Origin of the sequence: Pseudomonas sp. fls2-241-R2A-110, assembly GCF_030209165.1 — a bacterium.
In the GTDB taxonomy this organism is placed as follows: domain Bacteria; phylum Pseudomonadota; class Gammaproteobacteria; order Pseudomonadales; family Pseudomonadaceae; genus Aquipseudomonas.
In genome coordinates this window covers 1-40,600 of the sequence record NZ_JARVSN010000022.1, presented here as the reverse complement: position 1 = coordinate 40,600, position 40,600 = coordinate 1, and the positions used below count along the sequence as shown (strand labels likewise).

At 58.9% G+C, this 40,600-nt stretch carries 36 protein-coding genes; 15 read left to right on the top strand and 21 right to left on the bottom strand.

All coding sequences use genetic code 11. The features are described 5' to 3' along the window. The first annotated feature begins 425 nt into the window (after window positions 1-425). Window positions 426-779 (top strand): BON domain-containing protein, encoded by a 354-nt coding sequence (locus tag QRN31_RS18700; protein WP_285433685.1) that lies wholly within the window; start codon window positions 426-428, stop codon window positions 777-779. A gap of 268 nt (window positions 780-1,047) precedes the next feature. Here QRN31_RS18700 and QRN31_RS18695 read toward each other — a convergent pair whose 3' ends face one another. The 16 genes from QRN31_RS18695 to dksA form a co-directional block, all read right to left on the bottom strand. Next, window positions 1,048-1,350: a DUF2845 domain-containing protein gene (locus tag QRN31_RS18695; RefSeq protein ID WP_285433688.1), complete on the bottom strand. Its 303-nt coding sequence runs from the start codon at window positions 1,348-1,350 to the stop codon at window positions 1,048-1,050. Beyond that, on the bottom strand, window positions 1,350-4,337 hold the full coding sequence (locus QRN31_RS18690; protein WP_502942509.1) for a DUF748 domain-containing protein: 2,988 nt from the start codon (window positions 4,335-4,337) through the stop codon (window positions 1,350-1,352). Before QRN31_RS18690 ends, QRN31_RS18695 begins: the two co-directional genes overlap by 1 nt. A gap of 59 nt (window positions 4,338-4,396) precedes the next feature. Then, complete coding sequence (locus tag QRN31_RS18685) at window positions 4,397-5,413, bottom strand: class I SAM-dependent rRNA methyltransferase (RefSeq protein ID WP_285433683.1); 1,017 nt, start codon at window positions 5,411-5,413, stop codon at window positions 4,397-4,399. A gap of 170 nt (window positions 5,414-5,583) precedes the next feature. Further along, on the bottom strand, window positions 5,584-6,456 hold the full coding sequence (locus tag QRN31_RS18680; RefSeq protein WP_285433682.1) for an oxygenase MpaB family protein: 873 nt from the start codon (window positions 6,454-6,456) through the stop codon (window positions 5,584-5,586). A gap of 50 nt (window positions 6,457-6,506) precedes the next feature. After that, window positions 6,507-8,444, bottom strand: a complete 1,938-nt coding sequence (gene acs / locus QRN31_RS18675) for an acetate--CoA ligase (protein ID WP_285433681.1) — start codon at window positions 8,442-8,444, stop codon at window positions 6,507-6,509. 245 nt (window positions 8,445-8,689) lie between these two features. Beyond that, window positions 8,690-10,354 (bottom strand): glucose-6-phosphate isomerase, encoded by a 1,665-nt coding sequence (gene pgi / locus QRN31_RS18670; RefSeq protein ID WP_285433680.1) that lies wholly within the window; start codon window positions 10,352-10,354, stop codon window positions 8,690-8,692. A gap of 230 nt (window positions 10,355-10,584) precedes the next feature. Then, a complete protein-coding gene (gene panD, locus QRN31_RS18665; protein ID WP_285433679.1) occupies window positions 10,585-10,965 on the bottom strand; it encodes an aspartate 1-decarboxylase in 381 nt (126 codons plus the stop codon). 194 nt (window positions 10,966-11,159) lie between these two features. Then, a complete protein-coding gene (panC, locus tag QRN31_RS18660) occupies window positions 11,160-12,020 on the bottom strand; it encodes a pantoate--beta-alanine ligase (protein ID WP_285433678.1) in 861 nt (286 codons plus the stop codon). Next, window positions 12,017-12,817 carry a 3-methyl-2-oxobutanoate hydroxymethyltransferase gene (gene panB / locus QRN31_RS18655; protein WP_285433677.1) on the bottom strand — a complete coding sequence of 267 codons (801 nt, stop codon included), beginning with the start codon at window positions 12,815-12,817 and terminating at the stop codon, window positions 12,017-12,019. Before panB ends, panC begins: the two co-directional genes overlap by 4 nt. A gap of 366 nt (window positions 12,818-13,183) precedes the next feature. Continuing rightward, complete coding sequence (folK, locus tag QRN31_RS18650) at window positions 13,184-13,669, bottom strand: 2-amino-4-hydroxy-6-hydroxymethyldihydropteridine diphosphokinase (RefSeq protein ID WP_285433676.1); 486 nt, start codon at window positions 13,667-13,669, stop codon at window positions 13,184-13,186. Between the two features lie 3 nt (window positions 13,670-13,672). Then, the gene (locus tag QRN31_RS18645; protein WP_285433675.1) at window positions 13,673-15,073 is read right to left on the bottom strand and encodes a polynucleotide adenylyltransferase PcnB; all 1,401 of its coding nucleotides are present in this window, start codon (window positions 15,071-15,073) and stop codon (window positions 13,673-13,675) included. 710 nt (window positions 15,074-15,783) lie between these two features. Beyond that, the gene (locus QRN31_RS18640) at window positions 15,784-17,220 is read right to left on the bottom strand and encodes a sigma-54-dependent transcriptional regulator (RefSeq protein ID WP_285433674.1); all 1,437 of its coding nucleotides are present in this window, start codon (window positions 17,218-17,220) and stop codon (window positions 15,784-15,786) included. Window positions 17,221-17,242: 22 nt separating this feature from the next. Next, window positions 17,243-20,197 carry a sensor histidine kinase gene (locus QRN31_RS18635; protein ID WP_167360475.1) on the bottom strand — a complete coding sequence of 985 codons (2,955 nt, stop codon included), beginning with the start codon at window positions 20,195-20,197 and terminating at the stop codon, window positions 17,243-17,245. Continuing rightward, the gene (locus tag QRN31_RS18630) at window positions 20,181-20,357 is read right to left on the bottom strand and encodes a hypothetical protein (protein ID WP_003176118.1); all 177 of its coding nucleotides are present in this window, start codon (window positions 20,355-20,357) and stop codon (window positions 20,181-20,183) included. Before QRN31_RS18630 ends, QRN31_RS18635 begins: the two co-directional genes overlap by 17 nt. A 77-nt stretch (window positions 20,358-20,434) precedes the next feature. Beyond that, on the bottom strand, window positions 20,435-21,319 hold the full coding sequence (gluQRS, locus tag QRN31_RS18625) for a tRNA glutamyl-Q(34) synthetase GluQRS (protein ID WP_285433687.1): 885 nt from the start codon (window positions 21,317-21,319) through the stop codon (window positions 20,435-20,437). A 222-nt stretch (window positions 21,320-21,541) separates the two neighbouring features. After that, window positions 21,542-21,982, bottom strand: a complete 441-nt coding sequence (dksA, locus tag QRN31_RS18620) for an RNA polymerase-binding protein DksA (RefSeq protein WP_090179905.1) — start codon at window positions 21,980-21,982, stop codon at window positions 21,542-21,544. Between the two features lie 332 nt (window positions 21,983-22,314). Between dksA and QRN31_RS18615 the strand changes: the two genes are divergently transcribed. Both QRN31_RS18615 and sfsA read left to right on the top strand, forming a co-directional pair. Beyond that, window positions 22,315-23,487 (top strand): pyridoxal phosphate-dependent aminotransferase, encoded by a 1,173-nt coding sequence (locus QRN31_RS18615; RefSeq protein ID WP_222588471.1) that lies wholly within the window; start codon window positions 22,315-22,317, stop codon window positions 23,485-23,487. Further along, window positions 23,487-24,200, top strand: coding sequence for a DNA/RNA nuclease SfsA (gene sfsA / locus QRN31_RS18610; protein WP_285433673.1), 714 nt, complete (start codon window positions 23,487-23,489; stop codon window positions 24,198-24,200). Before QRN31_RS18615 ends, sfsA begins: the two co-directional genes overlap by 1 nt. On the opposite strand, the gene QRN31_RS18605 is transcribed toward sfsA, so the two are convergent. Continuing rightward, window positions 24,197-24,514 carry a Rieske (2Fe-2S) protein gene (locus QRN31_RS18605; protein WP_259155794.1) on the bottom strand — a complete coding sequence of 106 codons (318 nt, stop codon included), beginning with the start codon at window positions 24,512-24,514 and terminating at the stop codon, window positions 24,197-24,199. The two genes, sfsA and QRN31_RS18605, sit on opposite strands and share 4 nt — an antisense overlap. Before the next feature lie 305 nt (window positions 24,515-24,819). On the opposite strand from QRN31_RS18605, the gene QRN31_RS18600 reads away from it, so the two are divergent. The 3 genes from QRN31_RS18600 to QRN31_RS18590 are packed head-to-tail and all read left to right on the top strand — an operon-like array spanning window position 24,820 to window position 27,446. Beyond that, window positions 24,820-25,803, top strand: coding sequence for a FecCD family ABC transporter permease (locus tag QRN31_RS18600; protein ID WP_285433686.1), 984 nt, complete (start codon window positions 24,820-24,822; stop codon window positions 25,801-25,803). Then, window positions 25,803-26,570, top strand: a complete 768-nt coding sequence (locus tag QRN31_RS18595) for a heme ABC transporter ATP-binding protein (protein ID WP_285433671.1) — start codon at window positions 25,803-25,805, stop codon at window positions 26,568-26,570. Before QRN31_RS18600 ends, QRN31_RS18595 begins: the two co-directional genes overlap by 1 nt. A gap of 21 nt (window positions 26,571-26,591) precedes the next feature. Further along, window positions 26,592-27,446 (top strand): ChaN family lipoprotein, encoded by an 855-nt coding sequence (locus QRN31_RS18590; RefSeq protein WP_285433669.1) that lies wholly within the window; start codon window positions 26,592-26,594, stop codon window positions 27,444-27,446. Window positions 27,447-27,704: 258 nt separating this feature from the next. Here QRN31_RS18590 and QRN31_RS18585 read toward each other — a convergent pair whose 3' ends face one another. From QRN31_RS18585 to QRN31_RS18575, 3 genes are all read right to left on the bottom strand, one after another. After that, window positions 27,705-27,977 carry a TfoX/Sxy family protein gene (locus QRN31_RS18585; RefSeq protein WP_003228231.1) on the bottom strand — a complete coding sequence of 91 codons (273 nt, stop codon included), beginning with the start codon at window positions 27,975-27,977 and terminating at the stop codon, window positions 27,705-27,707. A gap of 241 nt (window positions 27,978-28,218) precedes the next feature. Continuing rightward, on the bottom strand, window positions 28,219-28,563 hold the full coding sequence (locus tag QRN31_RS18580) for a pentapeptide repeat-containing protein (protein WP_285433667.1): 345 nt from the start codon (window positions 28,561-28,563) through the stop codon (window positions 28,219-28,221). A 90-nt stretch (window positions 28,564-28,653) separates the two neighbouring features. After that, window positions 28,654-30,210, bottom strand: coding sequence for a bifunctional aminoglycoside phosphotransferase/ATP-binding protein (locus tag QRN31_RS18575; protein WP_285433666.1), 1,557 nt, complete (start codon window positions 30,208-30,210; stop codon window positions 28,654-28,656). Window positions 30,211-30,328: 118 nt separating this feature from the next. Between QRN31_RS18575 and mrcB the strand changes: the two genes are divergently transcribed. Genes mrcB through QRN31_RS18560 form a run of 3 tightly spaced genes read left to right on the top strand, consistent with a single transcriptional unit; the run spans window position 30,329 to window position 33,742 of the window. After that, window positions 30,329-32,653, top strand: a complete 2,325-nt coding sequence (gene mrcB, locus QRN31_RS18570; RefSeq protein WP_222588464.1) for a penicillin-binding protein 1B — start codon at window positions 30,329-30,331, stop codon at window positions 32,651-32,653. 16 nt (window positions 32,654-32,669) lie between these two features. Next, window positions 32,670-33,407 (top strand): tetratricopeptide repeat protein, encoded by a 738-nt coding sequence (locus QRN31_RS18565; RefSeq protein WP_285433663.1) that lies wholly within the window; start codon window positions 32,670-32,672, stop codon window positions 33,405-33,407. Continuing rightward, window positions 33,407-33,742 carry a YqcC family protein gene (locus QRN31_RS18560; protein ID WP_285433661.1) on the top strand — a complete coding sequence of 112 codons (336 nt, stop codon included), beginning with the start codon at window positions 33,407-33,409 and terminating at the stop codon, window positions 33,740-33,742. The genes QRN31_RS18565 and QRN31_RS18560 overlap by 1 nt, the downstream gene beginning before the upstream one ends. 18 nt (window positions 33,743-33,760) lie before the next feature. On the opposite strand, the gene QRN31_RS18555 is transcribed toward QRN31_RS18560, so the two are convergent. Then, window positions 33,761-34,174, bottom strand: coding sequence for a DUF4124 domain-containing protein (locus tag QRN31_RS18555; protein ID WP_285433660.1), 414 nt, complete (start codon window positions 34,172-34,174; stop codon window positions 33,761-33,763). A gap of 398 nt (window positions 34,175-34,572) precedes the next feature. Here QRN31_RS18555 and QRN31_RS18550 point away from each other — a divergent pair, with 398 nt between their 5' ends. The 6 genes from QRN31_RS18550 to msrQ all read left to right on the top strand — a co-directional run bounded on the left by QRN31_RS18550 (window position 34,573) and on the right by msrQ (window position 40,557). Next, window positions 34,573-36,297 carry an acetolactate synthase 3 large subunit gene (locus QRN31_RS18550; RefSeq protein WP_285433658.1) on the top strand — a complete coding sequence of 575 codons (1,725 nt, stop codon included), beginning with the start codon at window positions 34,573-34,575 and terminating at the stop codon, window positions 36,295-36,297. A 2-nt stretch (window positions 36,298-36,299) separates the two neighbouring features. Beyond that, a complete protein-coding gene (gene ilvN / locus QRN31_RS18545; RefSeq protein ID WP_003176102.1) occupies window positions 36,300-36,791 on the top strand; it encodes an acetolactate synthase small subunit in 492 nt (163 codons plus the stop codon). Between the two features lie 48 nt (window positions 36,792-36,839). Further along, window positions 36,840-37,856 carry a ketol-acid reductoisomerase gene (ilvC, locus tag QRN31_RS18540; protein WP_007948647.1) on the top strand — a complete coding sequence of 339 codons (1,017 nt, stop codon included), beginning with the start codon at window positions 36,840-36,842 and terminating at the stop codon, window positions 37,854-37,856. A gap of 146 nt (window positions 37,857-38,002) precedes the next feature. Next, window positions 38,003-38,860, top strand: coding sequence for a CDP-diacylglycerol--serine O-phosphatidyltransferase (pssA, locus tag QRN31_RS18535; RefSeq protein WP_285433656.1), 858 nt, complete (start codon window positions 38,003-38,005; stop codon window positions 38,858-38,860). Between the two features lie 63 nt (window positions 38,861-38,923). Then, a complete protein-coding gene (gene msrP / locus QRN31_RS18530) occupies window positions 38,924-39,937 on the top strand; it encodes a protein-methionine-sulfoxide reductase catalytic subunit MsrP (RefSeq protein ID WP_285433654.1) in 1,014 nt (337 codons plus the stop codon). Next, window positions 39,937-40,557 carry a protein-methionine-sulfoxide reductase heme-binding subunit MsrQ gene (gene msrQ, locus QRN31_RS18525; protein ID WP_285433652.1) on the top strand — a complete coding sequence of 207 codons (621 nt, stop codon included), beginning with the start codon at window positions 39,937-39,939 and terminating at the stop codon, window positions 40,555-40,557. The genes msrP and msrQ overlap by 1 nt, the downstream gene beginning before the upstream one ends. Window positions 40,558-40,600 lie beyond the last annotated feature (43 nt).

The window sequence follows — 40,600 nt, the reverse complement described above, 5'->3', positions numbered from 1 at the left end:
GGTTACTTGGCGCTTCTCCAAGTGACCCGCCGTAAAGGCGGAACCAATAGCAGCCATGACCGTAGAAACGGATATGTACCCAACCCCCTATGTACCCAACCCCCAACTCCAAAACTTTCTTAAGTGAACCGCATCACGCCCTTAAAAGCGGGGGCTTTTTGCTGGAACAACGCCCTAAAACTCTGAAAACAAGAAAACCCCCGACAATTCATGGCCTTAGGCCCAAGGCAAAACCCGCAACTTGCATGTAGAGAATCACCAAGTCATGCATTTTGCATGAATCCGAAAATCGGGCTATTTCTTAAGTTGCTGTTTTATATAGGTTTATTCGTTGTCTCAAAGTTGGCACACCGTTCGCAACATACCCAGTAACCCTGCTGAATAAGACACACAGCAGACTTTATAGAAAAACAGGAGTTACTCGTATGAAGAAGTTCGCTATCGCTGCCGCTGCTGCTACCGCGCTGACCCTGACCATGGCCAACGCAGCATTTGCACAAACCACTACCACCCAAGCCCCGATGACTCTGGCGGCGGGTGAAGTGACCAAGGCCAAGGAAGCTACTTCCGATACCTGGATCACCACCAAAGTCAAAAGCGACCTGGTAACTGAAAAAGGCATTCCTGGCACCGACATCAAAGTTGAAACCAACAAAGGTGTTGTATCGCTGTCGTCCACCGTTGCAGTGACCGAAGCTCAGAAAACTACCGCTGTCGCGATCACCAAGAAAATCAAAGGCGTCAAAGCGGTCTCCGCTGACGGCCTGAAAGCCGAGTAAGGCAAGACTTCTCGCCTGAACCGGGAGAAGGCGCAGCAGGTGGGCTGAGTAATACGCCTGTTGCATCTGAAGAGTTCATGCGAAGGCCACAAGGATGTGGTCATTACAGGCCCCCGACATTCGTGTCGGGGGCCTGTTCTATTGTGGGCGCCGCAAAACCCATGTGGGAGCGAGCCTGCTCGCGATGGCGGTATAACCGTCAACATCGATGTTGAATGTTATGGCCTCATCGCGAGCAGGCTCGCTCCCACATGGGGGTGTGGTGTCTTCAGTTTCCGCGTTTGCTGGTGATCTGTTTCAGCCGATTGCCTTCAAACCGCAAGTATTGATACATCCCGCTGTTGGGCCCGTAGGTCCATTCCTCGACCTGGAACTCTTCCCGTCGGTTGGCGCTGCGCTTGTAGCCCAGCAAGTCGCGGGCAATGGGCTCACCGCACTTTTGCAGCACCTCGCTGGTCCTGTCCCCCACGCTGACCAATTGACTGCCGCAGCGCAATGTATCGGTCGCCCAGGCCTGGCTGGCTGCCAATGCCAAGGTTACGCTCAAGCTCATCAGCACTCGTCTGATCATCATTCGGCATCCAGGTGCATCGGCGTCACCACACGACCATCACTTTGCGCCTCGCCAAGGTTGGCGTCGACGAAGTAGACACGGTCATCGGCCATCTGGGTCTTGTCCACCAGGAAATCCTTGATGCTGCTGGCGCGATCCTGACCGAGTTGTCGCAGCAGCACATCGTTGGTACTCCAGAACTTGATCACCTCGGCACGCATTTTGGCGGTGCGTTCTTCCTTGCCCAGGTCCTTCCATTCGGCGGGTGGCTGGGTCTTCAGGCGTGTGCGGTAGATCCCTTCCAGCAACGGGCCTTTCTCGCTGTCCGGCACGTCGACCAACGACGCCTGTGCCGGAACCTTGTCGCCGCGACGCTGGAGCATTTTGTAGTAGTTGTATTGGTATTCACGCTCAAGCCGTTGCTCGGCAATCAGCGGACCGTCGCTGCTGGCAGCGGCAGTGCCTTCAATTTCCAGATGCAGGGCAGGGCGTTCCTTCAAGGCTTGCGACAGTTTGACCAGTGCCGCTTCGGCCTCCTTGCTCAGATCGCTCGAACCCGGCTCGAACGAAACACTGCCCAGATCTTCGGAACCGCCGCCACTGACCAGCCCACCAATCATTTTGAACGGCGCTGCGGCGGCCTTGACGATCAGGTTGCGCAAGGTCTGCCAGACAATCGGCATGATGCTGAACTGCGGGTTGTTCAGGTCGCCGGTCACCGGCAGCTCGATGGAAATCTTGCCGTCGACGTCCTTGAGCAAGGCAATCGCCAGTTTCAACGGCAGACTGACGGCATCCGGGCTGTCGACTTTCTCACCCAGTTGCAGTTGCTCGAGCACCACTTTGTTTTCAGCTTTGAGCTGGCCTTTGGTGATCATGTAATGCAGGTCGAGATTGAGTCGGCCCTTGCGGATGCGGTAACCGGCGAACTTGCCGGAGTAGGGCGTCAACGTGGTCAGTTCCACGCGTTTGAAGCTGGTCGCGATGTCGAGGCTGGCCATCGGGTCGAACGGGTTGACCGAGCCCTTGATGGTCACGGGCGCATAGCGGTCGACCTTGCCTTTGATGTCGACGCTGGCCGGTTTCGCCTGGCGGCTGTCGATGGTGCCGATCTGCCCGTTGAGTTGTTGCACGGCGGTGGCGAAGTTGGGTGTCAGGCTGAAGTCGGCGAAGTTTGCCGAACCGTCATTGATGGCCACGCCGCCGACATGGATGCCCAGGGGTTTTTCCTGGCTGGCGGGTTTGGCCGCCGCAGTCTTGGCAACACCTGAGTCGGCCGGTTGCGGGATCAGCAGGTCGTCGATATTGGTGGTGCGATCATCATTGATCATGAAGCGCGCATACGGCTGGTACAGGTTGACCTTGTCGATCGACAGGCTGTCGCCGTGTTGATAGTTCAGGCCTTCGAGCACCAGTTGCTGCCACTTGAGGAAGTCGCGGGTTTTCAGGGTGTCGAGGGTATGCAGTTGATCGACCTGAGCGCGGCCGGTGACGTTGAACGCCAGCGGCTCGGTGCTCTTGAGATCGACAGCCAGGTCACTGCCGAGCATGCCGCTACGCAGTTCGAGGCGGATGAACGGGTTGATGTAGGACTGCGCGACCCGCAGATCGATGTCTTTGGTCTGCACCTTCAGCTTGGCGCTGACCGGCGCCAGATTGACCAAGCCGTCGACCGTAAGTTTGCCTTGGTTGCCCACGCCGGTGTCGAGCTTGAGGTTGAAAGGCGAGCCGTTAAGGCTGTCGAAGTTTTGCAGGTCCAGGTTCAGCGGACCGACGTCCAATGCCACGGCAGGTTGTGCCTTGCGGTCGGCCAGGTGCACCTGGTAATTGCGCAGTTGCACGTCTTTGAGCAGCACTTGCCACGGTTTTCCTGGCGCGGCGGGTTCAGCTTTCGGCGAATCGGCTGCCGCCGGCGTTTTCTTCGGCTCGGCGTTGGCTTTTACCGCCGCTTTGGACGGTTGGCTGGCGAACAGTTTTTGCCAGTCGAGTTGGCCATCGGCTTCGAGGGCAGCCCAGGTTTCCAGCTTGTTACTGCGGATCTTGCCGACCACCACTTGTTGCTTGGCCAGGTCCACGGTGGTGTCACTGATGTCCAGGCGCTCCAGTCTTGCCAACGGCCGACCGTCCGGGGCCTTGATGGCGAAGGGCGCGACGCTGACGGCAACGTTGCTCAGCAGCAGGTGGGTTTCTTTGGACAGGTTGAGTTTGTAGTCGGTACTCAGGTTGACGACGCCGTTTTCCAGCACCAGCGGCAAAGCGTCACGGACATAGGGCCAAAAGGATTTCATCTTGCCGTCGGTGATTTTCAGCTTACCTTCGGAGGTAATCGGGATCAGACTGAAATTGCCGGTCCAGTCGAGCTGTCCACCTCCCGGGCCGATGGCCACCAACGTCATGTTGGCACTGTCTTCGGGCAGGGTGCTGAGGTTCTTCAGTTCGAAGTCGAGCTTGTCGTAAAGAAATTCAATGGGTTCACTGGGGCGTGAATCCTGAAAATGCACATTGCCGCCAGCCAGTTTGATGCGCTCGATGCGCAGCGGAAACGGCTTGGCGTTCGGGTCTGTCGGGGTCGGTTCGCTGGCGGGTATTTTGAACAGGCCCAGCAGATTGAGTTTGCCGTCCTTGCCAAAGAGGATTTCGGTCTTGGGCTTGTCTATTTCGATATCGGACAGGTGCAGCGCCTTGGTCCACAGGCTGTCGATCTGCAGGTTGGCGTACAGGCGTTCGAAGCCGACCTGTTCCTTGCCAGGTTCACCGATGACCAGGCCCCAAAGGGTCACTTCCAGGCTGAAGGGGTTGAGTTCGATCCGCGAAATCGTGGCGGGCGTCGTGGCATAGTGGGCCAGTTGCTGATTGGCAATGCGCAGCGCGATGCCCGGTAAAATCAGAAACCCCAGCAGGCTATAAAGGGCCAGAGCAGTCAACAAAGCGCCGATAGCGCGAATCAATCCTTTGGGCATGTGTGGCTTCGTCTGTCTGAATCGGAGTGCGTTGGAGTATGGCACGCGTTTCCGGTTCCGAAGCCATCCTGCTTTCCAGGATTAATCTGATTTTTTGCTGAATCTTAGAATTGCAGGATCAGGGTTTTCAGCGGTGGTTGTTGATCCAGCGATGGGAAATCACCGCCGGGCTTCATCACCGTCCACTCACGGACGGGCCGGCCAGCCTTTTGCGCGCAACGCAAAACCTGTTCGCGCCAATCGTCCATGCTGACCTTTGCCAGGTTGTTGCAGCAGATCAGCACGCCATTGTCGGCGGTCGCCAGCAGGGCGGGTTTGAGCAGGCTCTGATAGTCACGCAACAAATCGACCGTGCCAAATGCACTTTTGGCCCAGGCGGGCGGGTCGAGCAGTACGAGGTCGTATTGACGCTGCTCAAGGCGCGGGTAACTCGGTAGTTTCTGCCCGCGCCGTTGACTGATGGGCAGGCCCGCCAGTTGACGGATAGCCGGGAAGTAATCGGACTGGATGAATTCCATGGTCGGCAGCTGTGGGTTGAGCAGGCCGTTTTCACGACCGACCGCCAGGTTGCCCTCGGCGAAATCCAGATTGCACACCTCGCGTGCGCCACCGGCCGCGGCGCTCAAACCCACGCCGCAGGTGTAGGCGAACAGGTTGAGCACGCTTTTGTTTTTGCTGTGCTCCTTGACCCAGCCACGAGTGTTGCGCAGGTCAAGGAACAGCAGCGGATCCTGGCCGGCATGACGTCCGCGCACCCGATAATTGAGCCCCCATTCGTGGCCGACCAGGTCCTGCAGCGCGGCGTCGTCGGCGCGGTAGACGGTGTCTTCGCGGTCGATACGCGAGTTGCCCCGGGAACGATCGTTGTAGACCAGCAGCGTTTCCAGGCCCAAGTGTTGATTAATCGCATCGTGCAGTTGCAGCAGCGCGTCACGTTCCAACGCCTGGTGAAAGCTTTGCACCAGCAATTGCGGGCCGTAGCGGTCGATGGTCAGGCCACCGGCGCCTTCCTGGCTGCCGTGAAACAGGCGATAGCAGTCGGTGCCTTGCTGATGCAGCTCGGCAAGCAGGTCCTGGCGATGATCGAGGGCGGCGCGCAGCGCCTGATTCAAGGAAGACATGCTGGGCGCCTTGCAGGAGGGAATTTGGCGCGGGAGTTTAACAGCTTGGCGCGAAACCTTGGTGCTGCCATCGCGAGCAGGCTCGCTCCCACACTGGATCTTTATGAGTCACCTATTTAGTGAGCAACACAAAACCCATGTGGGAGCGAGCCTGCTCGCGATGCTTTTTATCAGGTGAGTAGCCCCATGCGTCGCTTGGCCCGCTGCACCGAGCCATTTCGCATCGCCCAACGCAGCATCGGTGCGCTGCGCTTGACGCTGGCACGGATCAGTTGGCGTTGCAGCGGGTTCTGGCGCACGTCGAGCATGTCACTGGCCCAGTCTGGCAACAGGTCGATCCCGGCCTGCATCATCAAGCCGCCGAACGGTTTGGCGAGGCGACTGGGGGCAGGGGCGTTCAGCAGCAGTCGCAACACCTCGCGACTGCGTTGGTCGCACAGCAGTTGCGGGCGGACTCGTTCAAGATAAGCCGCGATTTCCTTGCGGTTGCGCGGCACATCGCGCGCGCCCAGGCGTTCGGCAATCATCGCGATTTCGCCGTAGTAACGGTCTTGATCAAGCGCAGACAGGTGCGGATTGCGATACCGCAGATGCGCGGCGAGGAAGTTACTGACCTCGGCCACGTGCACCCACGTCAGCAGGTCGGGATCGCTGGCGGCGTAGGGCCGGCCATCCGGCGCGGTGCCAACCACTTGCAGGTGAATGGTGCGGACTTTCTCGATCAACCAGTCGGCGTCCTTGCGCGATCCAAATGTCGTTCCGGAGATGAACTGACTGGTGCGGCGCAAGCGGCCGATCATGTCTTCGCGAAAATTCGAATGATCCCAGACCCCGGCCAATGCCAATGGATGTAGGGCCTGAAGCATCAGCGCGCTGATGCCGCCGATCAGCATGCTGCTGAAATCGCCATGGACTTGCCAGCTCACCGAGTCGGGACCGAACAGGCCGGGATCGCCCTTGGGATTTTCCAGGTCGAGTTTGCCCAGGGACAGACCGGTCAGGCTCATGAGCTGGGTTTCGATGCGGCTGCGGATAAATTCCATGGCGACTCAGTTGTAGAAAGAAAACGCGGCCATTGCCGGCCGCGCGGGGCTTACTGGTTCAGACGCTTGTCGATCAGGCCTTGCACCACACTTGGATCAGCCAGCGTCGAGGTGTCACCGAGGCTGTCCAGTTCGTTGCAGGCGATCTTGCGCAGAATGCGCCGCATGATCTTGCCTGAGCGGGTTTTCGGCAAGGCCGGTGCCCACTGGATCAAGTCCGGCTTGGCGAAACTGCCGATTTCCTTGATGACGTGGGCCAGCAGTTCTTTCTTCAGTTCGTCAGTGGGATCGGTTCCGTTCATGGGGGTGACGAAGGCGTAGATGCCCTGGCCCTTGATGTCATGGGGGTAACCGACCACGGCGGCCTCGGCGATGCTGTCGTGCAGGACCAGCGCGCTTTCCACTTCCGCGGTGCCAATACGGTGCCCGGAAACGTTGATCACGTCGTCGATGCGCCCGGTGATCCAGTAATCGCCATCCTCGTCGCGCCGCGCGCCGTCACCGGTGAAGTAATAGCCGGGGTAGGGCTTGAAGTAGGTGTCGACCATCCGTTGCGGATCGCCATAGACACTGCGGATCTGTGCCGGCCAACTGGACTTGATCGCCAACACGCCGCTGCCGGCGCCTTTGATTTCCTTGCCCGTCTCATCCAGCAGCACGGGCTGTACGCCGAACATCGGTTGTGTGGCGCAGCCGGGTTTGATCCGTTTTGCGCTGACCAGCGGGCTGAGCATGATGCCGCCGGTTTCGGTCTGCCACCAGGTGTCGACGATTGGACAACGTTGTTCGCCGACGGCATTGAAGTACCAATCCCACGCTTCCGGGTTGATTGGCTCGCCGACGCTGCCGAGTAATCTCAGGCTCGCGCGCGACGTTTCCTTCAACGGTTCCGGGCCTTCACGCATCAGCGAGCGCAGTGCAGTCGGGGCGGTGTAGAAGATATTGACGTGATGTTTATCGATAACCTGCCAGAAGCGCGAACTGCTCGGGTAGCTTGGCACCCCTTCGAAGATCAGCGTGGTCGCGCCGTTGGCCAGCGGGCCGTAGACGATGTAGCTGTGGCCGGTAACCCAGCCGACGTCGGCGGTGCACCAGAAGACTTCGTCGTCGCGGTAGTCGAGCACGTATTTGAAGGTCATTGCCGCTTGCAGCAGATAGCCGCCGGTGGTGTGCAGCACGCCTTTGGGTTTGCCGGTGCTGCCGGAGGTGTAGAGGATGAACAGCGGGTCTTCGGCGTCCATCGGTTCCGGCGGGCAATCGTCGCTGACGTCGCGCAGCGCCTGGTGATACCAGAGGTCACGGCCCTCGACCCAGTCCACCTCGCCTTGGGTGCGCTCAACGACTATGACCGTGCTGACATTCGGGCAGCTTTTCAGGGCCTCGTCGACCTTCTTCTTGAGCGGCACGAATTTACCGCCACGCACGCCTTCATCGGCAGTGATCACGGTGCAGCAATCGGCATCGAGAATGCGGTCGCGTACGGAATCAGGTGAGAAACCACCGAATACCACCGAATGCACTGCGCCAATCCTCGTGCAGGCGAGCATCGCGTAGGCGGCTTCGGGAATCATCGGCATGTAGATGCATACGCGGTCGCCCTTTTTCACGCCACGGCTTTTGAGCACGTTGGCCAGGCGGCAGACGTTGTGATGGAGTTTTTTGTAGGTGATCTGCGCCGATTCAGCGGGGTCGTCGCCTTCCCAAAGAATGGCGGTCTGGTCGCCGCGCTTTTCCAGGTGGCGGTCGATGCAGTTGTAACTGACATTCAACTTGCCGCCGGCAAACCAACTGGCCTCGCCGGTTTTCAGGTTGTAACGCTGGACGGTGTCCCAGTGTTTACTCCAGTCGAGAAACCTTGTGGCCTGTTCAGCCCAGAACTCAGTGGGGTGTTCGATGGATTGGCGGTAGAGGCGCTTATAGTCGTCTTGACTCAAGTGCGCAGCCCGGCGGACGGCATCGGCTTTGGGGAACGTGCTGATATCGAACATGACGGTTCCTTATTCTTGTTGCGACAAGTAATAAAGATGCGCCGAGTAGCGGAAGGGTTCAAGCCGAACGCCTTGGGAATGGGTAACCCAAAACAACTGTGGGAGTGAGCCTGCTCGCGATAGCGGTGGATCAGTCAACATCGATGTTGATGACAAACCGTTATCGCGAGCAGGCTCACTCCCACAGTATTGGTGTTGCCCACAGAATGTATGCCTGGCACAAACCCTGTGGGCGGGGCGTTAGATCAGCCGCGGTGACGACCACGGAAATAGTTGATCAGGCCTTGGGTGGAAGCATCGTCAGCCGGGGTTTCTTCGCTGCCGACCAGGCGGTTGTAGACGCCTTTGCCCAGCTCCTTGCCCAGCTCCACGCCCCACTGGTCGAAGGCGTTGATGCCCCACACCACGCTTTGCACGAAGACTTTGTGTTCGTACATCGCCACCAGTGCGCCGAGACGACGTGGGCTGATGCGCTCGACCACCAGGGTGTTGCTCGGACGGTTGCCCGGGATCACCTTGTGCGGTGCGAGTTTATGCACGTCTTCTTCACTCATGCCTTTGTCGCGCAGCTCGTTTTCAGCTTCGGCAAGGGTCTTGCCGAGCATCAATGCCTGGCTTTGCGACAGGCAGTTGGCGTACAGCCACTGGTGGTGGTCGGACACCGGGTTGAAGCTGACGATCGGCACGATGAAGTCAGCCGGGATCAGTTGGGTGCCCTGGTGCAGCAACTGGTGGTAAGCGTGTTGACCGTTGCAACCCACGCCGCCCCAGATGACCGGGCCGGTGTCGGTGGACACGGGCGTGCCGTCCTGACGTACGCTCTTGCCATTGGATTCCATGTCCAGCTGTTGCAAGTGCTTGGTGATGTTACGCAGGTAGTGGTCGTACGGCAGGATCGCGTGGCTTTGCGCGCCCCAGAAGTTGCCGTACCAGACGCCGAGCAACGCCAGCAGCACCGGCATGTTCTGTTCGAATGGCGCGCTCTGGAAATGCTGGTCCATGGTGTAGGCACCGGACAGCAGTTCCTTGAAGTTCGACATGCCGATGGCCAGGGCGATCGGCAAACCGATGGCCGACCACAGCGAATAACGACCGCCAACCCAGTCCCACATCGGGAAGATGTTTTCTTCGCGGATGCCGAAGGCCACAGCGGCGGCGTTGTTGCTCGACACGGCGATGAAGTGGCGATACAGCTCGGCTTCCGAACCACCCTGGGCCAGGTACCAGGCGCGTGCGGCCTGGGCATTCTTCAGGGTTTCGAGGGTGTTGAAGGATTTCGACGAGACGATGAACAGCGTGGTCTCGGCGCGCAGCTTCATGGTCAGTTCGTGGAATTCACTGCCGTCGATGTTCGCCAGGTAATGGCAACGCACGCCTTTCTGGGCGTAGGACAACAGCGCTTCGGACACCAGTTCAGGGCCGAGGAACGAGCCACCGATGCCGATGTTCACCACGTCAGTGATCGGCTTCTCGGTGTAACCGCGCCACAGACCATCGTGGATACGGCCCACAAGATCAGTGATCTGGTTCAGCACTTTATGCACTTCGGGCATCACGTTGACGCCGTTCACCGACAACTTGTCGCCAACCGGGCGGCGCAGAGCGGTGTGCAGGGCCGGGCGGCCTTCGGAGGAGTTGACGATTTCGCCGTCGAACAGCGACTTGATCGCGCCCTTGAGGTCGACTTCGTTGGCCAGGCCCACCAGCAGATTGCGGGTCTGGGCGTTGATCAGGTTCTTGGAGTAATCGAGAAACAGGCCGCAGCTGCTGAGGGTGAATTGAGTAAAACGCTGCGGGTCGGCATTAAAGGCTTCGCGCATGCTGAAATCCTGCATGGCTTGGCGGTGGTCTTTCAACGCTTGCCAGGCGGGCAGAGCGGTCACGTCATGAGGAGTGCGGTAGTACGCCATCGCTGCGGGTTTCCTTTTTACTTGAACGGCTTTTTGAACACGAAAAATCCCGGAACGCTGCGGGCGGGCGCTCCGGTCAACTGCGTCGAGACGATTTCATGGCGCAGGGCGAATACAGTAAACCCCGCGCATTGATCTGTCTTGCCTTTGTCTGACCCGTTTCCGGTACTTTTTTAACATCGAGTAGCGTATGGGCCGACAAACGGGCAGGTGACAGGACGTTGGTTCGATCAGGCGACCTGGATCGGAATGGCGTTGCTGGTGTGGCTCAGTTCGTTGCCCGGCGCCATGTAGAGCATCCGCGGCTTGAAGTTGAGCAGCTCGGCGTCGCTGTAATGAGCGTAGGCGCAGATGATCACTCGATCACCGACCTTGGCCTTGTGCGCGGCAGCACCGTTGACGGAAATCATCCGCGAGCCTTCTTCGCCACGAATCGCATAGGTGGTGAAGCGTTCGCCGTTGTCGACGTTATAAATCTGGATCTGTTCGTATTCACGGATACCGGACAAGTCCAGCCACTCGCCGTCGATGGCGCAGGAGCCTTCGTAATCGAGTACAGCATGGGTGACTTCGGCGCGATGCAGCTTGGCCTTGAGCATGATGGCGTGCATGAGTGTTTCCCCAGGTCGGAATCGAACGGCGGGCAGTTTGCCCGAAGGCTTGAGGGGCGGCAATACAGTGCGTGGCCACTGCTTACCCCTTGTGGGAGCGAGCTTGCTCGCGATTGCGGTGGATCAGCCAACATCGATGTTGAATGACAATCCGCTATCGCGAGCAAGCTCGCTCCCACAGGGTTTGGTGGTGTTTATGCGTGCGCGTCGAGGTTCAGGTGCAGGTTGTCGATCAACCGCGTGGTCCCCAGGAACGCTGCGACCAGAATCACCAGATCCCGATCTTCGGTCGTCGCCGGACGCAAGGTCAGTGCATGGCGAATTTCCAGGTAATCCGGACGCAGGCCAGCGACTTCCAGTTGCTTGATCTGCTCATTGATCAGCGTCGGGTAATCGCGCTCGCCCTGTTTGATTGCGTCGCTGATCCGGGTCAGGGTGCGATAGACCTCTGGTGCGATGGCCCGCTGTTCTTCGCTGAGGAAACCATTGCGCGACGACAGCGCCAGGCCATCGGCCGCCCGCACGGTCGGTTCGCCAATGATCTGGATCGGCATGTTCAAGTCGTGCACCAGCGCGCGAATGACCGCCAGTTGCTGGAAGTCTTTCTGGCCGAAAATCGCCAGATCGGGCTGGACCATGTTGAACAGCTTGCTGACCACCGTCGCCACACCTTCGAAATGCCCGGGACGGCTGGCGCCACACAGGCCTTCGGAGAGTTGCGGCACGCTGACGCGGGTCTGGCCGGCCATGCCATCCGGGTACATTTCTTCAGCGGATGGCGCGAACAGCAAATGGCAACCGGCCTGGAGGAGTTTTTCCTGGTCGGCGGCAAGGGTCCGCGGGTATTTGTCGAGGTCTTCGCCGGCGCCGAATTGCAGCGGGTTGACGAAAATGCTAGCGACCACGAAATCCGCCCGTTGGGAGGCTTTGGTGATGAGCGCCACATGGCCGCTGTGCAGGTTGCCCATGGTCGGCACGAAGCCGATGCGCTTGCCTTCATTGCGGGCGCGGGCCACGGCGGCTCGCAGTTCGCGTACGGTTTTGACGGTGTTCATGCAGAGAATCCGTGTTCGATCCCAGGGAAAGTGGCTGCTTTGACTTCAGTGACGTAGGCGCTCAGTGCCGCGTGAATACTGGCTTGGCCATCCATGAAGTTCTTGACGAATTTTGGCACGCGACCGGTGATGGACAGGCCCAGCATGTCGTGCAACACCAGTACCTGGCCGTCGGTGCCACTGCCGGCGCCGATGCCGATCACCGGAATCTTCACGGCCTGGGTGATTTCTTCGGCCAATTCGCTGGGCACGCATTCGAGCAGCAACATCGCCGCGCCAGCCTGCTCCAGGGAGATCGCATCGGCGCGCATCTGCCGCGCCTGGTTCTCGTTGCGGCCCTGGACTTTGTAGCCGCCCAGAATGTTCACCGATTGCGGTGTCAGGCCCATGTGGGCGCAAACCGGGATGCCGCGTTCGGCGAGCAGGCGGATCGAATCGGCGAGCCACAATGCCCCTTCAACCTTGACCATGTGCGCACCGGCCTGCATCAACAGCGCGCTGTTGGTCATGGCTTGTTCGGTGGTGGCGTAGGCCATGAAGGGCAGGTCGGCGAGAATCAGCGCATCAGTGTTGCCGCGTTTGACGGCCGCCACGTGGTAAGCCATCTCAGCGGTGGTCACGGGCAGGGTGCTGTCATGACCTTGCAAAACCATGCCGAGGGAGTCGCCCACCAGCAGCACTTCGACGCCAGCCTCATTACAGGCGTGGGCGAAGGTTGCGTCATAGCAGGTCAGCATGGTGATTTTTTCACCTTTTTGCTTGAGACCTTGCAGCGTGGTCAGGGTGATGGCTGGCATGAAAAGTTCCTCATTCAGGCGCTGTGGAAACTACTGCGAGTAACGCGCGTGATTCTTCGTTAAATACAGGCGCACGGTCTGTTGTCGTGCTTTTAAGGCCTGGATTGCGCCCTTTAACGCCGTGTTGGCGGCAGCGGGACGCCTATAGTCGTGAGGAGAACTCGGGAAGTCAATTGGATGTGTTACCGCGTTGTTACGAGGCGGGTGTTACCGCTGTAACTGATGCGTTTCAGCAGCTGCAATCTCGCGTTCGACACATAAACCAGTGTGGGAGCGAGCCTGCTCGCGATAGCAATTGAGCAGGCGATAGAGAAGTTGACTGACAGTCAGTCATCGCGAGCAGGCTCGCTCCCACAGGGAATGGTTTCAATTCTGAGGGAGGCGTTCCAGGCCGACGAACGGGCAGGCAGCGAGCAAGTCGCTTAGCGTGCGGCCATCGGCCAGGCGCAAATCCGCAGGCGCAAGCTCGGCCAGCGGATACAGCACGAACGCTCGTTCCTGCAAATGGTAATGCGGCACCTTGAGGCGCGGTTCATCGATCAGCCGATCGCCAAACAGCACGATGTCGAGATCCAGCGTGCGCGGCCCCCAGCGTTCAAGTCGCTCGCGGCCCTGTTCGTTCTCGATGGCTTGCAGTGCATCGAGCAGGTCGAGCGGCGCGAGTGTGCTGTGCAGCGCCGCCACCGCGTTGGTGTAACGCGGTTGGCCGGGTAGCAGCGAGTCGCTTTGATAAAACGCGGACACCCCGACCAGTTCGGTCTGCGGCAACTGAGCGAGCGCATTGACGGCGCTGCGCAACTGTTCAGCGGGGTCAGCCAGATTGCTGCCCATGCCGATGTAGATGCGTTCCATGGATTACTCGCCCGTGGCACTCGGTGCGCCGGCTGTGCGTTTGCGCTTGGCGCCACCGCTGCGACGACGTTTGCGTGGAGCGCCGGTGCCTTCATCCTTGCCGCTGAGGTCGCGAATCATGTCGCGACGTTCGCTGTCGTTGGCGTCCTGATAGTCCGTCCACCATTCGCCCAGGCCATCGGTCTGCTCGCCAGCGCTTTCGCGCAGCAGCAGGAAGTCGTAGCCGGCGCGGAACCGCGGGTTGTCCAGCAGCAGGTCGGCACGTTTGCCGCTGCGCCGTGGCAGGCGCTCCTGCATGTCCCAGATCTCGCGGATCGGCATGGTGAAGCGTTTTGGAATCGCGATCCGCTGGCACTGTTCGGCAATCAGCTCGTGCGCCGCTTCCTGCATCGCCGGAATCGGCGGCATGCCGCGTTCTTGCAGGCGCAGTACGCGCGCCGGCAGGGCAGGCCACAACAGGGCCGCAAACAGGAACGCCGGGGTGACCGGTTTGTTCTGCTTGATCCGCAGGTCCGTGTTGACCAGCGCTTCGCTGATCAGGGTGTGGGTGTAGGTCGGGTTGTATTCGAGCGCTTCGGCACTGGCCGGGAACAGCGGATCGAACAGCTGCAAGTCGACGAGCATCTCGAAGGTGTCTGCGGCATGGCCGGAGAGGAACAGCTTGAGCACTTCTTCGAACAGGCGGGCCGAGGGAATCTCGCGCAGCATCGGTGCCAGGTCGCGAATCGGCAGGGCGCTGTGTTTTTCGATACCGAAATTCAGCTTGGCGGCGAACCGCACGGCCCGCAGCATCCGCACCGGGTCTTCCTGATAGCGCTGCTTGGGGTCGCCGATCAGACGGATCAGGTGATTGCGGATGTCGTGCACACCGTTGGCGTAGTCGAGGATGCGCTCACTGACCGGATCGTAATACAGGGCGTTGATGGTGAAGTCGCGGCGTTGCGCGTCTTCTTCCAGCGTGCCGTAGACGTTATCGCGCAAGATGCGCCCGCTTTCGTTACGGGAAGACTGGTTGCTGTCTTCTTCCTCGTCATTTTGCGGGTGATTGGCGCGGAAGGTCGCGACTTCAATGATTTCGCGACCGAAGTGGATATGCACGAGTTTGAAACGGCGACCGATGATCCGCGCATTGCGGAATTCGGCACGCACCTGTTCAGGCGTGGCGCTGGTGGCGACGTCAAAATCTTTAGGCGTGATGCCGAGCAGCATGTCACGCACACAGCCGCCGACCAGGTAGGCTTGGTAACCGGCGTTCTGCAGGCGTTCGACGATATTCACCGCATAACGGCTGAATTGGGCCTTTTGCAGCGAGTGTTGGCCGCTGTTGAGGACTTCAGGCGTGGTGCGAATGTGTTGCGTATGACGCTTGGGAGAACGGAATGACTGGAACAACTTCTTCAGCATGGGATGCACTGTTTGAAGGAATGTTCGGCCATAACGAAGAATGACCGCATGATGGGCGGGGATTCTAGCATTTAGTCGGGGGATGGTGTAGGAAGCTGCGCAAGCGTGTGCAGGGGATGTCGCGTACAAGGCCAAACGCCAGAAACCACAAGGGGAGCCGAAGCTCCCCAAGAAGTAGTTGCATGCTCTATTTTTATTATTGGTTTCGGGCTTTTTGTTTTTGTTAAGTGCCCTCGCCATGAAGTTTTTCCTTCATGACCCTCCCAATCGGGAGCCAAGAGCAAACGGATTGCTTTGGTCGCTGTGCTGCAGTGATCTCGCGATCCAACCAGTTCAGGCACTGTCTTAGGACAGTTTTTTATTATTCTCGGCCTGGTCGTGGGGCAAGCCCCAAATACAACGCCTCTCCAAAAGAATCAGTTAGCTGCGCCTCTCGCCGTCTTGTTTTTATAGTGCGTGAGTCGATTCGTCTTATTTTTATTGTCTTGTGCATTGCTTGTTATTGTTCTTGTACCAAACATATAGCAGGGGGCGTGCCAACTTTTGCGAAGGCCAGTAAAACAAGGGGTTAGGCCGGCTGGCGGGGGTTTTCAAGGCCCAAAAAAACCGGGGCTTCGTTACCGTAAGCCCCGGCTTCTGTTACGCGAAATAGGTGGGGTAACAGTTTCTTCGCAAAGTCACGTGTTACCCGCACATCAGACAGCTGTGGTTCAGCTCTCGCTGGCGACCCCTGTCTTGCGCCGCGGGATACCCAGGCGCTGACGGCGTTCCCACAGACACTTGCGACTGACCCCAAGTTTGCGGGCCAGCTCGGTTTCGGTCATGTGGTCCTGATGTTCCAGAACGAAGTGCTGGAAGTAGTCTTCCAGTGACAGGTCTTCGGTCGGCTCATGGCTGTTGTTGCTGGCATTGTTGCCCGGTTGCGGCGCCAGGCCCATGAAGTCGTCGTCTTCCAGGTCGCTCAGTTCAATGTCGATGCCCAGTAGCTCGGCGGAAATTTCCGGGCTTTCACACAGGATGACGGCGCGTTCGACCGCATTTTCCAGCTCGCGAACGTTGCCCGGCCAGGTGTAGTGACGAATCGCTTGTTCAGCATCCGGGGCAAACTTCAGATCGGTGCGGTTGACCCGCGCGCTCTGTCTGGCCAGGAAGGCGTTGGCGATTTCGTTGACGTCGGCACCGCGCTCGCGCAGGGCTGGCAGTTTCAGGGCGATCACGTGGAGGCGGTAGTACAAGTCCTCACGGAACTGGCCGATTTTCGCCAGGCTCTTGAGGTCCCGGTGAGTGGCCGCGATCAGGCGCACATCGACCTTCTGCGACTGGACCGAGCCGACCCGGCGAATCTCGCCTTCCTGCAACACGCGCAACAGGCGGGCCTGGGCTTCCAGCGGCAGTTCGCCGATTTCATCGAGGAACAAGGTGCCGCCATCCGCAGCTTCGACCAAGCCGGCACGCCCGGCGCTGGCGCCGGTGAATGCACCTTTTTCGTGGCCGAACAGTTCGGACTCGATCAGGCTTTCCGGGATGGCTGCGCAGTTCACCGAAATCATCGGTGCCTTGGCGCGCTTGGACAGGTTGTGCAGCGCGCGCGCCACCAGTTCTTTACCGGTGCCGGATTCGCCCTGGATCAGGACATTGGAATCGGTCGGCGCGACCTTGCGAATTTTGCTGTACAGGTCTTGCATCGGCGGGCATGAACCGATGATGCCGATTTCGCCGTTGCTGTTATCGACACCCGGTTTCGCCGCGCCATTGCCGGCTTTGCCGGTGGCAGGTTCAACACTGGCTTGCACCGATTGGCGGTCGCGCAGGATCCGGGCGACGGCCTGGAGCATTTCGTCGTGATCAAAAGGCTTGGCGATGTAATCCACCGCGCCCATCTTCATCGAGTCAACGGCCGAACGCAGGCTGGCGTAGCTGGTCATGATCAGCACCGGAGTGCCCTGGCCAAGTTTGATCAGCTCGGTGCCCGGGGCGCCAGGCAGACGCAGGTCACTGACGATCAGGTCGAACGTGGGAATGGTGAAGCGTTCTTGTGCTTCCTGCACTGAACCGGCTTCGCTGACCTGGTACTGGTTACGTTCCAGCAGGCGGCGCAAGGCGGAGCGGATAATTGTTTCGTCTTCGACGATCAAAATGTGCGGCATTGATTCGATTCTCTCGACGGTCTCAGTTCACAGCGGACGTCGCTTCGACATGACGCGGCAAGGTCACCCGGATACGGGTGCCGCGTTGGCTTTGAACATCAGCCGGGCTGTCGATGGTGATTTGTCCATAATGCTCTTCAACGATGGAATAGACCAGTGCAAGGCCCAGACCGGTGCCTTCGCCAGGATCCTTGGTGGTGAAGAAAGGTTCGAACAATCGGTCCATGATGTTCTTCGGAATACCGCTGCCTTCGTCTTCCACGATCAAGTCGACCGTGTGTTCGCCGGCTTCACTCTTGACCCGCACCGCACTGCCGGGAGGCGAGGCGTCACGGGCGTTTGAGAGCAGATTGATCAGGACTTGGGCTAGTCGCTGCGGGTCACCCTCGACCCAGTGATCGGGGTCGCAGAGGTTATAGAACTGCACTTCGAAATTGCGCCGGTTCAGGGCCAGCAAACCGATGGCATCCTGCGCCACTTCGGCCAGACAGACGGGCTCGTCGCTGTGCTGATGACTGCCTGCGTGGGCGAAGCTCATCAGCGACTGGACGATGCGCGAGACACGTTTGGTCTGCTCGAGAATCTGCCCGCTGATTTCCTTCAACTCGCTATCGTCTTCGCGTTCCTCGCGCAGGTTCTGCGCCAGGCACGCGATGCCGGTGATCGGGTTGCCGATTTCATGCGCCACGCCGGCGGCGAGTCGACCGATGCTGGCCAGTCGCTCGGAGTGCACCAGTTTGTCTTCAAGCATCTGGGTTTCGGTCAGGTCTTCCACCAGCAGCACCAGGCCACTGTTGCCAGGTGCGAGCGGTTCATCGATCGCCGCTTTGTGAAGGTTCAGCCAGCGCGTCTGGCCATCGAGCGCCAGGTGCTGTTTGTGCAAGTGCTCGTCCGGCAGATTGATGAAGCCTTGCAACAGCTCCTTCCACGGATCGGCGATGGTGCTCAGGCGCGAACCGACCACACGCTGCGCGGCGATCCCGGTCAGCTCCTCCATGGCTTTGTTCCACATGAGGATTTCCTGATCCTTGGCCAGCGAGCAGACGCCCATCGGCAATTCCTGCAAGGTCTGGCGGTGATAGCGGCGCAGGGCGTCGAGTTCGGCGGCAAGTCCGGTCAGGCGCGAGTGGTAATCCTCGAGGCGGCTTTCGATGAAGTGAATGTCTTCGGTGACGTAGTTTTCGCCGCCGGCCTTATAGGGCAGGAAGGTTTCGACCATGTCTTGCGCAACACTGGGGCCCATCAAGCCGGAAAGGTTGGCTTCGATACGGTCACGCAAACGGCGTAAGGCGTACGGCCGGCGCTCGTCGAACGGCAGATAAAGGTCGCGCAGCGCCTGTTCGACTTCCTTCTGTGCGGCTTTCGCGCCCAGTGGTTTGGCTAATTGCGTAGCGAACTCCTGAGGCGAGGCAGCGTGCAATTCGCGGCGTTGCGGGCGACGTACGTTGTCCACGGCGCAGGCTTCGGCGGCACTGGCCTCTTCGGGACTGGCATTGGTGAACAGCGAGATCAGGGTGAACATCAGCACGTTGGCGGCCAGCGACGCGATCGCTGCCATGTGCCAACTGGTGTCGTCCAGTACGTAGATCATGTTCAACAGTGGAATGTAGAAGCCTTGCAGGTTGCCGACCAGCGGCAACAGCATGGTCACCACCCACACCAGAATCCCCGCCAGCAAACCGGCAATGAACCCGCGGCGGTTGGCGGTCGGCCAATAGAGGACGGACAGCACGCCAGGCAAGAACTGCAACGTCGCTACAAACGCGACGATGCCCAGGTTCGCCAGATCCTGTTCGGCGCCCAGCAGCAGGTAGAATCCGTAACCGGCCATGATGATCGCGACGATCAGCGCCCGACGGGTCCACTTCAGCCAGCGATAGATGTTGCCTTCCGCCGGCGGCTGATAGAGCGGCAGCACCAGGTGGTTCAGCGCCATCCCGGACAACGCCAGAGTGGTGACGATGATCAAACCACTGGCCGCCGACAATCCGCCGACATAAGCCAATAGCGCCAGCGCTTTGCTGTTGGCGGCGATGCCGATGCCCAGCGTGAAGTATTCGGGATTGGTGGTGGCGCCGAGTTTCAGGCCGGCCCATAGAATCAGCGGCACCGCCAGGCTCATCAACAGCAGGAACAGCGGCAAGCCCCAGCTCGCACTGACCAGCGAACGCGGGTTGAGGTTTTCGGTAAACGTCATGTGGTACATGTGCGGCATCACGATCGCCGAAGCGAAGAACACCAGCAACAGCGTGCGCCACGGACCTTCTTGCAGGGGCGTGTGCAGCGCAGCGAGGGCGGTCTGGTTTTGCAGCAGCCACAACTCCAGCTGTTGCGGGCCATCGAACACGCCATAAAGGGCATACAGACCGACACCGCCAATGGCGATCAGCTTGATCACCGACTCGAAAGCGATCGCGAACACCAAGCCTTCATGCTTCTCGCGCGTGGCAATGTGGCGGGAGCCAAAGAAAATCGTGAACAACGTAATCAGCGCGCAAAAACTCAGGGCCACGCGATGCTGCACCGGTTCGCGAGTCAGGATGCCGATGGAGTCGGCCACTGCCTGAATCTGCAGCGCCAGCAACGGCAGCACGCCGATCAGCATGAAGATCGTGGTCAGCGCCCCGGCCCACGTGCTGCGAAAGCGGAACGCAAACAGGTCGGCCAGCGATGACAGTTGATAGGTGCGGGTGATTTTCAGAATCGGGTACAGCAACACTGGCGCCAGCAAAAACGCACCGGAGACACCCAGGTAGCTGGACAGAAAGCCGTAGCCATACTGATAGGCCAGGCCCACCGTGCCATAAAACGCCCAGGCACTGGCGTAAACGCCCAGCGACAAGGTGTACGTCAGCGGGTGGCGAATGATCGCCCGGGGGATCATGCCCCGTTCGCTGATCCAGGCAACGCCGAACAGCACCGCCAGGTACGCGGCGCTGATCAGGATCATCTGGGTCAGGCTAAAGCTCATCGGCATCTTTTTGGCTCTGCAGGATGAAGGTCACGACGATCAGAATCAGCCAGAGCAGATAGGGGCGATACCAGGCGCCAGTGGCGTCTATCCACCAATCCATGATGGCCGGGGAGAACAGATAAATCCCCACTACCAGGAGCAGGACCAAGCGATAGATGTACATCCCGGCCTCTCTTTTTTAGGCGCGTGCCCGAAAACGTGCGGCGATGGTAACGGATGGGTGCGCCACTGCAAGCGTGATCACAGCAATTGCGCCTCGGGCAGCGCCAGTGTGCGCGGGATTGACCGCGCATCCCAGTGGGCGATGCCCCAATTCAGCACTTCCCGTGGCGTGGCATATTCCAGTTCAGTGCCCGGCTTCTGACCCAGCGCCCGCAGCGCACGAAGTAGCAGCGGCGTGGCCTGATCTTCGGTCAATGGCGGCGAGCGGTAGGACTTGCCGAGTTTGTTGCCATCGGGTTGGGTGATCAACGGGATATGCAGGTAACGCGGTTGCGGCAGGCCGAGCAATTCTTGCAGGTAAAGCTGGCGCGGGGTCGAGTCGAGCAAGTCGGCGCCACGCACGATGTCGGTAATGCCTTGCCAGGCATCGTCGAGCACCACCGCCAGTTGATAGGCGTAGAGGCCGTCGCGGCGGCGGATCACAAAATCGCCGACGTCCCGGCCCAGGTGCTGGCGGTATTCGCCTTGCACCCGGTCGATGAAGTGGTATTCGAGTTCAGGCACGCGCAAGCGAATCGCGGCGTCTTCGGTGCCGTGCCCGGCATTGCGACAAAAACCCGGATAAATGCCGTGATACGGCTCCAATTGTTTGCGCGAGCACGTGCAGGCGTACGCCAGGCCCTGATTGAACAGGCGATTGAGGACTTCGGCATAGGCATCGTGCCGGTCGCTCTGGCGGACCATCTCGCCGTCCCACTCGAACCCGTAGCTTTCCAGGGCTTTCAGGATAGCGGCCTGGGCACCGGGTTCTTCCCGTGGCGGATCGAGGTCTTCCATGCGCATCAGCCAGCGCCCCCCGACCGCACGGGCGTCGAGGTACGAAGCCAGCGCTGCGACCAGCGAACCGAAATGCAGATGCCCACTGGGCGTGGGGGCGAAGCGGCCGATGTAGGGAGAGGCGATGGCGGTCATGGCTGGATATTACTTTGTTGGCAGCGATTGAGCGTACGGCTTGATACCGCCATCGCGAGCAAGCTCGCTCCCACATTGGCTCTGTAGCGTTCACAAATCCAGCGTGGGAGCGAGCTTGCTCGCGATGACGGTTTTAAAGACACAACAGGTATCAGCAAATATCAGAAACAAAAACGGAGCGTTCGCACGCTCCGTTTTTCGTTCAAGTCGATGTTACTTGCCGACTTGCTTTTCCTTGATTTCCGCCAGGGTCTTGCAGTCAACGCACATGTCGGCGGTAGGGCGGGCTTCCAGTCGCTTGACGCCGATTTCGACGCCACAGGACTCGCACCAGCCATATTCTTCGTCTTCGATCAACTGAAGCGTCTTGTCGATCTTCTTGATCAGCTTGCGCTCACGGTCGCGGGCGCGCAGCTCAAGGCTGAACTCTTCTTCCTGGCTGGCACGGTCTGCCGGGTCCGGGAAGTTGGCCGCTTCGTCTTTCATGTGATCAACCGTGCGGTCGACTTCCTGCATCAAGTCCTGTTTCCACTTGTTCAGGATCTTGGTGAAGTGAGCGCGCATGGGCTTGCCCATATACTCCTCGCCCTTCACTTCTTTGTAGGGTTCGAAGCCGCTGATCGACTGATTTTGCTGCTTTGCTTGGGTGGACATGAAATAGACCGCCTCTACTCTTGTAATCCATTGCGCAGGATTGCTCCATCACCGACACCTGCCGGCCCTGCGGCTGCAAGCGGGCGAACTTACCAGATCAAATCGGGGCGCGCTACTCCCGGATGTCGAGGTAGTGGCCCAAGGGGCTTGCAAATCATTGCAAAGCCTTGTCTGGCGGCGTTGGAGACCTGATCAATTATTGATTTTAGTCAAACCTGGGGGACGCGCTTGAGTCGTTTATGGCCAGGGGTATAAGCGCTCAGACCGCTTTAGGTTCTCGCTCGTTCCTGCGCTTGGGTAGAATCGATTCTTTTCCCCGTTGAGGAAGGCTAATGGCTCAGTCCTACAGTGCCCGCAGTCGCGCAATCGAACCTTTCCATGTCATGGCGCTGCTGGCGCGGGCCAATGAACTGCAAGCTGCTGGTCGCGACGTTATCCACCTGGAAATCGGCGAACCGGACTTCACCACCGCCGAGCCGATCATCCAGGCCGGCCAGGCCGCGTTGACGGCGGGCAAGACCCGTTACACCGCTGCGCGTGGCATCCCCGAGTTGCGTGAAGCCATTTCGGGCTTCTACCAGCAACGCTACGGGCTGAACATCGATCCGCAGCGAATCCTCATTACACCGGGCGGATCCGGCGCGTTGCTGTTGGCCAGCGCTTTACTGGTGGATCCAGGCAAGCACTGGCTGCTGGCGGACCCGGGTTATCCCTGCAACCGGCATTTCCTGCGGTTGGTCGAAGGCGCAGCACAGCTGGTGCCGGTCGGCCCGGACGTGCGCTATCAGTTGACGCCGGACCTCGTGGCCCGTCATTGGGACCAGGACAGCGTCGGTGCCCTGGTGGCCTCGCCGGCCAACCCGACGGGCACGATCCTGACCCGCGATGAGTTGGCGCGTTTGTCGACGGCGATCAAGGAGCGTCACGGCCATCTGGTGGTGGACGAGATTTACCACGGCCTGACTTACGGCACCGATGCCGCCAGTGTGCTGGAAGTCGACGACAGCGCCTTCGTTCTCAATAGTTTTTCAAAGTATTTCGGCATGACCGGATGGCGCCTGGGTTGGCTGGTTGCGCCGGAAGCGGCGGTCGGCGAGCTGGAAAAACTGGCGCAGAATCTCTACATCAGTGCCCCGAGCATGGCCCAGCACGCGGCGCTGGCCTGCTTTGAACCGGCGACCATCGCCATTCTGGAAGAGCGTCGCGCCGAATTCGGTCGTCGTCGCGATTTCCTGCTGCCCGCCCTGAGAGAACTGGGTTTTGGTATCGCGGTGGAACCGGAAGGCGCGTTCTACTTGTACGCAGATATCAGCAAATTCGGCGGCGATGCCTTCGCGTTTTGCCGGCATTTCCTCGAAACCGAGCACGTGGCATTTACCCCGGGCCTGGATTTCGGGCGTTACCAGGCCGGGCATCATGTGCGATTCGCCTACACCCAAAGCTTGCCACGCCTGCAGGAAGCGGTTGAACGGATCGCGCGCGGCTTGAAGAGCTGGCAAGGCTGATGCGTTTTCATCCTCCCCTTGAAGAAGGTCGCCTGATCCGCCGATACAAGCGCTTTCTCGCCGATATCGAAACCGTCGACGGCGAGTTGTTGACCATTCACTGCCCCAACACCGGCTCGATGCTCAATTGTCAGGTCGAAGGCGGGCAGGTCTGGTTCAGTCGCTCCAATGATCCGAAGCGCAAACTGCCTGGTACTTGGGAAGTCGGTGAAACCCCGCAAGGTCGGCTGTTTTGTGTGAACACCGGGCGCGCCAACGGTTTGATCGAAGAGGCGTTGCGCGCGGGCGTCATTACCGAGCTGAACGGTTTTACCGGGCTCAAGCGCGAAGTGCCCTACGGACAGGAAAGCAGCCGCATTGATTTCCGCCTCGATTACCCGAAGGGGCCGGCGTACGTGGAAGTCAAAAGTGTCACGTTGGGCTTCGACGGTTCATTGGTGGCGGCGTTTCCCGATGCGGTTACACAGCGTGGGGCGAAACATCTGCGTGAACTCGCGCATCTGGCCCGGGACGGGATTCGTGCGGTGCAGTTGTATTGTGTGAACTTGACGGGGATCGACGCCGTACGCCCGGCAGAGGAGATCGACTCGGCCTACGCGGCGGCATTGCGTGAGGCGGTGGCCTGCGGTGTCGAGGTGCTGGCTTACGGCGTGCACTTGACCCACGAAGAGATGGTGGTCGATCGGCGGCTGGACGTATTGCTCGGCGACTAGAGGCTGATCCAGATCCCTTGCGCGTCTTCGCGGCAGGCAACGGAGGTCAGGGATTGTCCGGCGCACGGGCCGGCGACGCATTCGCCGTCTTCGATCAGAAACAGTGCGCCGTGGGTCGCGCACTGGATCAGGCTGTTGCTGGGGTCCAGGAACTGGTCGGCTTTCCATTCAAGCCCGACGCCCCGGTGTGGACAGCGATTGATGTAGACATAGACTTGGCCACCCCGGCGCACGGCAAACAGCTTCTGGCTGTCGATGTCGAAACCGCGACTGCTGTTGTCGGGCAATTGCGCACCGGTACAAAGAAACTTCATGTCTATCCTCAAATCCGCCAGCCCGTGAGCAGAAATGTCCGGGCTTGATGTTCAACTGCAATCAGTTATCAAAATTGCGCTTCGCCCGTTGGGTGCAGGCGCCGGATGTCGAGGATACTTGGCCTGTCATCCCCGTGCCTGGGAAAACTTTAAAGGAAGCTGTCTATGCACCTGAACCCGGTTCTGTCTGCGGCCTGCACGGTGAACGCCGGGAACGTCCTTGAGCTTGATCCGACGTGTGTGGCGGCCCGATGACCCTTCTGGTTAAACCCCGTGCCTTGTTCGTTGGTTTGAGCCTGCTGTGTTTGCTGGCGATCTGGTTGTCGCTGGCGCTGGGCCCGGTGAGTCTGCCGTTGTTCGACACCTTGCGCGCGGCGTTGCGCATGATCGGCCTGCCAATTGCGCCTGATGGTCTGGAGCAGGCCGAACTGATTCTTGGGCAAATTCGCCTGCCACGGACCTTGCTGGGGCTGGCGGTGGGTGGCGTGCTGGCGTTGTCCGGCGTGGCGATGCAGGGATTATTTCGAAACCCTTTGGCCGATCCGGGGTTGGTCGGCGTGTCCAGTGGCGCGGCATTGGGCGCGGCCATCGCAATTGTCGGTGGTTCGATGTTCGGCGGCCTGCCGGAGTCTTTCGGCCCTTATGTGTTGTCAGTGTGTGCGTTTCTCGGCGGGTTGGGTGTGACGGCGCTGGTGTATCGACTGGGACGGCGCAATGGCCAAACGAATGTCGCAACTATGCTGTTGGCGGGAATCGCGTTGACTGCCCTGGCCGGCTCGGCGGTCGGACTGTTTACTTATCTGGCCGACGACTCGACCTTGCGTACGTTGACGTTCTGGAACCTGGGCAGCCTCAACGGCGCCAGTTATTCGCGGCTTTGGCCATTACTGTTGGTGACTGTCGGGGTGGCGCTTTGGCTGCCACGGCGGGCCAACGCATTAAATGCTTTGTTGTTGGGCGAGTCGGAGGCCGGTCACCTGGGCATCGACGTCGAAGGGCTCAAGCGCGAGTTAGTGTTCTGCACCGCGCTGGGCGTCGGTGCGGCGGTGGCAGCGGCGGGCATGGTCGGGTTTGTCGGTCTGGTGGTTCCGCATCTGGTGCGACTGCTGGCCGGTCCTGATCATCGGGTGTTGTTGCCGGCCTCAGTGCTGGCGGGTGCCAGTCTTCTTCTGTTTGCCGATCTGGTCGCACGGCTTGCGCTGGCGCCAGCGGAACTGCCGATCGGGATTGTCACGGCCTTTATCGGTGCGCCGTTCTTTCTGTATTTACTGCTGAGGGGGCGCGCCTGATGTTGCGAACGCAGAGTCTGCAAATCCGTCGGGGCGGCAAAATCGTTCTGACAGACATTACGCTTGAGCTCATGCCGGGCGAGGTCCTTGGCGTGCTCGGGCCAAACGGCGCCGGCAAAAGTACCTTGCTCGGTGCTTTGTGTGGCGAGTTGAAGGCCGACCTCGGCAGCGTCTGGCTCGATGAGCGGGAGTTGAGTCACTGGGGCGGGGCGCAGCGTGCTCGGCGATTGGCCGTCTTGCCGCAGGTGTCGACCCTGGACTTTGCCTTTCGTGTCGAAGAGGTGGTCGGCATGGGCCGTTTGCCTCATCAAAGCGGGCGGGTCCGGGATGACGAAATCGTCGCCGCTGCCTTGCGCGCTGCCGATGCGGCGCACTTGAGTGGTCGCAGTTACCTGGCTTTGTCTGGCGGCGAGCGTCAGCGGGTGCATCTGGCTCGGGTGCTGGCGCAGTTGTGGCCAGGTGAAGCCGGGCAGACGCTGCTGCTCGATGAGCCGACCTCGATGCTCGACCCGCTGCATCAACACACCACGTTGCAAGCGGTGCGTGAGTTTGCCGATCACGGCGCTGCGGTGCTGGTGATCCTGCATGATCTGAACCTGGCGGCGCGTTATTGTGATCGCTTGTTGCTGCTCGAAGGCGGGCGGCCGGTGGCGCTCGATACGCCGCAGCAGGTGTTGCAGCCCGAGCCCCTCAAAGCCGTGTTCGGTCTGGATGTCTTGGTGCAGCAACACCCGGAGCGTGGGCATCCGCTGATCATCGCCCGCTGAACATTTCATCGAGGTGAGCACATGCGTGTGATTTTGCTACTGGCGTTGCTGGCCTTGAGTGGGTGCCAGCATCTGACGAACCCACCACCGGTCGCCGGTGAGATTCGCGACCTGAACAGTGGCCAGGTCCTGACGGCCCCTGAACTGATTGCACGGCTGGCCGGATCTTCGCGGCTGATCGTTGGCGAGCAGCATGACAATCGTGATCATCATCAACTGCAATTGTGGTTGTTGCATGCCCTGGGCGAGCGGCGTCCGCAAGGCAGTCTGCTGCTGGAAATGCTCACGCCGGATCAACAGTTGCGTGTCGATGATGTGCACCACGCTTCGACGTTGCCGGCGGATCTGCCCGGTGCGCTAGCCTGGCAGCCGGGATGGGACTGGAATCTGTATGGGCCCATTGTGCGTTTTGCGCTGACTCAGCCCTACCCATTGTTGGCGGCGAATCTGGACAACCTCGACGTCCGCGCCGTCTACGCCAACCCGCCGGTTCTCAAAGGGGCGCGCTCCAATGCGGCTTCGGTCAAGACTGAGTTGCTGGGACAGATAAGCGATTCCCATTGCGGCCTGTTGCCCGCCTCGCAAATGCCGGCGATGCTGGCGGTCCAGCAACAACGTGACCGGCGAATGGCCGAGCGCTTGTTGGCGGCTGCGAGGCCTTCGATGTTATTGGCCGGCGCCTATCATGCGCGCAAGGATGTGGGTGTGCCGATTCATGTGCTGGATCTGGGAGAGGCGCAAATGCCAACCGTTTTGTTGCTGGCAGAGCAGGGCGCCGAGGTGACATCGGCCATGGCTGATTACGTGTGGTACACGCCTGTGGTCGCGCCAGCCCAGGATTACTGTGCGCAAATGCGTAAGCAGTTCAGCCAGTAATCCGACGACTTTTCCGCAGGCAAAAAAAGACCCGGCAAGCGCCGGGTCAAATAACCGTGATTAGCCTGATGAGGAGATATCTGAGAGTCCGAACCAAGGGCTTTTCAAATATCGACCAGTCTCGCGACCAGTTGTGATAATCATAGCGATTCTCATTTGCGTGTCAATCGCTGTTTTTTGATTTCTATCAGTCCGTCGTTTTTCTCACTACTAAAGCCCTGTAATGACGAGGTTTTCTCTCGCCAGAAATTTACCGGTTCAATTCTTGTGACGTGACGAGATGGCTTCCAGTTGTTTGTTCAAGGCGTCTTTGCGTTCTGCTGGAATGTCGTTCCAGTGCACGTCCATCAATGCGCCTTCGATCGCATACAACAACACCTTGGACGCTCGAAACCCGCGCGTGCGCACGGCCCGATAAGCATCCACCGCCCCCAGGCGACGCAAGTCCGATGCACTGTGGATGCCCACGGCATGCAGCCACTGCGCCGACGTCTTGCCAAGATTCTTCAGGTGTTGCAGTTCATCATTCATCAAGCCTCCTTGCGACGGCCGAACGGTGCGTGGGCGAGCTTCTCAGGAGTGTAGCCATCAGTAGGAAAAGCGTGATTGTTTGGTCGGTTTCGACGCAAAAGCTTCTAAGCGAAGGCGCGATGCGTTGGGGAAAAGTCTGCGGTTGCAGTAGGAGGATGCGCGAGGGAGTTGCCTATTGCGGCAAAATACACAGCGTCCAACGCTAAGCGGGGGCGTTGGACTTTCGGGGGGAACGTCGTTTTTAGCGGGTGCGGTAACGCAAGCGTGTCCCGAAATTCATCGACATCAGAATCTCGTCAGCGCTCAGCTCTGCCGGGAAGTAGGCCCCGGAGATCTGTGCGTGGGCTAGGCTGGCGCCTTCCAGGCAAGCGTTGCGAAAGTCGATGCCGCGCAGATCGGCGGAGCGGAAATAGGCATCGGTAAAATCGACGCCGTCGGCATTCAGTTCACGCAGGTCCAGACCACGGAAATCACCGCCGACCATGTCGACAGAAGCGTGGCTGGCACGTTCGGCATTGAAGCCGGTGATGTCGTCTTTGTGCAGCAAGGCATAAAGCGGGGTGTCGAGAAGTTTTGGCTGGCTCATGTCGCATCACCTGATGGTTTTATGACGCCAGTATAGTGCCACTATTTGACAGCCGTGAAGCCGGCAAAGACTTCACGGCTGAAATAGTTTTTACAGGCCTGGCATGCGCTGACGAATTTGCGCAACGACAGTGTCCAGGGTCCCGCTTTCGTTGGTCTGGATGCGTTTGCTGCACAGGATTTCTGCTGGCGTCAGTGGCTCACGATTCGCCTGCTGGGCTTCGATGACCGCCAGGTTGGCATCGGACGGGTCCTTGTTGTCGGCCTGACGCAACGCCAGCCAGCCCTCGATGACCGCTTGTGGTGCATTGCAGTCGAGGATCAGGAACGGAGCACCGGTAGCCTCGGCAATTTTTGCCGCGCCGTCGCGCTGGTCGCGCTTGAGGTACGTTGCATCGATGACGGCCGGGAAGCCGGCACGCAGGATAACGGCGGCAATCTCATGCAGTCGGTTGTAAGTAGCGACGCTGGCGTCGGCACTATAAATGCCGGCCTGTGGATCGTTCGGTACGGTTTGCTCGCCGAACAGACGTTTGCGCTCGACATCCGAACGCAGGCGAATGGCGCCGAGTGCTTCTACCAGACGCATGGCCACGCGGCTTTTGCCAACGGCCGACACACCGTGAGTAATGGCCAGGAAGCGCGAAGGAATGGTGCTGTAGCTTTCTGCCAGGTTGGCGTAGTTGCGGTACTGGCGCAGGGTGGTGGCGCGCTGCACCGGGTCGGCCTCGGCCGGCATGCTGAACAGGCTGACCTTGGCGCGAACCAGCGCGCGATAGGCTTTATAGAAGTTCAGCAGCTCCAGGCCCTGATAGTCGCCGGTCAATTCCAGGTACTGACTGATGAAACGACGCGCCAGGCTCTTGAGGCCACGGTCTTCCAGGTCCATTGCCAGGAAACCGGTGTCGGCATAAACGTCGGTGAAGCGGAACGGTTCGTTGAACTCGATGCAGTCGAAGATCACGACCTTGCCATCGATCACGGTGGCATTACCCAAATGGATGTCGCCATGGCATTCGCGGATGAATCCGCCGGCCTTGCGCTGAGCAAACAGCGGCTTGAGGCGTTCAAAGCTGCTTTCGGCCCAGGCTTGCAGTGCATCGAGTTGCTGCAGGTCAGCCTTATCGCTGAGGAACGGGCGGATCTGTTCGAAGTTCTGACGCACCGGCGCCATAACGCTGTCCGGGGTGCCGGCTTCGTGTTCGGCCGGGACTTTCGGTGCGCTGAGGTGAAACTGGGCAATCTGCTCGGCCATCTCGTCGATGTGCACAGTGGTCAGTTCGCCGTTGGCTTGCAGGGTGCTGAGCAACTGGCTTTGTGGGAACTGGCGCATTTTCAGCGCGTAATCGACAACCGGACCCTCACCGCCCAGTTGCGGTGCTTCGGCGCTGCCGGTGATCGGCAACACTTCCAGATATAAATCCTTGGTCAGGCGCTGGTTAAGGCGCAGCTCTTCACCGCAGAAATGCTTGCGAGCGTCGAGGCTGGTGAAGTCAAGGAAGCCGAAATTCACCGGCTTCTTCACTTTATAAGCAAAGGGGCCTGTCAAAATGACCCAGGAGATATGGGTCTCGATGACCTGGAACCCGTCTACCGCATGCGGGTAGAGGGCCGGGTTTTGCAGGGCGGCGATCAGGGACTGGCTCACAGGCGATCCTTCAGAGTCTGGGGGAAATTCACGGCCGCCATTATGGCCGCAAGTCCGCCTGACGCAAACCTCGGCAGGCTTCTGTTGAGGATGAATAAAGTGCGTATAATCCGCCGCCATGACTCGTACTCGATCCCCCCGCACCCCAAAAAAACCACCTTCCAAGGGCTTGAGCCCCTGGCTGGGCTGGGCCCTTAAACTCAGCCTGGTGGGCCTCGTCGTGCTCGCCGGGTTCGCGGTTTACCTCGATGCCGTGGTCCAGGAGAAGTTCTCCGGCAAGCGTTGGACCATTCCGGCCAAGGTGTACGCGCGCCCGCTTGAACTGTTCACAGGCCAAAAGCTGAGCAAGGATGACTTTCTCACCGAGCTCGATGCATTGGGCTATCGACGTGAAAGCGTCAGTAACGGCCCCGGCGCTGCGGCGGTCAACGGCAACACCGTCGACTTGAATACCCGTGGTTTCCAGTTTTACGAAGGCCTTGAGAAGCCTCAGCCGGTGCGTGTGCGGTTTTCCGGCGATTATGTAGCCGAACTTTCGGCGACCAACGGTTCGAAGCTGTCCGTGGTGCGCCTGGAGCCGCTGCTGATCGGTGGGATTTACCCAAAAAACCTCGAAGATCGCATTCTGATCAAAATCGATCAGGTCCCGCCGTATCTGCTGGAAACCCTGGTGGCCGTGGAAGACCGGGATTTCTATAGCCACTGGGGCGTGTCGCCGAAGTCGATTGCCCGGGCAGTCTGGGTCAACACCTCTGGCGGCAAGATGACCCAGGGCGGCAGTACCCTGACGCAACAGTTGGTGAAGAACTTCTACCTCACCAGCGAGCGCAGCCTGACCCGTAAACTCACCGAAGCCATGATGGCGATGCTGCTTGAGTTGCATTACGACAAAAAGGAAATTCTCGAGGCGTACCTCAACGAAGTGTTCGTCGGTCAAGACGGTCAGCGTGCGGTGCACGGTTTTGGTCTGGCCAGCCAGTTTTTCTTCGGCCAGCCATTGTCCGAGCTGAAACTGCATCAAGTCGCATTGCTGGTGGGGATGGTCAAGGGGCCGTCCTATTACAACCCGCGTCGCAATCCGGAGCGGGCGCTGGAGCGGCGCAATCTGGTGCTTGATGTCCTGGAGCAACAAGGCGTCGCCACTGCTGAGCAAGTCGCCGCCGCGAAGAACATGCCACTAGGCGTGACGACTCGCGGCAAACTGGCGGACAGCTCTTTCCCGGGTTTCCTCGATCTGGTCAAGCGTCAGCTGCGCGAAGACTATCGCGACGAAGACTTGACCGGAGAAGGCATGCGGATTTTCACCAGTTTCGATCCGATCCTGCAGATGAAAGCCGAAGCCTCGGTCAATGACACTTTTAAGCGCCTGGCTGGGCGCAAAGGCTCGGATGACGTCGAAGCGGCGATGGTCGTGACCAACCCGGAAACCGGTGAAGTCCAAGCCATGATCGGCAGTCGTCAGGCCAGTTTTGCCGGCTTCAACCGCGCGCTGGATGCGGTGCGGCCGATCGGTTCCTTGATCAAGCCTGCGGTTTATCTGACTGCCCTGGAAAAGCCAAGCCAGTACACGTTGACCAGTTGGCTGTCGGACGACTCCTTCTCAGTCAAAGGCGCGGACGGCCAGGTCTGGAAACCCCAGAACTACGATCGCCGCTCCCACGGGACTGTGTTCCTCTATCAAGGCCTGGCGCATTCCTACAACCTGTCGACCGCGCGTCTCGGGTTGGCGATGGGCGTGCCAAATGTCCTCAAGACCCTGGCGCGTCTTGGGGTGAGTCGCGAGTTCCCGGCGTTCCCTTCGATGTTGCTGGGGGCTGGCGGTCTGACGCCGATGGAAGTGGCAACCATGTACCAGACGCTGGCCAACGGTGGCTTCAATACACCGATGCGCGGAATTCGTAGCGTTCTGACTGCCGAAGGCGAACCGCTCAAGCGCTATCCGTTCCAGATTGAACAGCGTTTCGACCCGGGCTCCATCTTCCTGATTCAGAACGCCATGCAGCGGGTCATGCGTGAAGGCACCGGTAGTTCGGTTTATAACGTTTTGCCAAAAACCCTGACCCTGGCCGGCAAGACCGGGACCAGTAATGACTCGCGAGACAGCTGGTTTGCAGGTTTCAGTCAGGATTTGCTGGCGGTGGTCTGGCTGGGTCGCGATGACAACGGCAAGACGCCGTTCACGGGTGCCACGGGTGCTTTGCAAGTCTGGACCAGTTTCATGCGCAAGGCCGATCCATTGCCGCTGGACATGCCGCAGCCGGACAACGTTGTTCAGGCTTGGGTCGATTCGCGTACAGGGCAAGGCTCCGATGCGAACTGCCCAGGCGCGGTGCAGATGCCGTATATTCGCGGCAGTGAACCGCCTCCCGGCGCCGCTTGCGGTGGCGAAAGCCCTGCTTCCGGCGAGACGGTGATGGATTGGGTCAAGGGCTGGATGAACTAAGCAAAGAGGATTTCAAGTGAACAAGTGGTTGATTCCAGCGGTTACCGCCGTGGCTTTGCTCAGCGGTTGCTCCACCGTACAGCGCGGTTCGATTCCGGTTGTGGATTCCGGCAGCGCTGTTTCGAATAGCGAGCGGATTCAGGCGAATGGCGGCTTCCGCCAAACGACAGTGAAGCGTCCTGTGCAAGCCCAGCCTCAGGCAATCCCGCAGGGCGATACCGGTGTGGTGGTCATGGTTCCTGGAGGTGGCGCGGTGACGTCGGCACCGATCAGCACAGCGCCGATCACGCCGGGTCCGATTACGCCCGGCCCGATTGATACCTCGCCGGTGCAGTCGGCGCCAATCAATCAGGGCAGCTACAGCATGCCGTCGACGCCGAGCGGAATTCCTTCGGCCAGTACCGGCGGTGGCTTGTCTGCCGATGAACAACTGGACGGCCCGGTACTGGCATTGTTGACTACCGCTCAACAGCAACAGGCCGGCGGTGACCTCAACGGTGCTTCGTCCAGTCTTGAGCGCGCCCAGCGTGTCGCGCCGCGCGAGCCGCAAGTGCTTTATCGTCTGGCTCAGGTGCGCATGGCTCAAGGCGATGCGCCGCAGGCTGAACAATTCGCCCGTCGTGGCCTGACGTTCGCCAATGGTCGTCCTGCGCTTCAGGCTAGCCTGTGGGAATTGATCGCCCAGGCGCGTGAGAAGCAAGGGGATTCCGCAGGTGCGGCACTCGCCCGTCAGAAGGCCAAGGTTACGTCGTGATGGATGCACGCTTCCCCAAGATTGCCGAGCAGCTATTGCTGATCGAGCGTGAACTGCGAATTCAGGGATGGTGGGACGAGGTTTCGCCCTCCGCTGAAGCGTTGTCCAGCGTCGAGCCGTTTTCGGTTGATACGCTGGATTTCGAGCAGTGGCTGCAATGGATCTTCCTGCCGCGCATGAAGGCCATCCTTGAGCAGGATCTGCCATTGCCCAACGCGTCGGGAATTCAGGAAATGGCCGAAATGGTCTTCGCCGGACGCAATGTCCAGGGCAAGGACCGGCAGTTGCAGGTCTTGCTCAAAGAGTTCGATCTGCTGATCACTGCCTCCCGCTGAATTGGAAACTGCCAGTACCTACTGGCAGTTTTTCTCGATCTGTTTTTGTGCCTCGGAAATTCGTTCCTGACGCTGCTCGTCATTGAGGCGACGCATCTCGCCGTCAACTTCTTCACGCAAACGCGGATTGTTCTGCAGTTGAGCCAGGTTCGTTCGCGCCTGATTGCAGAATACCTTTAGCTGGGCTTGCTGCTCGGCGACCTGTTTTTTTACTGTCTTGTCGATGGCCTGTTGATCGCCGATCGCGGTGCTGTGCGATGGCGTGACCGGTTTGCCGGAAGGCGAGGAGGGCGTCACCACGGTCGTGACCTCCTCTCCTTGGGGCGGTTGTGCGTCAAAGTGAGTAACGCCTTGGGCGTCGACCCATTTGTAGATCTGTCCCGCCATACACAAAGGGCTGATCAGCAGACTGACCATGATGAACGTTCGCATGCCATTTCCTTGCCAGAGTTGCGCAATTGAAGCTAACACAGTTGCTGTTTAGCGGTTTTTTCTTGCTTTCTCATGTGCTTACTTCAATAAAGCACATAGACGACTTGACTTGCAGGGGACGAAACAGAAGAATCCAAAGTCCGCTGTAGAGGGACTGCCAGAAGCAGACCCACTCAGCAGATCATGAGGCGCACATCCGCGCCGACCTGTTACACCCGCAACGCGTTACCTCGCGCTGGGTGGGAAAGGCCCGCAACACTTGGGACGATCCCAATACTTGCTCAGTCAGTGCTGACGTAGTCGGCGACCACCGTCGCTCATGCTCTGCTGAGAAGTAAACCTATTAGACCCGTCCCTTCTTATGTGGGCGGTATTCTGGCGTTTTAGAGGTGGACAACGTGGAGCTTTTATCTGGCGGTGAGATGATCGTCCGCTTTTTGCGTGACGAAGGCGTCAAGTATATCTATGGGTACCCGGGTGGTGCCGCATTGCATATCTATGACGCGCTGTTCAAAGAACCAGCTGTTCAACATATTCTCGTTCGTCATGAGCAGGCTGCCACTCACATGGCTGACGGCTATGCGCGTGCTACCGGCAAGGCTGGCGTCGTTCTGGTGACTTCAGGTCCTGGTGCGACCAACGTCATTACCGGTATTGCCACGGCGTACATGGACTCGATCCCGATGGTGATCCTGACCGCCCAAGTGCCTAGCATGATGGTCGGTACCGATGCGTTCCAGGAAACCGACATGATCGGTATCTCCCGGCCAATCGTGAAACACAGTTTCATGATCAAGCATGCTTCGGAAATCCCTGAAGTCATGAAGAAGGCCTTCTACCTGGCGCAATCCGGTCGTCCCGGTCCTGTCGTTGTCGACATTCCGAAAGACATGACCAACCCGGCCGAGAAGTTCGAATACATTTTCCCGAAAAAAGCCAAGCTGCGTTCCTACAGTCCGGCGGTTCGTGGTCATTCGGGCCAGATCCGCAAAGCCGTGGAAATGCTGTTGGCGGCCAAGCGGCCGATCATCTATGCCGGCGGTGGCGTCATCCTGGGTAATGGCTCCGCGCCGTTGACCGAATTGGCGCAACTGCTAAACGCACCGGTCACCAATACCTTGATGGGCCTCGGCGCCTATCCGGGCAGCGACCGTCAGTTCCTCGGCATGCTTGGTATGCACGGCAGCTACACCGCCAACCTGGCGATGCACCATGCGGATGTGATCCTGGCTGTCGGCGCGCGTTTTGATGACCGTGTTATCAACGGTGCGTCGAAGTTCTGCCCGAGCGCCAAGATCATCCACATCGACATCGACCCCGCTTCGATCTCCAAGACCATCAAGGCCGACGTTCCGATCGTAGGCCCGGTGGAAAGTGTGCTGACTGAAATGGTCGCTACCTTCAAGGAAATCGGCGAGACACCTAACAAGGAGTCGGTTGCTGCCTGGTGGAAGCAGGTTGAAGAGTGGCGCGGTGATCGCGACATGTTCCCTTACAACAAGGGTGACGGCAGCATCATCAAGCCGCAGACCGTGATTGAAACCCTCCACGAAGTGACCAAGGGCGATGCCTATATCACTTCGGACGTGGGTCAACATCAAATGTTCGCGGCGCAGTACTACCGCTTCAACAAGCCAAACCGCTGGATCAACTCGGGTGGCCTGGGCACGATGGGCTTCGGTTTTCCGGCCGCGATGGGCGTGAAACTGAGCTTCCCGGACGCTGATGTGGCGTGTGTGACCGGTGAAGGCAGCATCCAGATGAACATCCAGGAGCTGTCGACCTGCTTGCAGCATGACCTGCCGGTGAAGATCGTTCTGCTCAACAATGGCGTACTCGGCATGGTTCGTCAGTGGCAGGACATGAGCTACGGCGCGCGTCACTCGCACTCCTACATGGAATCGTTGCCCGACTTCGTCAAGCTGGCTGAAGCCTACGGTCACGTCGGCATGCGCATCACGGATTTGAAAGATCTGAAGCCGATGATGGAGCAAGCGTTCGCCATGAAGGACCGCCTGGTGTTCATCGACATCAAGGTCGACGCTGGCGAGCACGTCTACCCGATGCAGATCAAAGACGGCTCCATGCGCGATATGTGGCTGAGCAAGACGGAGCGTACTTAATCATGCGGCACATTATTTCCTTGCTTCTGGAAAACGAACCTGGCGCTCTGTCTCGTGTAGTCGGCCTGTTCTCGCAGCGCAACTACAACATCGAAAGCCTGACCGTGGCACCCACCGAAGACCCGACCCTGTCGCGTCTGACGTTGACCACGGTGGGGCACGATGAAGTCATCGAGCAGATCACCAAGAACCTGAACAAGTTGATCGAAGTGGTCAAACTGGTCGACCTGTCGGAGAGTGCTCACATCGAGCGCGAACTGATGCTGGTCAAGGTCAAGGCCACCGGTGCCCAGCGCGCCGAGATCAAGCGCACCACCGATATTTATCGTGGGCAGATCGTTGATGTCAGCGCTAGCGTGTATACCGTTCAATTGACCGGTACCAGCGACAAGCTCGACAGCTTCATTCAGTCCATTGGCACCGCTTCGATTCTGGAAACCGTCCGCAGCGGCGTAACCGGTATTGCCCGCGGCGACAAAGTACTCAGCATCTAAACCAAATTAGCGAATGGCCTGAACGGCCTGGATATATAGGGGAATTTCATGAAAGTTTATTACGAAAAAGACTGTGACCTGTCGATCATCCAGGGCAAGAAAGTTGCCATCATCGGTTACGGTTCCCAAGGCCACGCTCAAGCGTGCAACCTGAAAGATTCCGGCGTTGACGTTACTGTTGGTCTGCGTAAAGGTTCGGCCACTGTTGCCAAAGCCGAAGCTCACGGCCTGAAAGTGACCGACGTTGCTTCCGCCGTTGCTGCTGCCGACCTGGTCATGATCCTGACCCCGGACGAATTCCAGTCTGCCCTGTACAAGAACGAAATCGAGCCGAACATCAAGAAAGGCGCCACCCTGGCCTTCTCCCACGGTTTCGCGATCCACTACAACCAGGTTGTTCCGCGCGCTGACCTTGACGTGATCATGATCGCGCCGAAGGCTCCGGGCCACACCGTGCGTTCCGAGTTCGTCAAAGGCGGCGGTATTCCTGATCTGATCGCTATCTATCAGGATGCTTCCGGCAACGCCAAAAACGTTGCACTGTCCTACGCCGCTGGCGTCGGTGGCGGTCGTACCGGCATCATCGAAACCACCTTCAAGGACGAGACTGAAACCGACCTGTTCGGCGAACAAGCCGTTCTGTGTGGCGGTACCGTTGAACTGGTCAAGGCCGGTTTCGAAACCCTGGTTGAAGCTGGCTACGCGCCGGAAATGGCCTACTTCGAATGCCTGCACGAACTGAAACTGATCGTTGACCTCATGTACGAAGGCGGTATCGCCAACATGAACTACTCGATCTCCAACAACGCTGAATACGGCGAGTACGTGACCGGTCCGGAAGTGATCAACGCCGAATCCCGTCAGGCCATGCGCAACGCCCTGAAACGTATTCAGGACGGCGAATACGCCAAGATGTTCATCAGCGAAGGTGCAACCGGCTATCCTTCGATGACCGCCAAGCGTCGTAACAACGCCGCTCACGGTATCGAGATCATCGGCGAGCAACTGCGCTCCATGATGCCGTGGATCGGTGCCAACAAGATCGTCGACAAAGCTAAAAACTAAGTCGCGCACTTGTACAAAAAAACGCGGCTTATGCCGCGTTTTTTCGTTTGGGCGGTCGGTTCTGGTATAAAGCTGCATCGTTTGCGGCCGAACCGTCGTCCCAGACACCTGTCGAAACTTTCCACCCCCGTTGCAAGGTATTGTCCATGAGCGAACGTCCCGAAGAGCCAAACCAGGCTTCTGACGCCGAAAGCCTGCTGCCCATCGATGAGCACATCGAGGAAGGGCATGACGCTGAAGGTCGTAAAGTCCGGCATCGTGGTATCTATCTTCTGCCGAATCTGTTCACCACTGCGAACCTGTTCGCAGGGTTTTATTCCATCATCAACTCAATGAGCGCCCAGAGTGCCCTGAGTGCCGGTGATTCGATAGGCGCAAGCAAGTATTTCGCTTTTGCCGCAATCGCGATTTTTGTCGCCATGGTGCTCGACGGCCTGGACGGTCGAGTCGCCCGCATGACCAACACACAGAGTGCATTCGGCGCCGAATACGATTCGCTGTCGGATATGGTCGCCTTTGGTGTCGCGCCGGCGTTGCTGGCATTTGGCTGGGCCCTGGGCGACATGGGCAAGGTTGGCTGGATGGTTGCCTTCATCTATGTGGCGGGCGCTGCGTTGCGACTGGCGCGGTTCAACACACAAGTTGGCACGGCTGATAAGCGCTACTTCATCGGTCTGGCCAGTCCGGCAGCTGCAGGTGTCGTTGCCGGGATTGTCTGGGCATTCAGCGATTACGGGATCCAGGGTTCCAAGATGTCATTCCTGGTTGCGTTGATGGTCGCGGCTGCGGGCATGTTGATGGTCAGCAACATCAAGTACAACAGCTTCAAGGAGCTGGACTTGAAGGGGCGTGTCCCCTTTGTCGCGATCCTGGCGGTGGTGCTGGTGTTTGCTGTGGTGTTCAGTGATCCGCCGCGTATTTTGCTACTGGTTTTCCTTGCTTACGCGGCATCTGGTCCGGTTCAATACCTTTTGCATCTTCGTCGCCACAAAAAAACCGAGTGATGTAATTTCGCTCATACTCCGCAGTCTATTGGTGCATCTGTCCTCCAATGCTGCGGAGTTGCCATGCTGATCAAAATCCCCAAAGCGTCTGACTGCCATGAGTCGGACGTCACGCCTGAATCGTTCTATCTCTCCCGACGTAATCTACTGGGCGCAACCGTTGCCGGTTTGGCTGTGAGCGCTCTGCCGCGTTGGGCTAGCGCTGACGATGCTGCTCGTTATGCCGATGTCGAGCCAGGCAAGGCGCCTTCCTGGTTTGCCGAAAAGCTTCCTTCTACCAAGTGGGGGGCGGTCAACGTCAAGGATGAGGCAATCACGCCCTTCAAGGACGCAACCCACTACAACAACTTCTATGAGTTCGGCACCGATAAAGGTGATCCAGCGGCCAATGCGGGTGCGCTGAAGACTGAGCCGTGGAGTGTTGTGGTGGACGGGGAGGTGGGTAAGCCAGGCCGGTATGCGCTGGAAGACTTTATGAAGCCTTATCAGTTGGAGGAACGAATCTATCGTCTGCGCTGTGTTGAAGCGTGGTCGATGGTCATTCCCTGGATGGGTTTTCCGATCTCTGCGTTGCTCAAGGAAGTCGAGCCGACGTCGAAGGCCAAATTCATCCGATTCGAAACGCTGCAGGATCCGAAAAGCATGCCTGGACAGCGTTCTGGCTTTGCATTGATCGACTGGCCCTATATAGAGGGGCTGCGACTGGATGAGGCAATGAATCCGCTGGCGATTCTGGCGGTGGGTATGTATGGGCGTGAACTGCCGAATCAGAACGGGGCGCCGCTGCGTTTGGTCGTGCCCTGGAAGTACGGCTTCAAGAGCATCAAGTCGATTGTGCGGATCAGTCTGGTTAGCGAGCAGCCGAAAACGACCTGGCAGAGCATTGCCGCCGATGAATATGGTTTCTACGCGAACGTGAATCCCACGGTCGATCACCCACGCTGGACACAAGCGCGCGAGCGTCGTTTGCCGAGCGGCTTGTTCAAGCCAAATGTGCGGGATACCCAGATGTTCAATGGCTACTCCGATGAAGTCGCTTCTCTCTATGCAGGGCTCGATCTGCGGAAGAATTACTGATGCGTTTTTCCTTTTGGCGAATTGGCGTCTTTATAGCTGCTGCGGTATGGCCGCTGCTTTGGTTGTATCAGGCCTGGGAAGATGTATTGGGTCCTGATCCTGGCAAAGTGCTGGTTGATCGGTTGGGGCTGGGGACGCTTATCCTGCTTCTTATTACTTTAAGCATGACGCCACTGCAGAAGCTTACCGGATGGTCGGGTTGGATTGCCGTCCGCAGGCAACTCGGGTTGTGGTGTTTCGCCTATGTGGTTCTGCATCTGAGCGGCTATACGGCGTTCATTCTTGGATTTGACTGGTCGCAGCTGGGCGTCGAGTTGCGCAAGCGGCCGTACATTATTGTCGGGACGCTGGGGTTTTTGTGTTTGTTGGCGTTGGCGGTGACCTCCAATCGTTATAGTCAGCGACGACTGGGGATGCGCTGGAAGAAACTGCACCGGCTTGTTTATGTCATTCTCGGGCTTGGACTACTGCATATGTTGTGGATCGTTCGTGCCGATCTGAGGGAGTGGTCCATTTATGCAGCTATAGGGACGTTGCTATTGGCGTTACGAATCCCTGCTGTGACGCGCCGAATTCCGCGTTTGATAGCTAAAAAGACCTCTTCTGCAAGAAAAGCATAAATAGGTGTTGACGGCAGATTCTGGAAGTCTATAATTCGCCCCA

Excerpts from the sequence above, each read along its gene's own strand:
- QRN31_RS18580 (WP_285433667.1), bottom strand. The coding sequence starts at position 28,563 with ATGAGCCAGCCAAAACTTCTCGACACCCCGCTTTATGCCTTGCTGCAC.
- QRN31_RS18560 (WP_285433661.1), top strand. The coding sequence starts at position 33,407 with ATGGATGCACGCTTCCCCAAGATTGCCGAGCAGCTATTGCTGATCGAG.
- QRN31_RS18595 (WP_285433671.1), top strand. The coding sequence starts at position 25,803 with ATGTTGCGAACGCAGAGTCTGCAAATCCGTCGGGGCGGCAAAATCGTT.
- pgi (WP_285433680.1), bottom strand. The coding sequence starts at position 10,354 with ATGGCGTACTACCGCACTCCTCATGACGTGACCGCTCTGCCCGCCTGG.
- dksA (WP_090179905.1), bottom strand. The coding sequence starts at position 21,982 with ATGTCCACCCAAGCAAAGCAGCAAAATCAGTCGATCAGCGGCTTCGAA.
- QRN31_RS18685 (WP_285433683.1), bottom strand. The coding sequence starts at position 5,413 with ATGTCTTCCTTGAATCAGGCGCTGCGCGCCGCCCTCGATCATCGCCAG.
- folK (WP_285433676.1), bottom strand. The coding sequence starts at position 13,669 with ATGGAACGCATCTACATCGGCATGGGCAGCAATCTGGCTGACCCCGCT.
- panB (WP_285433677.1), bottom strand. The coding sequence starts at position 12,817 with ATGCCAGCCATCACCCTGACCACGCTGCAAGGTCTCAAGCAAAAAGGT.
- QRN31_RS18615 (WP_222588471.1), top strand. The coding sequence starts at position 22,315 with ATGGCTCAGTCCTACAGTGCCCGCAGTCGCGCAATCGAACCTTTCCAT.
- QRN31_RS18640 (WP_285433674.1), bottom strand. The coding sequence starts at position 17,220 with ATGCCGCACATTTTGATCGTCGAAGACGAAACAATTATCCGCTCCGCC.
- QRN31_RS18680 (WP_285433682.1), bottom strand. The coding sequence starts at position 6,456 with ATGGAATTTATCCGCAGCCGCATCGAAACCCAGCTCATGAGCCTGACC.
- sfsA (WP_285433673.1), top strand. The coding sequence starts at position 23,487 with ATGCGTTTTCATCCTCCCCTTGAAGAAGGTCGCCTGATCCGCCGATAC.
- msrP (WP_285433654.1), top strand. The coding sequence starts at position 38,924 with ATGCTGATCAAAATCCCCAAAGCGTCTGACTGCCATGAGTCGGACGTC.
- mrcB (WP_222588464.1), top strand. The coding sequence starts at position 30,329 with ATGACTCGTACTCGATCCCCCCGCACCCCAAAAAAACCACCTTCCAAG.
- QRN31_RS18630 (WP_003176118.1), bottom strand. The coding sequence starts at position 20,357 with ATGTACATCTATCGCTTGGTCCTGCTCCTGGTAGTGGGGATTTATCTG.
- acs (WP_285433681.1), bottom strand. The coding sequence starts at position 8,444 with ATGTTCGATATCAGCACGTTCCCCAAAGCCGATGCCGTCCGCCGGGCT.
- ilvN (WP_003176102.1), top strand. The coding sequence starts at position 36,300 with ATGCGGCACATTATTTCCTTGCTTCTGGAAAACGAACCTGGCGCTCTG.
- QRN31_RS18555 (WP_285433660.1), bottom strand. The coding sequence starts at position 34,174 with ATGCGAACGTTCATCATGGTCAGTCTGCTGATCAGCCCTTTGTGTATG.
- panC (WP_285433678.1), bottom strand. The coding sequence starts at position 12,020 with ATGAACACCGTCAAAACCGTACGCGAACTGCGAGCCGCCGTGGCCCGC.
- QRN31_RS18585 (WP_003228231.1), bottom strand. The coding sequence starts at position 27,977 with ATGAATGATGAACTGCAACACCTGAAGAATCTTGGCAAGACGTCGGCG.
- ilvC (WP_007948647.1), top strand. The coding sequence starts at position 36,840 with ATGAAAGTTTATTACGAAAAAGACTGTGACCTGTCGATCATCCAGGGC.
- QRN31_RS18590 (WP_285433669.1), top strand. The coding sequence starts at position 26,592 with ATGCGTGTGATTTTGCTACTGGCGTTGCTGGCCTTGAGTGGGTGCCAG.
- QRN31_RS18635 (WP_167360475.1), bottom strand. The coding sequence starts at position 20,197 with ATGCCGATGAGCTTTAGCCTGACCCAGATGATCCTGATCAGCGCCGCG.
- QRN31_RS18695 (WP_285433688.1), bottom strand. The coding sequence starts at position 1,350 with ATGATCAGACGAGTGCTGATGAGCTTGAGCGTAACCTTGGCATTGGCA.
- QRN31_RS18605 (WP_259155794.1), bottom strand. The coding sequence starts at position 24,514 with ATGAAGTTTCTTTGTACCGGTGCGCAATTGCCCGACAACAGCAGTCGC.
- panD (WP_285433679.1), bottom strand. The coding sequence starts at position 10,965 with ATGCACGCCATCATGCTCAAGGCCAAGCTGCATCGCGCCGAAGTCACC.
- QRN31_RS18645 (WP_285433675.1), bottom strand. The coding sequence starts at position 15,073 with ATGCTGAAGAAGTTGTTCCAGTCATTCCGTTCTCCCAAGCGTCATACG.
- msrQ (WP_285433652.1), top strand. The coding sequence starts at position 39,937 with ATGCGTTTTTCCTTTTGGCGAATTGGCGTCTTTATAGCTGCTGCGGTA.
- QRN31_RS18700 (WP_285433685.1), top strand. The coding sequence starts at position 426 with ATGAAGAAGTTCGCTATCGCTGCCGCTGCTGCTACCGCGCTGACCCTG.
- pssA (WP_285433656.1), top strand. The coding sequence starts at position 38,003 with ATGAGCGAACGTCCCGAAGAGCCAAACCAGGCTTCTGACGCCGAAAGC.